At 67.5% G+C, this 55,415-nt stretch carries 59 protein-coding genes and 2 tRNA genes (2 of these 61 running past the window's edge); 29 read left to right on the top strand and 32 right to left on the bottom strand.

All coding sequences use genetic code 11. The annotated features are described in order from the left end of the window. Together AMA02S_RS32650 and AMA02S_RS32645 are read left to right on the top strand one after the other, a co-directional pair. On the top strand, window positions 1-336 hold the 3' portion of the coding sequence (locus tag AMA02S_RS32650; RefSeq protein WP_067466263.1) for an SDR family NAD(P)-dependent oxidoreductase. Its footprint begins 330 nt before the window's first position; only the last 336 of its 666 coding nucleotides appear in the window; the start codon falls outside the window, past its left edge; its stop codon occupies window positions 334-336. A 32-nt stretch (window positions 337-368) separates the two neighbouring features. Further along, on the top strand, window positions 369-1,271 hold the full coding sequence (locus AMA02S_RS32645; protein ID WP_067466260.1) for an NAD(P)H-binding protein: 903 nt from the start codon (window positions 369-371) through the stop codon (window positions 1,269-1,271). A 9-nt stretch (window positions 1,272-1,280) separates the two neighbouring features. Here AMA02S_RS32645 and AMA02S_RS32640 read toward each other — a convergent pair whose 3' ends face one another. From AMA02S_RS32640 to AMA02S_RS32635, 3 genes are all read right to left on the bottom strand, one after another. After that, the gene (locus AMA02S_RS32640; RefSeq protein WP_067466257.1) at window positions 1,281-4,133 is read right to left on the bottom strand and encodes an FAD-binding and (Fe-S)-binding domain-containing protein; all 2,853 of its coding nucleotides are present in this window, start codon (window positions 4,131-4,133) and stop codon (window positions 1,281-1,283) included. 446 nt (window positions 4,134-4,579) lie between these two features. Continuing rightward, window positions 4,580-4,795 (bottom strand): DUF397 domain-containing protein, encoded by a 216-nt coding sequence (locus AMA02S_RS45165; protein WP_157430971.1) that lies wholly within the window; start codon window positions 4,793-4,795, stop codon window positions 4,580-4,582. A 259-nt stretch (window positions 4,796-5,054) separates the two neighbouring features. Further along, on the bottom strand, window positions 5,055-5,927 hold the full coding sequence (locus AMA02S_RS32635) for a helix-turn-helix domain-containing protein (protein WP_067466254.1): 873 nt from the start codon (window positions 5,925-5,927) through the stop codon (window positions 5,055-5,057). Between the two features lie 776 nt (window positions 5,928-6,703). On the opposite strand from AMA02S_RS32635, the gene AMA02S_RS32630 reads away from it, so the two are divergent. Continuing rightward, window positions 6,704-8,347, top strand: a complete 1,644-nt coding sequence (locus AMA02S_RS32630; protein WP_157430970.1) for a cyclic nucleotide-binding domain-containing protein — start codon at window positions 6,704-6,706, stop codon at window positions 8,345-8,347. A gap of 275 nt (window positions 8,348-8,622) precedes the next feature. On the opposite strand, the gene AMA02S_RS32625 is transcribed toward AMA02S_RS32630, so the two are convergent. Then, entirely contained in the window at window positions 8,623-9,951 is a 1,329-nt protein-coding gene (locus tag AMA02S_RS32625) for a sensor histidine kinase (protein WP_067466248.1), read from the bottom strand. A 267-nt stretch (window positions 9,952-10,218) separates the two neighbouring features. Between AMA02S_RS32625 and AMA02S_RS32620 the strand changes: the two genes are divergently transcribed. Further along, entirely contained in the window at window positions 10,219-11,103 is an 885-nt protein-coding gene (locus tag AMA02S_RS32620) for a LysR family transcriptional regulator (RefSeq protein ID WP_067466245.1), read from the top strand. A gap of 39 nt (window positions 11,104-11,142) precedes the next feature. Here AMA02S_RS32620 and AMA02S_RS32615 read toward each other — a convergent pair whose 3' ends face one another. From AMA02S_RS32615 to AMA02S_RS32605, 3 genes are all read right to left on the bottom strand, one after another. Then, a complete protein-coding gene (locus tag AMA02S_RS32615; protein WP_157430975.1) occupies window positions 11,143-12,078 on the bottom strand; it encodes a glycerophosphodiester phosphodiesterase in 936 nt (311 codons plus the stop codon). Window positions 12,079-12,236: 158 nt separating this feature from the next. Continuing rightward, window positions 12,237-14,042 (bottom strand): adenylate/guanylate cyclase domain-containing protein, encoded by a 1,806-nt coding sequence (locus AMA02S_RS32610; protein ID WP_245667927.1) that lies wholly within the window; start codon window positions 14,040-14,042, stop codon window positions 12,237-12,239. An 81-nt stretch (window positions 14,043-14,123) separates the two neighbouring features. Continuing rightward, window positions 14,124-15,548, bottom strand: a complete 1,425-nt coding sequence (locus tag AMA02S_RS32605) for an amino acid permease (RefSeq protein ID WP_067466239.1) — start codon at window positions 15,546-15,548, stop codon at window positions 14,124-14,126. A 279-nt stretch (window positions 15,549-15,827) separates the two neighbouring features. On the opposite strand from AMA02S_RS32605, the gene AMA02S_RS32600 reads away from it, so the two are divergent. Next, window positions 15,828-15,905, top strand: a tRNA-Asp gene (locus AMA02S_RS32600). 17 nt (window positions 15,906-15,922) lie between these two features. Then, window positions 15,923-15,996: transfer RNA gene (locus tag AMA02S_RS32595), tRNA-Phe, on the top strand. A gap of 76 nt (window positions 15,997-16,072) precedes the next feature. Here the strand turns inward: AMA02S_RS32595 and AMA02S_RS32590 are convergent. The 12 genes from AMA02S_RS32590 to AMA02S_RS32550 form a co-directional block, all read right to left on the bottom strand. Beyond that, the gene (locus AMA02S_RS32590) at window positions 16,073-17,434 is read right to left on the bottom strand and encodes a tyrosine-type recombinase/integrase (RefSeq protein ID WP_084265841.1); all 1,362 of its coding nucleotides are present in this window, start codon (window positions 17,432-17,434) and stop codon (window positions 16,073-16,075) included. Further along, window positions 17,434-17,613: a helix-turn-helix domain-containing protein gene (locus tag AMA02S_RS32585; RefSeq protein ID WP_067466230.1), complete on the bottom strand. Its 180-nt coding sequence runs from the start codon at window positions 17,611-17,613 to the stop codon at window positions 17,434-17,436. Before AMA02S_RS32585 ends, AMA02S_RS32590 begins: the two co-directional genes overlap by 1 nt. Then, window positions 17,585-18,976 (bottom strand): replication initiator, encoded by a 1,392-nt coding sequence (locus AMA02S_RS32580; protein WP_067466368.1) that lies wholly within the window; start codon window positions 18,974-18,976, stop codon window positions 17,585-17,587. Before AMA02S_RS32580 ends, AMA02S_RS32585 begins: the two co-directional genes overlap by 29 nt. A 146-nt stretch (window positions 18,977-19,122) precedes the next feature. Next, window positions 19,123-19,278, bottom strand: a complete 156-nt coding sequence (locus tag AMA02S_RS43075; protein WP_169806936.1) for a hypothetical protein — start codon at window positions 19,276-19,278, stop codon at window positions 19,123-19,125. 18 nt (window positions 19,279-19,296) lie between these two features. Next, on the bottom strand, window positions 19,297-19,458 hold the full coding sequence (locus tag AMA02S_RS42360; RefSeq protein ID WP_157430968.1) for a hypothetical protein: 162 nt from the start codon (window positions 19,456-19,458) through the stop codon (window positions 19,297-19,299). Next, window positions 19,458-19,892 (bottom strand): hypothetical protein, encoded by a 435-nt coding sequence (locus AMA02S_RS32575; RefSeq protein WP_067466227.1) that lies wholly within the window; start codon window positions 19,890-19,892, stop codon window positions 19,458-19,460. Before AMA02S_RS32575 ends, AMA02S_RS42360 begins: the two co-directional genes overlap by 1 nt. 14 nt (window positions 19,893-19,906) lie before the next feature. Continuing rightward, entirely contained in the window at window positions 19,907-20,755 is an 849-nt protein-coding gene (locus AMA02S_RS32570) for a DUF2637 domain-containing protein (RefSeq protein ID WP_067466219.1), read from the bottom strand. Continuing rightward, window positions 20,752-21,024: a hypothetical protein gene (locus tag AMA02S_RS42355; RefSeq protein ID WP_157430967.1), complete on the bottom strand. Its 273-nt coding sequence runs from the start codon at window positions 21,022-21,024 to the stop codon at window positions 20,752-20,754. The genes AMA02S_RS32570 and AMA02S_RS42355 overlap by 4 nt, the downstream gene beginning before the upstream one ends. 77 nt (window positions 21,025-21,101) lie before the next feature. Continuing rightward, a complete protein-coding gene (locus tag AMA02S_RS32565) occupies window positions 21,102-22,448 on the bottom strand; it encodes an FtsK/SpoIIIE domain-containing protein (RefSeq protein WP_067466216.1) in 1,347 nt (448 codons plus the stop codon). Between the two features lie 8 nt (window positions 22,449-22,456). Continuing rightward, complete coding sequence (locus AMA02S_RS32560) at window positions 22,457-22,828, bottom strand: SCO3933 family regulatory protein (RefSeq protein WP_067466213.1); 372 nt, start codon at window positions 22,826-22,828, stop codon at window positions 22,457-22,459. A 316-nt stretch (window positions 22,829-23,144) separates the two neighbouring features. After that, window positions 23,145-24,347 carry a helix-turn-helix domain-containing protein gene (locus AMA02S_RS32555; protein WP_067466209.1) on the bottom strand — a complete coding sequence of 401 codons (1,203 nt, stop codon included), beginning with the start codon at window positions 24,345-24,347 and terminating at the stop codon, window positions 23,145-23,147. Then, complete coding sequence (locus AMA02S_RS32550) at window positions 24,344-24,652, bottom strand: putative quinol monooxygenase (RefSeq protein ID WP_067466206.1); 309 nt, start codon at window positions 24,650-24,652, stop codon at window positions 24,344-24,346. The genes AMA02S_RS32555 and AMA02S_RS32550 overlap by 4 nt, the downstream gene beginning before the upstream one ends. A gap of 590 nt (window positions 24,653-25,242) precedes the next feature. Between AMA02S_RS32550 and AMA02S_RS32545 the strand changes: the two genes are divergently transcribed. Genes AMA02S_RS32545 through AMA02S_RS32535 form a run of 3 tightly spaced genes read left to right on the top strand, consistent with a single transcriptional unit; the run spans window position 25,243 to window position 26,221 of the window. Next, window positions 25,243-25,623 (top strand): hypothetical protein, encoded by a 381-nt coding sequence (locus AMA02S_RS32545; RefSeq protein WP_067466203.1) that lies wholly within the window; start codon window positions 25,243-25,245, stop codon window positions 25,621-25,623. Beyond that, window positions 25,620-25,826 carry a hypothetical protein gene (locus AMA02S_RS32540; protein ID WP_067466200.1) on the top strand — a complete coding sequence of 69 codons (207 nt, stop codon included), beginning with the start codon at window positions 25,620-25,622 and terminating at the stop codon, window positions 25,824-25,826. Before AMA02S_RS32545 ends, AMA02S_RS32540 begins: the two co-directional genes overlap by 4 nt. After that, window positions 25,811-26,221, top strand: a complete 411-nt coding sequence (locus AMA02S_RS32535; protein WP_157430965.1) for a DNA-directed RNA polymerase subunit alpha C-terminal domain-containing protein — start codon at window positions 25,811-25,813, stop codon at window positions 26,219-26,221. Before AMA02S_RS32540 ends, AMA02S_RS32535 begins: the two co-directional genes overlap by 16 nt. Before the next feature lie 896 nt (window positions 26,222-27,117). On the opposite strand, the gene AMA02S_RS40855 is transcribed toward AMA02S_RS32535, so the two are convergent. From AMA02S_RS40855 to AMA02S_RS42345, 4 genes are all read right to left on the bottom strand, one after another. Continuing rightward, window positions 27,118-28,326: a DNA adenine methylase gene (locus AMA02S_RS40855; protein WP_084265840.1), complete on the bottom strand. Its 1,209-nt coding sequence runs from the start codon at window positions 28,324-28,326 to the stop codon at window positions 27,118-27,120. Window positions 28,327-28,372: 46 nt separating this feature from the next. Continuing rightward, window positions 28,373-29,782, bottom strand: coding sequence for a hypothetical protein (locus AMA02S_RS42350; protein ID WP_157430964.1), 1,410 nt, complete (start codon window positions 29,780-29,782; stop codon window positions 28,373-28,375). Between the two features lie 3 nt (window positions 29,783-29,785). After that, a complete protein-coding gene (locus AMA02S_RS32525) occupies window positions 29,786-31,792 on the bottom strand; it encodes an ATP-binding protein (protein WP_067466194.1) in 2,007 nt (668 codons plus the stop codon). A 353-nt stretch (window positions 31,793-32,145) separates the two neighbouring features. Next, entirely contained in the window at window positions 32,146-32,610 is a 465-nt protein-coding gene (locus AMA02S_RS42345; RefSeq protein WP_245667929.1) for a DUF4282 domain-containing protein, read from the bottom strand. Window positions 32,611-32,984: 374 nt separating this feature from the next. On the opposite strand from AMA02S_RS42345, the gene AMA02S_RS32520 reads away from it, so the two are divergent. Next, complete coding sequence (locus tag AMA02S_RS32520; RefSeq protein ID WP_084265839.1) at window positions 32,985-33,929, top strand: tyrosine-type recombinase/integrase; 945 nt, start codon at window positions 32,985-32,987, stop codon at window positions 33,927-33,929. A 52-nt stretch (window positions 33,930-33,981) separates the two neighbouring features. Here AMA02S_RS32520 and AMA02S_RS32515 read toward each other — a convergent pair whose 3' ends face one another. The 4 genes from AMA02S_RS32515 to AMA02S_RS42340 form a co-directional block, all read right to left on the bottom strand. Continuing rightward, window positions 33,982-34,242 carry a hypothetical protein gene (locus AMA02S_RS32515; protein ID WP_218005195.1) on the bottom strand — a complete coding sequence of 87 codons (261 nt, stop codon included), beginning with the start codon at window positions 34,240-34,242 and terminating at the stop codon, window positions 33,982-33,984. Between the two features lie 90 nt (window positions 34,243-34,332). Then, entirely contained in the window at window positions 34,333-35,268 is a 936-nt protein-coding gene (locus tag AMA02S_RS32510) for an adenine nucleotide alpha hydrolase family protein (RefSeq protein ID WP_218005194.1), read from the bottom strand. 15 nt (window positions 35,269-35,283) lie between these two features. Further along, the gene (locus tag AMA02S_RS32505; protein WP_169806935.1) at window positions 35,284-36,261 is read right to left on the bottom strand and encodes a C40 family peptidase; all 978 of its coding nucleotides are present in this window, start codon (window positions 36,259-36,261) and stop codon (window positions 35,284-35,286) included. A gap of 21 nt (window positions 36,262-36,282) precedes the next feature. Beyond that, complete coding sequence (locus AMA02S_RS42340) at window positions 36,283-36,564, bottom strand: helix-turn-helix domain-containing protein (protein WP_067466188.1); 282 nt, start codon at window positions 36,562-36,564, stop codon at window positions 36,283-36,285. A gap of 181 nt (window positions 36,565-36,745) precedes the next feature. Between AMA02S_RS42340 and AMA02S_RS42335 the strand changes: the two genes are divergently transcribed. Genes AMA02S_RS42335 through AMA02S_RS32470 form a run of 6 tightly spaced genes read left to right on the top strand, consistent with a single transcriptional unit; the run spans window position 36,746 to window position 42,636 of the window. Then, entirely contained in the window at window positions 36,746-37,246 is a 501-nt protein-coding gene (locus tag AMA02S_RS42335; RefSeq protein WP_157430962.1) for a hypothetical protein, read from the top strand. Then, window positions 37,246-37,581 (top strand): hypothetical protein, encoded by a 336-nt coding sequence (locus AMA02S_RS32490; protein ID WP_218005193.1) that lies wholly within the window; start codon window positions 37,246-37,248, stop codon window positions 37,579-37,581. Before AMA02S_RS42335 ends, AMA02S_RS32490 begins: the two co-directional genes overlap by 1 nt. Window positions 37,582-37,631: 50 nt before the next feature. After that, entirely contained in the window at window positions 37,632-38,306 is a 675-nt protein-coding gene (locus tag AMA02S_RS32485; RefSeq protein WP_169806934.1) for a DUF8175 domain-containg protein, read from the top strand. Beyond that, window positions 38,306-39,673, top strand: a complete 1,368-nt coding sequence (locus AMA02S_RS32480; protein ID WP_067466182.1) for a TrbL/VirB6 family protein — start codon at window positions 38,306-38,308, stop codon at window positions 39,671-39,673. Before AMA02S_RS32485 ends, AMA02S_RS32480 begins: the two co-directional genes overlap by 1 nt. Continuing rightward, window positions 39,663-41,138 (top strand): SCO6880 family protein, encoded by a 1,476-nt coding sequence (locus AMA02S_RS32475; protein ID WP_067466180.1) that lies wholly within the window; start codon window positions 39,663-39,665, stop codon window positions 41,136-41,138. Before AMA02S_RS32480 ends, AMA02S_RS32475 begins: the two co-directional genes overlap by 11 nt. A gap of 16 nt (window positions 41,139-41,154) precedes the next feature. Continuing rightward, window positions 41,155-42,636, top strand: a complete 1,482-nt coding sequence (locus AMA02S_RS32470) for a putative type IV secretion/conjugal transfer ATPase (RefSeq protein ID WP_245667926.1) — start codon at window positions 41,155-41,157, stop codon at window positions 42,634-42,636. Between the two features lie 50 nt (window positions 42,637-42,686). On the opposite strand, the gene AMA02S_RS32465 is transcribed toward AMA02S_RS32470, so the two are convergent. Together AMA02S_RS32465 and AMA02S_RS32460 are read right to left on the bottom strand one after the other, a co-directional pair. Then, the gene (locus tag AMA02S_RS32465) at window positions 42,687-43,331 is read right to left on the bottom strand and encodes a DUF6000 family protein (RefSeq protein WP_067466178.1); all 645 of its coding nucleotides are present in this window, start codon (window positions 43,329-43,331) and stop codon (window positions 42,687-42,689) included. Continuing rightward, a complete protein-coding gene (locus AMA02S_RS32460) occupies window positions 43,332-43,784 on the bottom strand; it encodes a hypothetical protein (protein WP_157430961.1) in 453 nt (150 codons plus the stop codon). Between the two features lie 551 nt (window positions 43,785-44,335). Between AMA02S_RS32460 and AMA02S_RS32455 the strand changes: the two genes are divergently transcribed. From AMA02S_RS32455 to AMA02S_RS32420, 8 genes are all read left to right on the top strand, one after another. Beyond that, on the top strand, window positions 44,336-45,697 hold the full coding sequence (locus AMA02S_RS32455) for a type IV secretory system conjugative DNA transfer family protein (protein WP_169806933.1): 1,362 nt from the start codon (window positions 44,336-44,338) through the stop codon (window positions 45,695-45,697). A 57-nt stretch (window positions 45,698-45,754) separates the two neighbouring features. Then, window positions 45,755-46,156, top strand: coding sequence for a DUF4913 domain-containing protein (locus AMA02S_RS32450; protein ID WP_067466165.1), 402 nt, complete (start codon window positions 45,755-45,757; stop codon window positions 46,154-46,156). A 40-nt stretch (window positions 46,157-46,196) separates the two neighbouring features. Next, window positions 46,197-46,589, top strand: a complete 393-nt coding sequence (locus tag AMA02S_RS32445) for a hypothetical protein (RefSeq protein ID WP_067466163.1) — start codon at window positions 46,197-46,199, stop codon at window positions 46,587-46,589. Further along, window positions 46,586-47,437, top strand: a complete 852-nt coding sequence (locus AMA02S_RS32440) for a hypothetical protein (RefSeq protein WP_067466159.1) — start codon at window positions 46,586-46,588, stop codon at window positions 47,435-47,437. The genes AMA02S_RS32445 and AMA02S_RS32440 overlap by 4 nt, the downstream gene beginning before the upstream one ends. A gap of 126 nt (window positions 47,438-47,563) precedes the next feature. After that, window positions 47,564-47,986, top strand: a complete 423-nt coding sequence (locus tag AMA02S_RS32435; protein ID WP_067466156.1) for a hypothetical protein — start codon at window positions 47,564-47,566, stop codon at window positions 47,984-47,986. 7 nt (window positions 47,987-47,993) lie between these two features. Continuing rightward, on the top strand, window positions 47,994-48,590 hold the full coding sequence (locus tag AMA02S_RS32430) for a hypothetical protein (protein ID WP_067466153.1): 597 nt from the start codon (window positions 47,994-47,996) through the stop codon (window positions 48,588-48,590). Window positions 48,591-48,850: 260 nt separating this feature from the next. Next, the gene (locus AMA02S_RS32425; RefSeq protein ID WP_067466150.1) at window positions 48,851-49,234 is read left to right on the top strand and encodes a hypothetical protein; all 384 of its coding nucleotides are present in this window, start codon (window positions 48,851-48,853) and stop codon (window positions 49,232-49,234) included. A 23-nt stretch (window positions 49,235-49,257) separates the two neighbouring features. Next, window positions 49,258-50,751, top strand: coding sequence for a hypothetical protein (locus tag AMA02S_RS32420; RefSeq protein WP_157430960.1), 1,494 nt, complete (start codon window positions 49,258-49,260; stop codon window positions 50,749-50,751). Between the two features lie 122 nt (window positions 50,752-50,873). Here the strand turns inward: AMA02S_RS32420 and AMA02S_RS32415 are convergent, their stop codons facing one another. Further along, the gene (locus AMA02S_RS32415; protein ID WP_067466142.1) at window positions 50,874-51,272 is read right to left on the bottom strand and encodes an ATP-binding protein; all 399 of its coding nucleotides are present in this window, start codon (window positions 51,270-51,272) and stop codon (window positions 50,874-50,876) included. Window positions 51,273-51,406: 134 nt separating this feature from the next. Between AMA02S_RS32415 and AMA02S_RS32410 the strand changes: the two genes are divergently transcribed. The 5 genes from AMA02S_RS32410 (at window position 51,407) to AMA02S_RS42325 (ending at window position 54,179) form a co-directional block, all read left to right on the top strand. Continuing rightward, the gene (locus AMA02S_RS32410) at window positions 51,407-52,216 is read left to right on the top strand and encodes a helix-turn-helix domain-containing protein (protein ID WP_084265837.1); all 810 of its coding nucleotides are present in this window, start codon (window positions 51,407-51,409) and stop codon (window positions 52,214-52,216) included. Beyond that, window positions 52,207-52,398, top strand: coding sequence for a DUF397 domain-containing protein (locus tag AMA02S_RS32405; protein WP_067466137.1), 192 nt, complete (start codon window positions 52,207-52,209; stop codon window positions 52,396-52,398). The genes AMA02S_RS32410 and AMA02S_RS32405 overlap by 10 nt, the downstream gene beginning before the upstream one ends. Window positions 52,399-52,576: 178 nt before the next feature. Continuing rightward, a complete protein-coding gene (locus tag AMA02S_RS42330) occupies window positions 52,577-52,717 on the top strand; it encodes a hypothetical protein (RefSeq protein WP_157430959.1) in 141 nt (46 codons plus the stop codon). Between the two features lie 278 nt (window positions 52,718-52,995). Then, window positions 52,996-53,943, top strand: coding sequence for a sulfotransferase domain-containing protein (locus tag AMA02S_RS32400; protein ID WP_067466132.1), 948 nt, complete (start codon window positions 52,996-52,998; stop codon window positions 53,941-53,943). A gap of 11 nt (window positions 53,944-53,954) precedes the next feature. Continuing rightward, on the top strand, window positions 53,955-54,179 hold the full coding sequence (locus AMA02S_RS42325; protein WP_157430958.1) for a hypothetical protein: 225 nt from the start codon (window positions 53,955-53,957) through the stop codon (window positions 54,177-54,179). A gap of 117 nt (window positions 54,180-54,296) precedes the next feature. Here the strand turns inward: AMA02S_RS42325 and AMA02S_RS32395 are convergent, their stop codons facing one another. Both AMA02S_RS32395 and AMA02S_RS32390 read right to left on the bottom strand, forming a co-directional pair. Then, on the bottom strand, window positions 54,297-54,527 hold the full coding sequence (locus AMA02S_RS32395) for a hypothetical protein (protein WP_157430957.1): 231 nt from the start codon (window positions 54,525-54,527) through the stop codon (window positions 54,297-54,299). 264 nt (window positions 54,528-54,791) lie between these two features. Beyond that, on the bottom strand, window positions 54,792-55,415 hold the 3' portion of the coding sequence (locus tag AMA02S_RS32390) for a hypothetical protein (protein ID WP_245667925.1). It continues 363 nt past the right edge of the window; the window shows 624 of its 987 coding nt (coding positions 364-987); its start codon lies off the right edge, out of view; the stop codon is at window positions 54,792-54,794.

Genomic DNA, 55,415 nt, shown 5'->3' with positions numbered 1-55,415 from the left:
CAGGCCCTCCTTCCCGCGCTGCGCCGCAGCCGGCACGCGCGGATCGTGAACGTCTCCAGCGAGGCCGCGTCCCTGACCAACCTCGGCGGCGGGACGCCCGCCTACACCTCGTCCAAGGTCGCGCTCAACGCACTGACGCGGATGCTCGCCGCCGAGCTGCGCGCGGACGGAGTCCTGGTGAACGCCGTCTGCCCGGGCTGGGTGGCCACCGACATGGGCGGCCCCGGCGGACGCCCCGTCGCCGACGGCGCGGCCAGCGTGGTGTGGGCGGCGACCCTGCCCGACGACGGCCCGACCGGGGGCTTCTTCCGGGACGGCCGTCCCCTTCCCTGGTGACATCTGGTGACTTCTCCGCTGGAGGGCAACGCATGATCCTCGTCACGGGCGCCACCGGCAACGTCGGCGCCGACCTCGTCCGCATCCTGGTCGCCGCGGGGAGGCCGGTGCGGGCCCTCGTCCGCACCCTTCCGTCCACGCGCACGGACGGCGGCGAGCACGGCAGCGAACACAGCCACGGACACGGCGTCCAACCCGGCGTCGAGCACGTCCTGGGCGACCTCAACGAACCGGCGTCCCTCGCCCCCGCGCTCGACGGCGTGACCGGCGTGTTCCTCCTCCCCGGCTACCACGACATGGCAGGCGTCCTGGACGAGGCGCGCCGTGCCGGGGTCGAGCGGGTCGTCCAGTTGTCCGGCGGCTCGGCCGGCAGCGGCGACCTCTCCAACGCGGTCACCCGCTACATGGTCCGCACCGAACAGGCCGTCTACGACTCGGGGCTGCCCTGGACCGTCCTGCGGCCGAGCGCGTTCATGTCGAACGCGCTGCGCTGGCTGCCGCAACTGCGCGCGGGCGACACCGTCCGGCTGCCGTTCGCGGGTGTGCGCGCCGCGACCGTCGATCCCTACGACATCGCGGCCGTCGCTGCGGCGGCACTGCTGGACGACGGCGACGAGCACGGCCGGACGGGCGGCCACCAGGGCAGGATCTACCACCCGACCGGCGGCGAGTCCCTCCTGCCCGCCGAGCAGGTCCGCGTCCTGGCCGAGGTTCTCGGCCGCGACCTGCGCTTCGAGGCTCAGCCGGACGACGAGGCACGGGCGGAGATGAGCAGGACCATGCCGCCCGAGTACGTGGACGCCTTCTTCGACTTCTACGTGAAGGGCACGCTCGACGAGTCGATCATCCGCCCGGACGTCCAGGTGGTCACGGGCCGTCCACCCCGCACCTTCCGCGCGTGGGCCGAAGCGCATCGTGCCGCGTTCCAAGCGTGACCCGGCTGGTCAGGCAGTCGTCTCGGGGACCGACGCAAGCGCCCGTTGGAGGACTTGGGCCAGGTGAAGAGCCTGATGGCCGGTTCCCTGCGCCACCTGGGTCCGGCAGGAGAAGCCATCCGCGAGGACCAGTTCACCGTCCGCGCCGCGCACCTTGGGAAACAGCTCGCGCTCGGCGCAGCTCTGCGAGACGTCCCAGTGGCCCGGTTCGAAGCCGAAGTTGCCCGCGAGACCGCAACAGCCCGCCCCGATGACGTCGGTGTCCACCCCGAGACGCGCGAGGACGGCGAGGTCAGGCGCATACGAGCCCTTGGCCTCCTGATGGCAGTGGACCTGCGCCACCGCGGCGGCGTCCAGCGTCCCGAACGGCCAGTCGCCGTCGTGCCCGGCGACCAGTTCGGCGAGGGTGACGGTGACGTCCCCCAACCGCCGCGCGCGCGGGTCGTCCGGCAACAGCTCGGGGGCCTCGTTCCGCAACATCACGGTGCAGGACGGCTCCAGCCCGACGATCGGGAGACCGGCGTCCAGCGCGGGCGCCAGAATGTCGAGCGTGCGCTTCAGGACGCGCCGAGTGACGCCCAGCTGACCGGTGGAATGCCAGGTCAGCCCGCAGCACACACCGCCGGGCGGGATCAGGACCCGGTATCCGAGCGCCTCCAGGACCTCGACGGCGGCCCGACCCACCTCGGGTGAGTGGTACTCGGTGAACGTGTCCGGCCAGAGGACGACCGTGCCGGAACGGCCGGGCCTCGGCCCACCGTGCGGCCCGCGGAACCAGGCGCGCAACGTGCGGTCGGCGAAACGGATCATCTGGCGGCGCGGCTCGACCCCGGCGGCCCGCTTGACGGCCCGCGCGACCGGCTCGCGCGCCAACGCCGCGTTGACCAGCCGGGACGTTCCGGGGACCGCGGTGGCGAGACGCGACCAGAGCGGCAGCCAGCCCATCGAGTAGTGCGCCATCGGACGGCGGCGCCCGGCGTAATGGCGATGGAGGAACTCCGCCTTGTAGGTCGCCATATCGACATTCACCGGACAGTCGCTCGCGCACGCCTTGCACGACAGGCACAGGTCCAGCGCCTCGCGCACCTCCTCGGAGCGCCAACCGTCCGGCAGCGACTCGCCGCGCAGCATCTCCGCCAGCACGCGGGCCCGGCCGCGTGTGGAGTGCACCTCGTCCCGGGTCGCCTTGAACGACGGGCACATCGCGCCCGCGCCGAGGTCGCGGCACGCGCCCACGCCCACACAACGGTGGACCGCCGCGGCGAACGAGCCGTGGTCGCGGGTCAGCGCGTGCACGGGCGTGATCGCCAGCGCGTCCCGGCCCGGCCCCGGCCGCAGGTCGGCGTCCAACGGCGCCGGATCGACGATCACCCCCGGGTTGAGGCGGCCGTCCGGGTCGAAGACGGCCTTGAACGCGGCGAACGCGCGCAGCACCTCGGGCGGGTACATCGCGCCGAGCAGTTCGGAGCGGGCACGGCCATCACCGTGCTCGCCCGACACCGTCCCGCCATGGGACACGACGAGGCGCGCCGCGTCCTCGACGAACGCGCGATACCCGGTGACGCCGCGCGGCTCGTCCAGCCCGAAGTCGACCCGCAGGTGCAGACATCCCTCGCCGAAATGCCCGTACGGGACACCGCGCAGGCCGTGTTCGCGCATCAGGTCGTACAGCTCGCGCAGGTATCCGGCGAGCCGGGCCGGCGGGACGGCCGAGTCCTCCCAGCCGGGCCACGCCTCACCGCCGTCCGGCAGCCGGGTCACGATCCCCGAACCGGCCTCGCGGATCCACCACAACGCCCGCATCCGTCCCGGATCGTCGACCACGACGGACGTCGTCCCGGGCACCCGTTCGCGGACGGACTCGACGAGCGCGTGCGCGGCCTCGCGCGCCGCCGCCACCGTGTCGCCACCGACCTCGCAGTAGAGCCAGCCACCGCCGGACGGCAGGTCGGACCCCGCGTCCGCGCGTCCCGGCTGCTGCCGCAGTGCGGTCAGGAGGTCGGCGGCCATCCCCTCCACCGTCAGGGCCCCGGACTGCGCGGCGAAAGGGGCGACCTCCGCGGCCACGAACACGTCCGGGAAACCAAGGACGGCCAGCGCGCGCGCCTTCGGCACCGGGACGAGGTTGACCGTGGCCTCTGTGACGAGACCACACGTCCCTTCCGCACCGACAAGGGCCTTCGCTACGTCGAACCCGTTCTCCGGCAGGAGATGATGCAGCCCGTAACCGGACACCTGGCGGCTGAACTTGCCCAGTTCCTGCCGAAGCGGACCCAAATGCGCGTCCCGTAGCCGGCGCAGCTCCGCGTCGATCGCCACATCGCCGGACGTGCCGCGCGCGGCCGCCAGCTCGCGCCCGTCCGGAAGGAGCATCCGGAGCGCCTCGACGTTCGCGGACGTGATCCCCCAGGCCACGCTGTGCGACCCGCACGCGTTGTTGCCGATCATCCCGCCGAGCGTGCAACGCGAGTGACTGGACGGGTCGGGCCCGAACGTGAGCCCGTACCGGCCGGCCTCGGCACGCAGGTCGTCCAGCACCACACCGGGGCCGACCACGGCGGTGCGCGTCTCGGGATCGATCGCATGGATGCGCCCGAGGTGGCGGGAGGTGTCGATGACGATCCCGGAACCGATCGAGTTGCCGGCGATCGACGTTCCCCCGCCACGTATCGTCACGGAAAGGTTCTCATCTTCGGCCAGCCTGAGAACCCTGGCGAGGTCACCGACCGTCCGTGGCTCCGCGACCGCGACCGGGACGCGCCGGTAGATCGAGGCATCCGACGAGTAGGCGGTCCGAACGGTCAGACCGGTACGGAAGACCCCTGGGAGCGCGGCATCCAGCCGGCGAGCATGATCGACCACAGTCCATTGTCTCAACCCACCCCAGGTACACGCCTGGCGGCTCGCCCGCTGTGTCGATAGCAACCCAGGTCGATAGCAACCCCGGCGTCGATAGCCGGCCCACGGACACGGCGCCGGGCGGGCTCACCCTCGACCGCGCCTGGGCGAGCACGTCTGAGCGCGCTCGCGCCGCGGTGGAGGCCGCTGAAGCTCGGGTTCGCATCAGATCATCAATTCGGCGGTCGTCCGCGCCGCGCCCGTGCCCCGGAGGAGGGATGTCCGACCCGTCCGGGCCTCGGCGGCCTGAAGGCCGCGGAAGCGGGAGCGGAAGGGCCGGGTTTCCAAGACCCCCGGAGCGGGGGCGAAGTGCGCGCTTGACGGCCTTGTCAAAATTCGCCGGAAAAGGTTTCACATCATTGTGGAACAGAACAATTTCTGAGGAGGAAGGGGCGATTGAGCCGCGTGACTCAGCAGCCGTCCAGTCGCCCGTCTCGGATGGCATGCACAAGTGCACGCCACTGCGTGGAATTCAGGGAGAGCATGCCCGCGGCGTGGTCGTGCGAGTCGCGGACCAGCACCGACGGGCCAAGCGCCGCAACCTCTACGCATTCGGAAGCTCCTTCGGCGCTCGCGCTGCCCTTGCGCCAGTTCAGCACACTCACCCGTTCCGATCGATTCACCATCCAGCAACCCTCCATCCATTGCCGGCGGGTGCCGTCTCGCCAACCGATCGAGCAAGCACACCCGCCAGCCGAGAGCCAAGCAGGGCACGACAAACCACGACCTTGTGGAATTTTTCCCGATCACGAGTGTAAACGGTTCTAGTTATCCCGCCTACACGGGGAACACAAGATCACTCTGTGTGCTATGAGGGCTACTCGCCTTGGGGGTCGTCCGGAACGGCGGTCACCTCCGATCGATTGACGTCGTTCAGCGCAGCGGTCAGGCCATGAGATCTTCGGCGGCCTGTCTGATCATGGCAATGGACTCCTCGGACGGGAGCGCCTCGTCCAGCAGGGTCTCGAAGTTGTCCCGGTACTCGGAGATCCGATCGTCGTCGCCGGTGACCATCACGCTCGCACTGGCACGGCCCTCCAGATAGAGAACGTCACCGAGACCGCCCTCGAACTCCAGGATCGTGAACGGCCCGTAGATGCCCAGGTGCGCGCCCACACTGAACGGGATGACGCGCACGGTCACCAGATCGTCCCGCTCGGCCGTGTCGGCGATGTGCCGGAGCTGGTTCGGCATGATCGCCGGGTCGACCTTGATGCCGACATGGCGGCGGATCACCGCCTCGTCGATGATGTAGTACTGGCGCGGCGGGTCGGCCCTCTTGGCCAGTTCCTTCTGCCGCTGCATGCGCAGCTTGACGCCGAACGCCTGCTCCTGCGGCGTGACGACCCCGGTTGAGAGCACCTGGGCGTATTGCTCCGTCTGGAGAAGGCCGGGAACCAGCGTCCCGTGGAAGTTGCGCATGTACGCCGCACCGGCGGCGTAGCCCACATAGGTCAGGAAGGAGTCGTCGAACTCGCCTCGGTAGGCGTTCCACCAGGCGGGCTCGCGCGCGCCCCGGGCCAGTGCCTGCAACCGCTCCTGGCGACTCTCCGAAGTCAGATCGTAGACCGACAGCAGCGCCTGCAAGTCGGTGCGGGTGATGGCGTTCTTCCCGCCCTCGACCCGGATGAGCTTCGACGGGGACCATTCGAGCTGGCGCACCACCTGCTCCTGTGTCAACCCTTTCTCCTTGCGGAGCCGGACGAGCTCTGTGCGCAGCAGCGCGCTCTGGACGATCGGTCCTTGATCACTGGTCATCTGTATCGCTCACCCTGTGTGGTCGATGCCAGCAGCCGCACTGCCAGATGGCATGACGCGATCCGGCGGCCTACATGGCGCCACTTCGCCATGTTTCCTCCTGTGTGGACCTTGATCCACTGGTCTATCCCCCGTCACGTCGGTGAAATTTTCTTCTGTAGCTGGCAGCCTGCTGCATGTCGGCTAACTATGTTGTAGCGTGCTAGGTAGCAGATTAGCAGGCTTCGCGCAGCCATAGGGCACACTGCTACCGACAAGTGGAGGATCCGGTTAACGGAGGGTGAGGAGCAGGCGTCGGCCATCGGTCGGCGTGCGACCCGCCGGACGGGAGCCGATCAGGAGGTCAGAGCAAACCGACATTTCGGCAGTTCCAGAAAAACAAAAAGAGCCGCTCCCACTTCCCGTCGGTCACCGGTTGCAGCCAAGACGATCGACGAAAAGCGTGAGCGACTCCTGGAGACCGCGAGGTACGTGACGCCCGACCCTCCGGGTACGCTGCGAAGACGCAGAGACACCCGGCTTGACCTGGCAAAACGTTCCCTGCGGACTCACCCAGTCTAACCGCGATCTCGCGGTACGGGCTATAGGTGACCGCGACTTCGATAGGCGAGCGACCGACCCCGCGGGTGATTCCGCTGGCCGGTGCGTTGCGTCCGGAGACGCAAATCCAGGTATGGGGTCTCGAACATGATGTCAAGACAGCACCACCGTCCCCCGATCCATGACGTCCACCCCTTTCGATCCGCCGCCGGCCGCCGGGCCCCGAAAGGGGTGTGATGATGGCCGAACGCGAACACCGGCACGACCCGGACGAGTTCGTCCACCCGGTACCCGACACCGCTGACGCCGCGCCCTCCCCCGCCCCGTCCACGGAACGCGGCGAGTCCCCTTCCCGCGACCTCGCGGAGCTGGGCCGCCACTACGACCTCGTAGGAACGCACCAGGGCTACACACCGCCGGTCGCGCCGACGGAGCCGCCCGGGCCCGAGAACGCCGCCACGGCATCGTCGGGCTTCTGGCAGGCCCTCACCCCCGTCGAGAGATCCGCGCTCGTCGTCTCCGCCCGTGAGATCGCCTTCCTGATGGGCGACGTCCTCTGGTGCGAGGGCCAGATCGCCGATCACGTCCTGCTGATCCGGTCCGGCTGGATCAGGGTCTGCATCGAGCGGGAGGGACACGAGCAGATCATCGCCTTCCGCGGTCCCGGCGACATTATCGGCGAGCGCGCCGCCCTCATGCTGCGGCAGCGCTCGGCCACGATCGTCGCCATGGACGACGTCCGGGCCCTGCGCATGACGACGCAGGAGTTCGCCGCCTACCTCAACACCTTTCCGCGTGTACTCGGCGTGCTCGAACGTGAGATGTACGAGCGGCTGACCGAACAGGCGGGTTCGCTGGCCCAGACGGCACCGGGCGAGCCCATTCCGCAATACGGCACGCACCCGGTCACGCACCCCTACGGTCCTGCTTCGCAGTTCGGGCCACCACAGCGCTACGCGGGCGAACCGCCGTTCCTAGGCCACCCGCACGTGACGCACCCGCACCCAGCATGTCCCTTCGCGTGGCACCTGTACACGGGTCTCAACCCGTACGCCGGCATCTCGCCTTACCAAACCGGGTCTCACCCTGCCCCGAGCCAGGTTCCGCATCCCTCGCAGGCGCACCAAAGCCAACCAACGCATCACATGGCCACGCATCACATGGCCACGCAGCCCATCGCGACGCGACCCATGACCACGCACCCCATGACCACGCACCCCATCGCGACACAGCACACGGCCCTCGCTCCGCTCACCGACCCCGCAGACATGACCACCACACCGTCCTGGGCCGGCCAGAACTGCACCATCGTCTTCACCGACATCGCGGGCTTCAGCAACGAGGTGTCCCGCGACGACCTCGACCGCCGCGCAATGCGCGACGCCATGTACGGGTTCCTGCGGGAGGCCTTCGAGGAGTCCCACGTGCCCTGGGACTCCTGCCACCGCGAGGACCGCGGCGACGGCGCCCTGTTCGTCATTCCGCCGGAGACGCCGACCAGCACCGTCATCGACCCGATGATCGCGCGGCTCGGCGCGCTACTGCGCCGGCACAACCGCCGCTCCAGCGAGGCCGTCCGCATGCAGCTCAGGGTCGCGCTGCACGTCGGCCCCGTGATGCCGGACGGCGAAGGCGTGTCCGGCTGGCCCGTGATCCAGACCGCCCGGCTGCTGGACGCCCCGATCCTCAAGGACAGGCTCGCCCAGAGCGGCGCCGACCTCGGCTTCATCGCCTCCTCGTTCGTGTACGAGTCCGTCATCGCCCACAGCCCCGGTTACGTGAACGCCGCCGACTACGAGCGCGTGCGCTGCCGGGTCAAGCAGACGGACGTCGAGGGCTGGATGCACCTGCTCGGCACCCCGGTCCAGCCTGCGCGCTGACCTTCTCTACCCTCTGTCCTGGTCCGTCCCCTGTCCAAGGCACTCGGCCCGCTCCCCGCGCGGGCCCCTAGTGCGGGCCCCCGACCCGCACCCACGCCCCCGCGTGCTCGTCTCGCGGGGTTCTTCTTTTTGCGGATGTAGCACCCCTCGCCAGGACGAGCCACCTCACGCCACGCACCCGCGGACACGGCACCATCACACACTTCGCATTCATCCCCAAAGCCCCAGATGCCGGGCCTCCGACGCGGGCGATAGCCCCCGGAACGTGGCGGCCGTCAGTACGGCTCGTCGTGGCGGCGGGGGGTGCTGAGAGCGACGCGCATGACGAACCGTGCGCCGCGCTCGCTGTCCTCGATGGTGAGATCGCCGCCATGCGACTTGGCGATCTCGCGGGCGATCGGGAGACCGAGGCCGGTGCCGCCGGCATCCCTGTCCCGGCCGTCCCTGAGCCGGGCGAAGCGCTGGAACACGATCTCCCGGTCCGCCTCGGCCACGCCCCCACCGTCGTCCAGCACCTCCAGGACGCCCGTGTCGCCCTCACGGCGGACGCTGACGTCCACCCGCGTCTCGGCGTGCCGTTCGGCGTTGTCGAGCAGGTTCGTCAGCAGCCGGACGAGCCGCAGCCGGTCACCGTTGATCGTCACGCCCTCCTGGAGGTGGGTGACGATCCTCTTGCTCCGGTCCGCCCTGGCCAGCTCGATCGTGACGAGCGCGGCGAGGTCGACCGGCTCGGTATCGCTCCACTTACCGGCGTCGAGGCGGGCCAGTTCCAGCAGGTCCGTGACGATCGCCTGAAGACGGTCCAGGCTCTGCAGGACGGATCGTCCGGTCCGCGGCCAGTCGACCTCCTCGGGATACATCAGCGCCTCCTCCAACTGCGCCCGCGCCGCGGTGATCGGGCTGCGCAGATCGTGGGACGCGTCCGAGGTGAAGCTGCGCTGCCGCTCCAGCGCGGCGTCCAACCGGTCGAGGGTCGCGTTCGCCGCCTCGGCCAGCAGCCTGACCTCGTCCCGGTTCTCCGGCACCGGGACGCGGTGGCCCGAGCGGCGCGCGGTGATCTCGGTCAGCTCCGCCCGGATCGCGTCCACCGGGGCGAGGGTCTGGTCGACCGTCCGCCAGGTCCGCAGGGCCGCCAGCAAGATCACTAGAAGCGACACGCTGACCAGGAACGTGCTGAGGCTGGAGTTGACGTACCAGGGGATGCTCTTGGCGGCCGCGTAGACGGTCCAGTCCCCTCCCGGCTGGTAGACGCGGAACGCCACGACGGACATGCATCCGCTGAGCCCCGTCGGAGGGCACAGCACCTTGGCCGCGTAGACGCTGTCCCCTTCCGGGACGAACGAGGCCATCGGCGTGCGACCCCGCACTCCGGGCGTGGCCGCGATCACCATCCGCCGGTCGTTCAGAACCTGAACGTCGACCTTGTCCGGCGCGGCCAGCTGCGCGGACACCCGATCCCGCTTGATCTGGTAGGCGAGTTGCAGCGCAGCCGTGGTGGCCTGCTCCCGCCGGTACTCCGACTCCCGCCCCCGCACACCGGCGCCGATCACCAAGGTCAGGACGGCACAGATCACGGCGGTGACCGCCGCGGCCATGACGGTCATCCGCACCCGTATGGACCATGTGCGCCGTCCGTACACCCGACCTCCCGCAGGTGAGGTAATCACCCGCCAGACCGGAAACAAGCCTGAGAACGGGCTTGCTGTGCCCAAGAGACGTCAAAGAATTGGTTTACCCGGTCGCTTTACCGCCCACCTTTTGCACTCGGCGAGCGACACAGGACTGCCGATCCGACCACCGGGTCCACGGTCATGAAGCATGTCATCCAGAAGCCTCGGAAATGGACGACAGCGCTGTTAGCATCGTTCGTTATGGAGCTGCGCCAGCTGGAGTACTTCGTGGCGGTGACGGAGGAGGCGAGCTTCACCAAGGCGGCCGCCCGTCTGCACGTCGCCCAGCCCGGTGTCAGCGCCCAGATACGCCAGCTCGAACGCGAACTCGGCCAGCCACTGCTCGACCGGTCGGGACGGACCGTCCGGCTGACGGAGGTGGGCGCCGCGGTGCTGCCCTACGCGCGGGCGGCGCTCGCCGCGATCGAGGGCGCGCGGCTGTCGGTCGACGAGCTGACCGGTCTGCTCCGCGGCCACGTCACGATCGGCACCATCGACTGGATCAGGTCCCTGGAACTGCCCGCGATGCTCGCCGGGTTCCACCGCGACCATCCGCAGGTGGAGATCACCGTCACGCAGGACGACTCCGCCACCCTCGTGGACGGGCTGCTCACCGGGCGTATCGACCTCGCGTTCATCAGCCTCGGATCCGAGCGGCCCGAGGGCCTGCGGACCCAGGTCGTCATCGAGCAGGCCCTGTACGCGGCCGTCGCACCCGATCATGAGCTGGCGGGACGGTCCGCGGTCGCGCTGCGGACGCTCGCCACGCGGGACCTCGTCAGCCTGCCGAAGGGCACCGGGCTGCGCGCCGTCCTGGACGAAGCGTGCGCGGACGCCGGCCTGCGCCCGCGCATCGCGTTCGAGGCCGCCGAGCCGCCCGTCCTGGCCCAGCTGGCGGCGCAGGGGCTCGGCGTCGCGATTCTGCCCGAGTCCGCCGCCCGCGCCTATGCGGACGAACTGCATCTGATGCCGATCGTCCGTCCCCGCCTCCAGGGCCGCATCGCCCTCGCCTGGCGCGCCGAGGGCCCCCGCAGCCCCGCGGCGCGCGCCGTCATATCCCGGGCCCGCGACCGATGGCCGGGGTGAAGCACAGGGCCCGGGATATCGAGGGCACCGTCGTCTCGGTCAGGCGTCCTTGGCCTTCGCGGCGCTGAGGACGCCGTACAGAACGTCCGGCCTGTTGGTGATGATGCCGTCCACCCCGAGGCCGACGGCCTTGCGCATCCTGGTGCGGTCGTCGAGCGTCCAGGTCTGCACCCGCATGCGGGTCGCGTGCACCTTCTTGACGTAGGACGCGGTCAGGGATCCATAGGTGGGATTGATCTGGTCGGCGTACTTGGCGACTTTCGGCAGGTCGGCGACCTCGGGCTTGCCGAGCAGGGCGGTCGGCACCGCGGGCAGGGCCGAATGGAAGCGCTTCACCGAGTTCCAGTCGAAGGACTGGACGGCCAGCCGGCGCTGACGCGGGTCGGGACGCAGCCAGGACGGGTGGCGCTTCAACTCCGCGGCGATCCGGCGTTCGATCCCCGGGTAGCTCGCCGGGTTCTTGATCTCCACGAGCAGCCCCAGGCCGCGGCCGTCCATCGCCGTCAGCACCTCGCTCAGCGTGGGGACGCGCTCGCCCTTGTACTTGGCGGCGAACCAGGACCCCGCGTCCAGCTTCTTGATCTGGGCGAGGGTGAAACCGGAGACCTTGGACGTGCTGCGGGCCGGGTAGACGCTCTCCAGGTTGGTGGTCCGGGTCAGGGTGGAGTCGTGGACGACCACGAGCTTGTGGTCCTTCGTCTCCTGGACGTCGATCTCGAAGACGTCCGCGTGCTTGGACCGGGCCAGCCGGAACGCCGCGAGCGTGTTCTCCGGCGCGTACGCGGACGCGCCCCGATGCGCGACGTTGGCGATCTTCGCGCTCAGCGCCGCCACCGGGACGAGGCGGGGACGGGGTTCGGGAAAGCCGGGAAGGGAGGAGGGGGCGGGGGGCGGGTCCGCGGCCGCGGCATCCGTCATGGATCCGGTGATCGTCGTCGTGGCCGCGACGAACGCGAGACCATACCGTCGGAACATCTTCACCTCTCGAATGCTGGACGGTGTCACCCCCACGGTTGATCGACTCGATGACACGGGGGTGACAGCCCGGAAGCAGACCATGTACGGCCAGTGACAATACGTATCCGCGAAGGTGAGATGCGAGCGGAACACGGCGTGCGCCTGGAACGTGGCAGTTACTCGCTTTCTTCCGACTTTTCGGGTGGAACCGCCGATTCCAACGTCCACTCGGGCCCCAGCTCCAGCTCAGGCCCCAATCGCAACTCCCGCCCCACGCCCGTCTCCGCCCCCGGCACCGCGTCTTCCCCCGGACCCGGTGTCAGTTCCGGCTCCCTTCCGTCCGGACGGGAAAGCCGCGCCGCCCGGGCGAGGATCAGCGTTCCGAGGACCAGCTTGCGGGTTCTGCGCAGACCCGGCGGGCGTGGGAAGCGGATGCGGCGGGCCGACGGCGCCTCGTCCTCCGGCGGCGGCACGGGCACCGGGACCGAGTGCGGGCGCGGCGAGACGAGCCGGGTCGGACGGCTGCGGCCGCGCAACGTCACCGACTTGCCGAGGTCCCACTCGTCCGCCTCATCGAGATGCGCCCGGTCCAGCACGGGGGCCGCGGCGAGGACACGTCCGGGCGAGACCTTCGCCAGGTCACTGAGCCGGGCGGCCTCGTTGACCGGATCACCGATGACCGTGTACTCGAAACGCTGCTCGGCACCGATGTATCCGGCGACGACCGGGCCCGCCGAGACGCCGATCCCCGCGTCCAGCATCGGCACGCCCTCCCGCAGCCGGACCGCCAGCTCGCGCGCCGCGCCGAGCGCCCCGCCCGCCGGGTCCGGCAGCTCCGCCGGCGCCCCGAAGATCGCAAGCGCCGCGTCCCCCTCGAACTTGTTGATCCAGCCGCCGTGCTTGGCCACGACGCTCACCACCACGCCGAAGAACCGGTTGAGCAGACCCACCACCGCGTCCGGGCTCCGCGTCTCGGCCAGCCGCGTGGAACCGGTGAGGTCGACGAACAGCACCGCCACCTCGCGCGTCTCCCCGCCGAGCGTGATGTCGTGCTCCAGCGCGAGGCCCGCGACCTCCTCGCCGACATGCCGTCCGAACAGGTCCCGGAGCCGCTCGTGATCCCGCAGCCCGGCGACCATATGGTTGAACCCGGCCTGGAGCTGCCCCACCTCGCTCGCGTCGTACACCGAGACCTCGGCCTCAAGATCGCCGCGCTCGACCTGCGCCATCCCCGTCCGCACCGACTTGATCGGATCGGCGATCGCCCGTGTGGCCATATAGGTGACATAGACGCCCGCTACCAGCGCGGCGCCGCCCAGGCCCAGAATGGTGATCGCGAGCTGGGAGGCAGCGATGTCCGGTGCGGCGAGCGCGGCGACGGCCACACAGATCAGCCCGAACACCGGGATCGCCGTCCCGAGCGCCCACGCCAGCATGACCCGCGTCGTCACCCCCGGCAGCCGGAACCGCCGGGGCCCCTCCGCCGCGAGCACCAGTGCCGCCGCCGGCCGCAACAGCCGCTCCGACAGCAGATAGATGATCGTGCAGGTCGTGGCCGCACCGAGCAGGCAGGTCAGCCCGGTCTTCACCGCGAGCCGCCCGGTGAACAGCACACAGTCGAGGACCGCCCACCCGACCGCCCCAAATCCCCACAACCCGCCCACAAGCAGGGTCAGCCGGAGCGGCCCGAGAAGCACCGCCCGGCCCTGCCGGCGATCGGGGACCCCGCCGTCCCGCACCAGGCTGACGACGGGGCGCCACAACCGCAGCCCCATGAAGAGCGCCACCGGCCCCGCGACCAGGGGATAACTGAAGAACGCGACCGCATTCACCAAGTGGACATGGTCACGGTCGTCCAACGGTGGGTCCGGAACCACGAAGGTCGCGAACAGCAGCACCACCAGCGCCCCGACCAGATTCGCGACGCCGACCACGACCAGCAGGACCCAGCGGACGCGGACTTCCAGCCTGGTGCGTGGCACGCCGGGCACAGGCGCCTCCGAGGGTCAGGCCCATCATCGCACTAGGACGGGACGTCCCGGGGCCGGGACGTCCCGTCCCGCTCACGCGCTCGTACTCTCCTCCGCCAACGCGACCTTGACCTTCGTCGCGTCCTGCGACGCACGCCGCACGAGCGGCCAACCCGCGACAATCACGACGAACCATCCCGCCATCACGTACAGCGCGATCCTGGTATCGGCCTCCCACGCGATCGTCACGGTGACGAACACGAAGAAGGCCAGCACCATCCAGTTCGTGTACGGCGCCCCCGGCATCCGGTACGGCGACTTCGGCAACGCCCCGGCCGCGACCCGCCGCCGGTACACCATGTGCGCCACCACGATCGCCGTCCACACCAGGATGGCCCCACCAGTGGAAACAGACGTGATGTACTCGAACGCCTTCTCCGGCACCACCGCGTTGATGATCACACCGATGCCCATGACCAGCGTCGAGATCACCACCGTCAGAACCGGCACACCGCGCCCGTTCAACCCGGCCATCACCTTGGGCCCGTCACCGTTGACACCCGCCGTCCGCAACATCCGCGACGTCGAGTACAGCCCGCCCGCGTTGCAGGACGACAGCGCCGCGGTCAGCACCACGAAGTTGACGATGTCCGCCCCGCCCGTGATGCCGATCTTGTCGAAGGCCAGCACGAACGGGCTCGCCCCGTCCTTGAACTCCGTCCACGGCACCACCGACAGGATCACCAGCAGCGACCCGAGGTAGAACAACGCGAACCGCAGCGGCAGAGCATTGATCGCCTTCGGGATGTTCTTCTCCGGATCCTTGGCCTCGCTCGCCGTCACACCCACCAGCTCGACGCCCAGGTAAGCGAACATGACCATCTGCAACGTCATCAGCGTCGGGCTGAGCCCCTCGGGGAAGAACCCGTTGTGCGACCACAGGTTCCCCACCTCCGCGGTCTTCCCCGCGTCGCTGAACCCGAAGACCAGCACCCCGATCCCGACAAGGATCATCATCACGATCGCCGCGACCTTGATCATCGCGAACCAGAACTCCAGCTCGCCGAACAGCTTGACCGAGATCAGGTTGACCACGAACAGCACCAGCAGCGCCACCAGCGCCGTCTGCCACTGCTCGACCCCGGGCCACCACTTCTGGATGTACTTCCCGGCAGCGGTCAACTCCGCCATGCCGGTCGTGACCCAGATGATCCAGTACGTCCACGTCGTGGCGTACCCCCAGAAGGGCCCGAGGAATTCCCGGGCGTACCCGGCGAACCCTCCCTCGGCCCTCCGGTAGGTCAGCAGCTCACCGAGCGCCCTCATCACGAAGAACAGCATCAGCCCGGCGACCGCGTAGGTCAGGATCAGACTGGGGCCCGCCTTGGCGATGTTCTCTCCGGCGCCAAGGAACAACCCCGTGCCGATGGTCCCGCCGATCGCCAACATCTGGATCTGGCGGGTGCCCAGACCTCGTTGGTAGTCATCTGCGGCCTGGTCTGGGAGCTTTGCGACCATGCGTTTCGGCCTCTCTCACACGCACAACATCTCTGACCCGGGTCAGAGTAGGAACTTGGACAACAAAGCGAAACCCCGCCTACACCACCCTTGAAACCCACCCCGGATCGGTATCCGCCCGGCATCTCTCCGTTACCACCCCTCCTCCCCCTCCGCCCGTCCACCAACCCCTTAACAAGTTGGCGCCGCCCTCGGCCATCGCGTATGCTCTCGGACGTCGCCAAGCGCCGGATCACCCGGCCAAGACACCCTCCAGAGCCGCTAGGCTCGGAACAGCAAGGTCCTGTGGAGCAGCTAGGAGTGCTCGCCACCCTGTCAAGGTGGAGGCCGCGGGTTCAAATCCCGTCAGGACCGCCAGGCGCCCCGCGCGTCCTGGGCAGGTAGCTCAGTCGGTACGAGCGTCCGCCTGAAAAGCGGAAGGTCGGCGGTTCGACCCCGCCCCTGCCCACCTCTCTGAGCAGCGAAAAGGCCCGAAACCGTAATCGGTTCCGGGCCTTTTGACGGCAACCCTGACGGCAACGTCCTCAGCCGAGCGCATCCCCCAGCTTCCGAAGCGCCGCCCGCTTGTCATCCAGCGAGGTGTGAGCGTAGATCGTCATCGTCACCTCGATATCACTGTGCCCGACGATGTCGCGGACGACGTTCGGCGCGATGCCCAGGTGGAGCAGCAGCGAGACGCAGGTATGCCGCATGTCGTGAAAGCGCATCTCCTTCAGGCCAGCGACCGCGCGGACGCGGCCCCAGCTACGGCGAAGGTTGTCCGGCTCCATCGGTGTACCGCGCCGGGAGGGGAAGACCAGGCCGTAGTCCTGCCAGCCCTCCCAGGCGTCCGTCCGTTCGCCCGCTTGCCTCACCCTGTGCTCGCACAGAGCCGTGATGCAGACCGGAGGCAGCGGAATGGTCCGTTCGGAGTCTTCTGTTTTGGGACAGACGAAACGTAGCGCTCCCCCGACCCGTTGGAGTGTCTGCGTGACTTCGAGCTTGCCGCTTTCGACTCCGCTACCGGTGCAGGTTTCGCATTCGGCGCCGTCCACCTCACCGCCCTCCCCGTCGCAGGCCCGGCAGCCGGCGAGGGTGATGTCCTCCCAGCGCAGGCCGAGCAGCTCGCCGCGCCGCAGGCCGAGGCAGAGCGCGAGGACGTACAGCGCGTAGAGCCGTTCGTCACGGGCAGCCTTGAGGACGTCGCGCGCCTGGCCGACGGTGAGCCCGCGGTTCACCTTGTACTTGGGAGCGCTGACCTTGACCAGCTTGGCCACGTTGCGGGGAATGACCTCTTCCCGGACGGCCGATTCCAGCGCGTTCCGCAGGACGGCGTGAATGGACTGGACCATGCGTACGGACGGGTGCGATTCGCAGCACTGGCCGCCCTTGAGGGCGCAGCACCGGGGCTTGTCGCGGGCCGCGTCGACGCCGTGTTTGCAGCAGAGGCATTGCGCCCGGACGCGGTTGATGAGGGCCCGGACGTCGAGCGCGGCCAGCTTGCCGAGCCGCTTCTTGCCCAGTTCGGGGATGAGGTAGAGGCGAATGACGCCCTCGTATCCCTGGGCGGTGCGCGGTTTGCGCTCAGGCCGGACGACGTTGTCCAGCCAGTACGTGAGGTACTGCTCCACCGTCCAACTCTCGGCCGATATGGGGATGCCCTGGTCAGCTTGTTCCAGAGCCTTTGTCAGCTTGCGTCGCACCTCCTCACGTGTCCGGCCGTAGAGACGGACCCGCTTGTAGGTGCCGGCGGTCGTCGGCACGAAGGCCGCACCCTCGTATCGTCCGTCCTTCCGTTGGTAGATCGTCCCCTCTCCGTTGGCACGCTTGCGCGAACGGCTCTTTCGAGGCTTGGAGTTCGGTGTCTCTTCGGGTTCGTCCGGGACGGCGAGCAAGGTGACGGTCATCAGGCAGCAACCTCCAAGAGCTTGTCCAGGCATTCGGCGAGAGCGTTGACGGGGACGAGACGGCGACGGCCGATTTTGACCGTGCGGAGCTGGTTGGAGCGGATGAGGTTGTAGAGCGTCCAGCGGCTCACCCGGAGCCGATCGGCCGCTTCATCGACGGTGAGAACCAGATCGGTCAATTGCGCTCCCTTGGATTTGCGTCGACGAGCCGAAATGCGGCAGCGGCTTGCCGGTGATGGCGGCTGTGAGGAGTGCTTCGCCGGGGGTCATGCCTTGGCCGAGGTAGCGCCAGTGGGAGATGACGAGGACCTGGTCGTCGTCGAAGGGCAGGCGTCCGGTGGTGATCTCGGTGTGTTCGCGCCGGTTGTGTTCGATGCGGTCGGTTCGAAGGCGCCCGAGGGTGACCGAGTAGTGGCGGGATTTGGTGGAGAAGTGTCCGCGGAAGCCGAGCATGTGCGCCCATTCGGCCAGCCGCAGGCCCGCGAACTCTTCGACGGCACCCAGGCGGAGGCATTCGGCGATGAGGCGTCGCGCGTGCCCGGTGACGGGTAGGTCGGTCAGGTCGTCGGTTGCGCGGATGCGTCGGTCGAGGGTGCCGACGCATTCGGCGGCCTTGGTGGCGTACTTGGCGATGTAGCCCGCCACCGCGTTGTCGGTCAGCTCTCCCGAGGTGGTGATGGGCCGGATGTCGATCTGTGAGCCCCACGCATGGGTCTTGGCCGGACCCCCGCCCGCCGCTGGGGTGGTGACAGTGACCGCGCCCGCCGCGTGATTCACGGCCGCTTTGAGGAGGTCGAGGGTGGCCCAGTTGGGCGGGTTAGCATCGGGACCGCCGGGTCCGTCGAAGCGGATGACGGCGTGAAAATGGACCAGGCCGCGCCGCTGGTATTCGGCGACCTTGGCGAAGGAGACCGTCAGCACCTCGCGCAGTTCGGCGACCCGTACCCCCGCCGACCGCGCCAAGTGACGCCGAACGGCCAGGGTAAAACGGCGCCACAACTCCGGGGCGTGGGCGTTCCACAACACGGCGCCGGGGTAGTCGAAGCAGTCCGGGCAGATCGGTTGCCCGACCCGCCCGTCATCTGCCCCGTGGCGGACGGTGCAGGAGACCGGGCGTCCGTGCGGGCAGGTTCCGCCGCCGCGCCGGGGGTGGCAGGGCGCCACGGTCCCGCCGGTGGTTTCGCGCCGGGAGTGCACCGGCCCGAAGGAGGGCGCGGTCAAGGTGACGAACGCGGCCGGATGCTGCGTGACTGTGGCGGGGACGCCTTTCCCGCCGACCAAGCCCGCGCGGACGAGTTGGTAGGTGTCGGCGCGGTAGGTCTCGGCGCAGGACGGGCAGCGGGAGGCCCGCCGGGTCTTGCACGCCACCCGCAACGCCCCACCGGGTTCACCGGCGGTGGAGTAGTGGTGCAGCAGGGCGCCGGTGAGCGGGTCGCGGTACTCCACCCGCCCGCGGACATGGACCGGTTGGGCACAGCCGCCGGTCGCACGGGCACGAGCGGCCCACCGGCCGAAGTCGGGACGGTTGAACCGTGCGGCCATGTCACGCGCGGCCAGGCCGGTGACGAGCGGTGCAGGGTGCGGCACGATGGACGGGTCTCCCTATCGGATGCATGTGGCTGGTAGGGACGAGGCCCCCGGCGCGGTGTGCTTGCTTGGCGGCTTTGCGGGCCGCGCCGGGGGCGTGTTCAGAACGCGGCGACGAACCGCGAGAACGCGTCGGCCAACACCGCCAGCGCCCCGAAGATGGCCTCTACGGCGTGCGCAGCGTTCTCCGGTTGGCGGACCAGGAACAGGCCCAGCACGCTCCAGAAGGCGAAGAACCCACAACGGCGCAGGAACATGACGAGGTCCTCCTTGTCTCAGTGGTGGCCGTGGCCGTGGCAGTCGGGGCAGGTGGAGCCGTCGGAGGCGACGCCGCCCCCGCCGCAGGTCCCGCAGGCCCAGCCCGTGACCGGACCGCAGGCCCAGGCGAGGAGGACCAGGAGCGACGAGTGATGCGGGTCGGTGGTGTTGGTCGTCATCAGGCCACCCGCCCGGCGATCTCGCCGACGCCCTGGCCCTGGTTGTCCTGGCCGTTGTCGAGGCGGATGTTGCTTTCGTAGCTGGTCCGGGCGTGGAACTCCCGGTGGGAGCGGTCGGGGATGTGGACGATGCTGTAGGAGATGCGGCCGAAGGTGCGGGTGGCGGTGTAGTGGCCGCCGTTGTCGCGTTCGTCTGCCACCTCGACACCCAGTAGCGCGGCGACCTGGTCGACCAGGGCCGCCGCCGAGGTGTCGTCGCCGGTTCGGACGCAGACCAGGAGGTCATGGCCGTGTTTGTTGACCGGGACGGCCGGAGTCGTTTCAAGGAAGTCGGCGAGGGCTCGCAGGCCGGTGATGGTTTGGTGCCGGGCGTCCAGGTCACCGAGCACGGCCGAAGCGGTAGGACGGGCAGTGTGTGTGGTGTTGCCGGTCATAGGTGTGTCTCCTGTCAGGCGACGGGCGCGGTTTCGGTGCGGATGTGGCGGAGCAGGTCGGACGCGAGTTGGTTGGACACCCCGAGCCGAGCGCGCAGTGCGTCACGGGTGATCGGGCGTCCGTGGGCGGTGTGGTGTTCGGCGGCCACCCGCCGGGCGAAGGCCACCAGCGGAGCCGCCGGAGATGCCCCTGCCGATTCCTCGTCGCTGGCCTGTGAGACGGGGACGGGGATCGTTGTTTGGCCGTCCTGGCCCTCGTGGTCCTGGCCGTCCTGGTCTCGGTTCGGGTCGGAGGTATCGGCCGGGACGGACGGAACGGTGACACCACCTTCAGGACGGTCGGCCTCCCACACCACCCACGGCGAGGACGGTGGGGACGGGACCGGCGGAGTCGAGGACGGGGACGGGCCGCCGTAGGAGGACGGGACGGCCGGGCCGTCCGCGATCAGGTTGGGCGCGGTCGCCGGCACCGCTGCCGGTGTCGCGGCTTTGCGGCGTTCGAGCATCGACACCGCGACCAGGAACGCGCCCGCCGGTGTCGCCGCCATCACCCAGCCCCACACCGACGGGTCGGCTTGGGCCAGGTTCGCCGCCAGCGACAGCAGAATCCCGCCGACCAGGACCAGCGTGGGCCACGACAACCGCGCCGTTTCCCGTCGGGTGCGCTTGTCGCGCTGACGCTCGCGAGCGGCCATGACACAGGTCAGGTCGATGCAGACCGCGATGGCCCAGGCCATCCACCCGTCCTGGCCGTGCCCGGTGGCGGTGTCGCGGATGTGGGAGAACGAGCCCGCCGCCGCGATCGAGGCCAGCACCAGCACCGGCCCCGAATCGGCCACCACCCCGGCAACGCGGCGGGTCATGCCGCCCGCCGGTCGGTGACCAGTGCCAGCAGCGCGGCCAGCTCAGCGTCACACCGGTGAGCGTCGGCCCAGTCGTCCACCTCACCCGCACGAGGCGAGGCCATCGACTCGGCGCACCGGCCGCAGACCGCCACGTCCAAACTCCGAAGGTCGTCCCAGCCCACCCGGACCGCCGAGACGGCCGAGGACGAGCAGGACGAGACCGGAGCCGAGACGGGGACGAACCCAGGACGGGGACGGGGACGAGCGGGTAGGGAACGGGCGGTCATCGAGGAGCCTCCAGGCGGTTTCGGGCATGAATCGGGTAGGGACGTGGCGCGAATGGGAGTCGGAGAAGCCCAGCCAGCTATGCGGCCGGACGGACAGCCGGGACCGAACCGATCAGGACACCCCAGTCCGGGGTCAGGTGGGCATGGTCACGGGCGGCTTGCTCGGCGACGGCTTCAGGCACAAACACCGACCGGGCGCGGTGCCAAGACCCGTCTTGACCGGCGACCACGCACACCCCCGGCGTCTCGGCCGGGATCGCTCGCGCGGCGTCCAGCGCGGCCGGGTCCAGGTCCCCCAGCGTCATGTTCGCCGTCTCCGGGTCATTGACCCGGTGACACACCCGCCCCGACAGCTGCGCGCGTAGCGCGGTGACGCCCGGACCGAGGTCGGAGCCGATGCGCTGACCGCACACCACCAGGTACACCGCGAACGCCCGTCCCAGCTGCGCCACCCGCAACAGCGCGGTAGCCGACTTCGACACCTCGTCCTTCTCGGATTTGTCGGCCATCAGGAACAGTTCGGCGACCTCGTCCACCAGCGCCACCACCGGCACCGGGCACAGCTCTTCTGGCAGCGTCCAGACGTTGCGTGCACCGTGCGCGCGGCACAACGCCATCCGGGATTCGACTTCGCCGACCAGATCGGCCAGCAGATCCACCGACTCCTTACGGCTGGTGGCCAGCGCCGACAACCGCGGGGCGTAGGGCGTGAACTCCACCCCGCCCTTGAGGTCGAACCCCACCAGCGCGACCGGTTGCGGAGCCAAGCCCTTGATGATGGCGTTCGCGAGGTTGGACTTGCCCGACTGCGTTGCACCTGCGTTGAGCCAGTGCGGGACGACGCGAAAGTCCATCACCCAGTCGGTACCGTTCTCCAGCTTGCCCGGCCGCACCCGCAGCAGCTCCCCCGTCTCCGGTTCGACCGACACCTCGGTCAGCGGATCACGCATCGTCGCCCACAGGGTGACAAACCCGGGACGCACGTCCACCACCCGCACCGAGTGCACACGCCAGGCGTGCGCGATCCCTTCCGCCGCCTTCTCGTAGTCCGCCGGAACCTGGCCGTCGTGCAGGCGAAGCCGCATCCGCCAGCCCAGCCCGGTGGGCCGCAGCACACCCAGCCGGGGAGCGCGCTCGACATCGACCCGCCGCACTCGCCGTTTGTGCTCCACCACCGTTGCGGCACCCCGGCCGGCGGCCCCCAGGACGGGGACGGCGTCCAACGTGACCCGCAGCCGCCGCCGCTTCAGCGTCAGCTTGCAGCCCGAGGCCACGTGATGCCAGGTCAGATACACCAGCACCGCACGGACCGGGAAGCCCACGCCGTACCAGAACGACACCGGATGCCACCGGCGCCAGGCCCAGAGCCCGGCCGCCGCAGCGGCCAGGACCCCGAGCACCAGACAGACAGCGTTCACGACCATCCCGCCGTTCAGGCAGCGTCCGCAGCAGCGGACGACGCCGAGACCGGGCCGGAGGAGACCGCCCCCGCCGGGACGATCTGAACGGCGCGGTAGGCGATCCCCCACCGCTTTTCGCCGTTGCGGACCTGTTCCCACGGGAACGCCAGCAGCCCGACCGGCGACACGATCTCGCCGATCGTCACCGTCTGGTCGCCGGGCACCGACACGTTGAGCAGTTCCACCCGCCCCATGGCGTCGGCGGCCGACAGGCCCACCGTGAACACCGTCTGGCCGTTGCGGTCCACCTTGACTTCGCCGGTGTCCTGGTCGACCAGCTTGGGACGCGGCGCCGACACGCACACGAAGGTGAGCGCGGAGACGTCGACAGGGATGTTGCGCATGATGAGTACACCTCTCGTCCACCTGCTGAGCAGGCGTTACGGAACCGAGGGAGCACACACGCCATCAGGACGAACGAGGTAGCATCGAAGCGCCAACTAGGGTGCTAACCGCATCCGGCCTGGGCGGGTCTCCCGCTCAGGCCACTTTCATGTGTGGCCTGTTTCGCCGTCCAAGAACGGACTTCCGCCCCTGAAACACGAAGAGCGTTCGTGTTGAGCTTTCACCTCCTCTGAGGAGTGCTTCAGCGTCAACACGAACGCTACCCCGTACTCAGGGTTTCTACTAGTACTTTGAGTACTAGGAAGCGTACTTTTTCTACGCCCCCACCCTGTCAGCGAGTTCTCGCAGGTCAGAGGAGGGCGGATCCTGCATGGTCAGCAGATCGGACACGACTTGCCGCACGATCCGGTGGTTCCGTATCTGCTCCGGTGTGATCGACTCAGCCTCCAGCAGCGCCGAGACGGCCTCGTCGACCTGCCGCCGCTGGGTGTGCGCACGCGCCAGATCGATCTGTAGCCGCGCCCGACGTTCCGCGGACAAGGTCGAGGTGTCCGCCTCGCCCCCGGCCCGGAGCGCGTGACCCGCGTCCCCCAGCTCAACCGCCACGGCGACCTCGTGGAGCATCACGTTCGCCGGACCGAACTCGGTGTTGTAGTCGTTGTGACCGTCCCCGAGCCGTTCGGCGACCTCGCGAGCCCGCGCCAGATGCTCATACGCCACGTCCGCCTGATTGAGCCGGGACGCGGCCACGGCCCGTTGCAGCGTCAGCCCACCCCAAAGCGACATGGCCTCCGGCTTGCCCTGGTCAACGAGGAACCACAGCGCCTCAGCGGCCGTCCGGGCGTTCTCTTCCGCCTGGTCGAAGTGCCGCGCCCCCAGGAAGACGAACCCGAGCCGGAAAGCGCCGGCGGCCATCATCAGCGCATCGCCCGCACGTTCAGCCGCCACGGTGGCGCGGTCAGCGGCGATCCAGGCCGCCTCCGGTTCGCCGAGCTTGGCCAACGCCGCCGAGCACGCCTGGTAGGTCACCGCCAGGAGATCGAACAGCTCTGTGCGCCGCTCCTCAGGCGCCGATCGCACCGCGGACTCCAGCGCGGGCACCAGCCCGCGAAGCAGATCCGCCAACTCGACGTACTGACTCCCATGGGCCAGTTCCCAGGCGCGATCTACCCGCGGCTTGATCTCAGCTGTGGACGGTACGGGCGCCGAGTGCAGCATGGCCCGCAGCGAGTGAGCGCCCGACAGGACGAGCCGCAGGCCAGCCGACCCCGGGAGTTCCTCGGTCGTCGCAGCAACGACCGGGGCCTCAGCCGCCAACTCCGACAGCGGTAGTTCCAGGACCTCGGCGACCTTCTCCAAGACCGACATCCGGTCGACCTTGCGCACGCCACGTTCCACCTGGGAGACCCAGGCCACCGAGCGATCGATCAGCCGCGCCAGCTCAGGCTGAGACAGCCCCCGCCGCTTGCGCTCCTGGGCGATCCGCCGTCCAAGCGCCCTTTGATACTCGGTACTCACCCGGTCGTCCCCTTGCCCGCATGAAGGTTCAGCCAGTCGACTTCTACCGAAGCGAGCAGCTCGTCGCGTGCGCCGAGGAACCGCCGAACGTGCTCTTGTTCCTCGTGTGCGTCGAAGGCCGACCGGTCCCGGTACAGCTCGTAGAAGATCCGCTGTAGCGGCTGCCCGTCAACGCCGTGTACCGCGTACACCAGCGTGCCCGGCTCCTCCGTCTCGATCTTCCCGATCGTCTCGGCCACCAGCCGATCGAACGCCTCGGCGCTGTCTTCATCCTTGCAGGTGAACCGAACCATCAAGCCGAACATCGGCACCCTCCTCTGTGGATCTCTACGAGATCAGTACATATTGTGCGACGCAATACGCGAAGTGACTTGTACTTGAAGTACTGTACCCGTACTTTGAATATCAATCACGGAGACCTGGCTCTGACCAGCAAGATCACCGCGAGCAGGTCACCCATCACCTGATAGGACCCGTCCGAAGGGACCTCAATGTCTGCTCCCCAAGACGCCCCGAGACAAGACGCAGCCGACGCATGGCCCCATCCGTCGAGCGATCAACGCGAGTGGCGAGACGCAGCCCTCTCCCTGATAGCCGCTCTGGACCAGCATGGTCTAGCGGCCAAGGCATGGGGACACGGCGCGGTCATGGCCGCGAACCCGCACGGGGAACCAGCACCCGACAACACCCTTGGTCAGTTGATGAGCCCCGGCCTACGGCAAGAGGTCAGGTGCCGCCCGCACGGCCCCGCCGGCGAACTGTGGTGGCACTGGGTCTGGTCAGGCCCGACCCGCAAGTCAGAGCCCGAGCTTGAACCACTCTGCCCGCTCTGGGACACCCAGCACGCCGCCGACCGCATCCGACACGTCCTCGCGCTCACCGAATCGAACGGCCGATGATCGACGAGTCCGCCCTGACCGTGCGGCACTGGGGACGCCGCGCCCGCCGCTTTGTCCGCTGGTTCATCACGCGAGACCGTCATGACCGGCTGGCGATGTGGCACTTGGACCGCCTTGCCGAAGCACTCGCGGCACGAGGATGGCGCACGAAACGGCGCTTCGAGGTGTCCCCGGTGACGCTTCACGTCGGTCCGACCAGGCACGCCCCGGCGAGCGAGGAGCTGACGGCCACCCACTTCGGCGGATGGGTCTACCTCACCCGCAGCAGCGCCGTCCCTATCCCTTGCGCCGACCTGGCAGAGGCAGTGACCGAAGTCGAGCGCATCATCTGGCGACGGCTCAAGAAGGCGAGCCAGGCAAGCGCCAACCGCTCATGAACGGCAACGCTGACGAGCACCGAGCCGCCCAGGGCATCACGCAGCAGTTCCCCGACGTCCAAGCCTGGTACGGCCAGCACACCCGGGAGTGGTGGGCCATGGTCCCCCTTCGCGACGGCCCCCGCCTGCTCTCGGCCCCAGACATCCGACAACTCCGTGAAGAGATCATCAACGCGAGGGCGTGGCCATGGCGGCACAGATGAACGAGGCCGAGCATCACCCGCACCCCACAGGGCTCACGATGCAATGCCCCGTGAGCTGTCTAGGGCTGCGCACGGTCGCCGACCTGGTGAACCTCCTAGCCACCGCGACCCGCACAGCACTCCTGGACGGAACGCCCAGCCCGGCCCCCGAAGCACCCCCGGACAACGACCAGCACTCCACACGCTGCCCGATCTCCTGCCTGGACCTGTCCACCAGGATCACCAACGCCTTACGCATCGACCCCGCCAGACCGAAGACCATAGGCGACCTGATCAACATGAGCCGCCAGCAGCAACTCAGCAAAGTCCACAACATCGGCCAAGGCCACCTCAACGACATCCGCACAGCCCTCATAACCGCAGGCATCGACGTCCGCCACACCGAGCTAGCCTGACAGCCGCCTCCCGCAGACCCGCTCCTAGTGCCACCACACCGCCGGAACAGCAAGCACAGACACCGCCCGTCCCGTAGACCGAACCAAGATCATCCGAAGCCGTCCGACCCGGATGAGTACTTTCAGTACGTCTTCAAGGGCGCCGCTCCGCGCCGCCGGCGGCCGCCCGCCCCGGCGCGCCGGGCATGCGGCCTGTCCCGTCCGGTCCCGCCGCGCCGCGCCGCCCGTCCGCCCAGGCTGTGGCGAGACTGGGATCTCGACATAGTCCATGGGTCGCGAGGTCCGCGACACTCAGGCGTCCTCTTGCCCTTGAACCCGAGGTACGACCCCGACGTACTCCGCTCCCTTGTGGTTGCCCACAATCAAAGCGAAGCTGTGGCCGTCTGAGCATTCAAGATCTACCCGAACGTACCCGCCGCGCGTCCCCAGAGGGCTGTCGTAGTCATCTCGGTCTGGATGCACGGTCACAACTTCATGGTCCGGGGCATAACCCATGTTCTCAACTTCGCCTATGCCACATGCCGGGCACATCAGCTGCCACTGCCGACTCCATGGGGAGCCTGGCTTGTTGGTTGGAACCAGGATTTCAGTGTGGGACTTCGGCAACGTGTTCCTCCAATGGTTGGAGAGATAGTACATGAGCCGTTCTGCCCAGCAGCGAGGCACAATAATCGCAGCCGCCACATATGAGTCTTAACCCCCGCCCGTATCGTCCGGATTTACTCGATAAACTTCGCCGGGCAATTGATCGAGCGTGAAGCGGGGGCCTCGCGGCCCCCAGCCCCCCGCGAGCCGGAGGGCACGTCCGCGCGAGACTGTCTGTCTCAACGTCTCGCCGTTCGCGCGGACGTACCCTCCGGGACGGCGAGCGGCTCACGTGAGCGCCCCCTGCAAGTTCACGGCAGGCGTAGTTGCTCGTCCAAAGGGACAGTCGCTGGTGGAAGCGTCGTGATCAACAATTCGTCGGCTGACCGCTTCCCAACGCGGCCAGCTGCAGAGTAGCGCGTGGTTACTAGTCGCTTGCTAATGCGCCAACTGCGTACACCGAGCACTTCACGATCAAGTGCGGACGGGGTCATGCGGTTGTGAGCGTACAGCCACGCGCTTTGCGTAAGCATCGGGTAGCTGTCATAGCTGAGCAACCACCGGAACTGCGCCTTCGTCCGCAGGTAGTCAGCGAGACTTAGGTGGAGAGTGTCGTCACTTGGTCGGGACGCGCCGAGTCCGTCGCCGCCATAACCGCCTCGCGGGTCAAACGAGGTTCGGTAGAGGACCGACGACTTCTCGACGTATGGTGGGTCGAGGTAGGCAACCACCCTGGACGGTAGAAGTTGCGGATAATGCTCGGGCACGTCGTCGAGGGTTTGGCGCCAATCCTTGCGCCACACGTCTACGAGGCGACCGACATCATAGAGGTGACCGACGTACCGGAGTCGCTCAGCGATCGCGTCGGGATTCCAGCGGCAGCCGATCGGGTAATCACTGGTCTGCGCACGTCCACCAAGAGGGCCGGCCTTACCGTGCAAGATCCCCGAGAAAGTGGTCCGATTGAGGAACAGACATTTAATGGCGGCCGCCAGGCGACGATTGCGGGCCGTAATGTTCGACCGCGGCTTCCATGCCTGCCAATAGTCCCATCGCTCGACGGCCGCCTCTCCACCGTCACGTACATAGCGATTCCACTCATCATACATTTGGTCGACGAGCCGCTCGGTGTCGTCAGCGGCGGCCTGCCAGAACGCGGTGACGAGTGGGTCAGCATCTGCGAGGAGGATGCGGTCGACGATGCCCTCACCAACCATACGCAGTGATGCTGATGCGCCACCGGCGAAGGGCTCAACGAGGAGATTGATCTCAGGCACCTCCCGCGACTGTTTTGCCGATGTAATCACACGTGCGATGACAGGGGCGAGCGACGACTTGGCTCCTGGGTAGCGCAGGGGCGACTGGTAGCGCCCGCGGGCCAGCACATGTGAGATGGGTTCAAGCTCTTCAACCAAGGGGCGAGCCTGGACGTTGATCGCCTCGCCAGTGCCAAAGAGATCGGCGACTCTAGCAAGTTCGCTGGCAGCGACGTTGGCCGACGGCGAGGTCAGAGTAGGCATGATCGTATCTTGCCGGATGGCCGGATGTTTGGGCGCACGATGCTGCCTACTTTTTGAAGTAGGTCGGCGGTTGCACCGCTTGGATGTCAAGCTTCAGCCCAGGGACGTTCTGCTGCGCCATCATCGTCAGGACAGATCGTCCGACCCCCAGTGGCAGCGCAGCCGCCGAGTGCGCGAGTGCGATGGGTACGACTGCATGCTGGTACATGCGGGTCCTGAGCGCGTCGAGAACCTCACAGATCAGGCGAAGCGTCGGATAGGCGTCCCAACCTTCGACCTCGGCACCTCCTTCGTACGGCGAATGTCCAGGCGCAGGGAGGACTGTGATGACCAAGGGGTCCCCAGCGCGAGTTCGATAGATGAAGCGGCGACCGTAGAACTCATCGATGCCGTAGCGGTTGTTCGCTGGTCTCCCGGAAATCCGGTTGATGTAGTCGTTGGTAAGCCGCATGACGTGCCCGGTGGGGATTAGATCCTTGATCTGCTCAGCGTGCTCGACAAATGCACCGGTTTTCTCGATTCCTACTATGAGTGGGGCAACGATGTCGCGCTGCGCACACCAGCTACTCAGATTGCCGAGGTGTTCTTGGAATCGGCGTTTAAGTGGTGCCAGCGGACCAAACAAGGCAAGCGGCCCGTCGGTAATGAAGATGGTGTGCCGGAGAACCTCAGGTGCAGTGTCGGCGAAGAAGTTCAGGTAGCAAAGAGACATCAGTCGCTCGGCGGCAGTCATAACGCGGCCCATGGGTGTGAAATTCGAGCCTTCAACATTGTATTCCTCGTGGGTTCGGAGCACATCCGCGAGGTAGAGCTGCCCGTTGCATGATGGGCAAGTGCCACCCGTTGCGGTGACTGTGAGGGTGGTTTCATCCGATGCCTTGAGCTCGCAACCTGGGCACACCCGGAGTGCGATCTTAGTTGCAGGTGCCCCACGTGTGCCGTGTAGGTTGAGGAGACCATCGCTGAGGGTCATGGTCGTGCTTGAGTCGAAGCGTGAGCTCTGGAGGAATGCGTCGAGCTCTGTACGCCAGGTCTCGGCGCCGCTCATACCTGGGCGAGCTAGTTGAGAGCCGGGAAGCGCGACGTCGAAGGCGTATTCGGTGTGGGATCGGCGGACTTCCTGCGGATCGATGAACCTTACCTGTGCGAGATTTTGGAAGACATCAAGGCGGACCATCGAGCCCGCGATCCGGAGGTAGCCGACCTTCACGGTTGGATGATCGCGAGTCGTTTCAACTTCGGTATCCGAGCCGTCCACTGTAATGGAGAAGTCAACAGCGTCCAGGTTGCCGACCAGCGCCAGGTCTTCGAGTGGAGAGCATAGCCCATCGATGTCGTCCCTACTGCTGGGGCGAGCGCTCGTAATTGTCCAGCGTTGCAGGGCAGCTTTGACCGCCTCGTTGCGAACGGTGCCTACATGCCCGAGGCGAGAAGCCTTTTCTCCGGCGTAGGGCATGGACTACTCGCCTTCGATCTGGAAGTCAACGACCGCAAGGCCCGCGGCCTTTCGCGCGTTGTTGACCATCGCGTGGTCGAACTTCGCGATCTGCACTGGGACGATGTACTTCCCTGAATACGTCTTCATGCGAACGAAGCCGACATCCTCGGCCCGCATAATACTGGGAACCCAGACTTTAAAGTCGTAGTAGTGCGCCAGTTCACGGGTCTCGTGGTCGGAGTTAAGGTGGGCGATCAGCCAGTTCGAGGTATTGGATAGGATCCGCTTGTCGACGGAGGTAACTTCCTGTGTCGCGTAGATCAGTCCCATCCGATACTTCGCGGCTTCTTTCGACAAGCGTACCCAAGGGTCGTCAACCACGTCGCGGCTGCCGCGCTCGAACAGGTTGTGGGCCTCCTCGACGATGATCTGCATGTCGACCGGGTCGTTGTCATTGCGGAACCGCTCGCTTGCTCGGTTCAGCAGATGCGTTACGATGCGCTCCGACATCACCTTGGCGACGTGATCGTTGCCGCTGGAAAGGTCGACGATCGCAAGCCGTCCCGCGAGCATGTCCTGCCACAAGTGCTCCCCGACATCACCAACCGACTGGGCCCCGTGAAAGGCGCGGATGGTTCGAATGGCGGCTGTGACGCCTGTGTACTTGTAGACTCCCCAAATGTCTACGAAGTGACACTTTTCCCTTTCGTGCCATTTTGGAAAATCATCGGGTCGTTCGCCTACCCATTCTGCAAGTGCGAGTGCGCCAGCAGGGGTTTGCACGCGGTAGCTACCGGGCCGACCAGCCTGAGTAACCGCGCCAGAGTTGGCGGCTATAAAGGCACTCATCGGGTTTGCCTGCGCCACGACGATGAGGTCCTGTGGCAGCGAGCCTCCTTGGAAACCACACTTCGCCAACAGTCCATAGAAGGCGACCATCGCCCAGGCCCAGCGGGTGTAGGCACTGCGATCGTTCCGGTCAGGCTCGGAGAGAACCGCGGACCGGAAGTCCTTACCATAATTGGTGTTAACCGGTGCGGTTGCTTCGCTGACCAGGCTCCATGCCGCGTCCAGGACTTCGCGATCATAGAAGTTGATACGCAGCGGCTTCTCTCGGCTATCCGCCGGGTTAGGCTCTACTTTGAAGATCCGAACCGTGCTGTCGTCATCGCCGAGCAGCCGAAGGCCAGTGCCGTCCTGCTTGTTTACGTTAGCGTACTCGCCTTGAGGGTCGAAGATGAGCTGCCCGATGGAGCGCTGATGTTCCGAGCCGTAGCGATGCACGGCTGTAACCAGGGTCTTGATGGTGTTTGACTTCCCGGTCCGCGTCATGCCGAACACGGCAGTCTTTCGGCCGATGAAGTCTGACACGTCGATGCGAACGTCAGCCTGGTCGGTCCCGGCCATCAACGCCTTGCGACGCGTGGCGGCGAAACGAACCCTGCCGACTGTGAGGGCATCCCGCTTGTCAACGGGCTCAGGGTAAGACGCTAACCAGGACAGCACCTCTGTCGAAGGAAGAAAGACCTGGTAGCGAGCCGAGACGACCACGTTGTCAAGGTCCGCGCCGTACTCAATCTGCGCTTCGCGGGCATCAGTCTCGGTGTAAAAGGTCCCGAGTACCTCGCAGTCGAAGGCAGACTGCTGCAACTCGTTGCGGGTGAGCACGTCGGTAACGTCGTCGAATCCCACGCCCGATGCACCAGCGTCGCGAACAACCGCCAGTCGCGTCTGGATCAGCTCTGATTCGTTAGGGAGCGGCGCGGTGCCGCGCACGCGGAGCAGGATGACTTCCTGGTCCTCAAGTATGAATCCAGAGTCAGTGTTCTCGCCCGCAACTGCGAGGAGGAATCCACCGCGGGGCACGCCTCCGGCCTTGTGTTTCTTGAAGTCGTCGGTCAGAACGACGGCGGAGTCGTAGTCGAGCCGGAAGATGCCACCAACCGGCACGCAGCCTTTGTTGACCAGCGCTGTCAGCGGCTTCCGGAGTTCTGTAGTCCTCTGAACCGTCTCTGCGATCCCTGCCACGTGTTGCCCCTCCATCGGCCGCGCAGCAGCGCGGCAAATGCGCCCAGCCGCCGTCATTCTACGCAACCGGGACGCTACGGGTGGTCCCTGTTTCAAGAGTCGTACACGAAAGGAGCCGGCGTAGCCGACTTCTAGGTTCTCCAATGTCCACACGTGGCCGGTCACCACCCGGCTTACAGGTTTCGGTGCCGCATGTTGTTCGCCGCTCAGGTCTGTAAGCCTCCAGACTGACGAGGGCAGCTCTGTGATGGCTGTGCCTAATGTGGGCCGAAGTTGGGCGGCTGTGCCACGTAGGCGCAGGTCAGGGGAGTTTGGCGGTGGGACTGCAAATCCGTCGGCTCACTAAGCTGAGGTCAAGGTGCTGACGCGCCGCTGCCGGCGCCGGTACTGGTCCAGCGCTCCGGGTCGGCTTGTCCTCGGACTATGGCTGTGCTGGCCCTTGGCCCGTCGGCGGTATGTGCGGGGGCGTGCGGCTGGTAACCCGTGAAGTCCGGGCGCATGGCCGACTGGGCGTGAGAGGGCCATGAGCATTGGAAGCGAGTGAGGATCCACTCGCAGGTGATGCGGACTATCAGCAAGGTGACCATGCCTGCGCCGAGCACGATGGGTGCCGCCAGCCAGAGCGCTCCGCCCATCCAGGTAGCCAGCGACCAGACCCAGAGCAGGCAGAAGACGACGCCGAAGACGACGATGACGAGGGCGCCGAGGTAGACCCACCGGACCAAGAGTGGAGTCACTGCCCGTTCGAACTTCACGTCAACCAGTGCAGCGAACAGGCCGGGGCGGTGCGGAGCATTGTCGTGCTCATCTGGTGGCATCACGGTTCCAGCGGATCGCAGACGTTCGGGCCGGTCAAACACCTTGGAGTTGGCCTGAGCGTGTCTACCTCATGCCTTTGCAACCGCTCCTACTGGGTGCATGGGCAGCGGTAGAAGGAGCAAGGTCGACAGCCAAGGGGTGACGGCAACCCTGACGGCAACGACGCCTACCAACCAGCACCACGGGCGCACGTCGGGCACCGTCTGACCTCGGTGGACGACGTGGGTGCAGGGTGGTTGCTACCTCTGAAAAGCGGAAGGTCGGCGGTTCGACCCCGCCCCTGCCCACACAGGTCCTCTGACCAGCGAAAACACCGATAACGGGTTGATCACCACCGGTGTACACCGCTTGAACAGAGGAAAACTATCTCCCGATGGGTACCGCCCGCACGCGGCGACCGAAGGACCTGCGAGCAGGCACCTTCCAGCCCGCGATCAACTCGTTCACCCTCCACCTCAACGCCGAGGGGAAGTCCCCGAAGACCGTCCGCACCTACGCCGAAGCGGCACAGTGGTTCGCGGCCGAGCACCTTCGACGCAACACCCAGCACTCCGACTGGGAAGACGTCACCGCCGACGACGTCCGCGCCTGGACCGTCCAGCTCCTGAGCACCTACTCCGACAGCTACGCCAACAACCAGTACCGGGCTCTGCAGCAGTTCTTCAAGTGGTGGTCCACCGACGAAGAACTCCCCAACCCCATGGCCAAGCTCCACCCGCCCGCCGTCGGCGAGAAGGTCGTCCCCGTCTTCACCGACGAGGAACTCACCAAGCTCCTCAAGCACTGCGAAGGCAAGACCTTCACCCAACGCCGCGACTACGCCATCCTCACCCTCTTCAAAGCCACCGGCCTGCGCCTGTCCGAACTCGCCGGCATCACCCACGACCCCGAAGACCCCGAACGCGGCGATCTCGACCTGATGCACCGCGAACTCCTCGTCACCGGCAAAGGCAACAAACAACGCATCGTCCGGTTCGGACACCCCTCAGCCCGCGCCATCGACCGCTACATCCGCATCCGCACCAAACACACCTACGCCACCAGCCGACGCCTCTGGCTAGGCACCAACAACCGCCCACCCATGACCGCCAACGGCATCTACCAAATGGTCGTCCGCCGCGGCAGCGAGTGCGGCGTCACCGTCCACCCACACAAATTCCGCCACCACTTCTCCCACACCTGGCTCGACAAAGGCGGCGCCGAAGGCGACCTCATGGAACTCAACGGCTGGACATCACCCCAGATGCTCCGCCGCTACGGCCGCAGCGCCGCCAGCACCCGCGCCCGCCGCACCTACGACCGCATCATGGAGGACTAGCCAGACAACAGCCAAGCCCCGGCGCGTGAAAGCGCCGGGGCTTGGCTGTTGTTCATCCCCTCTTTCTCACCTGGGCCGACCGCTTGGCCAGCCGCAGCATGTAGGCGCGCTTGGCCAGCTCGGCCCGTTCCCGGCGTTCCCGTGGTGGGAGCACACCTTCGGGGTCGACCTCTCGCTCGAACCGTGCGAGGAATGCCTCTCGCGCGGGTTTGGTCCGCTTGTTCTTGTTCGCCGTTCTGCTCCAGGACTCCAGTGCAGCGATTCTCTTGTCGATCTCCGCCAGTACGACCTCCTCTCCGAAGTATCGGCTCAAGACCTTGGCCCTCTCCCTCACCGACGGAGCCCAGGAAGCATCGACGAACTCATGGGTGCTCGCGCTCGTCGTGCTCGGTCTCGATAGGGCTCAGGTGAGGCACCAGCCGCTGTCGCAGGTGCCGTCGCTTTCGTCGAAGGGAAGCGGGACGCCGGTAGGGATGACGTCGGCGAGGGGGGCGTTGTAGCGGGTGAGGTAGACGGGGTCTTTGCTGAGGTGTGCGCGGCGTTTGTTGATGGTGGCTTCGAGGTGGCATGCCTTGGTGAAGAGGGCAGGTTGGTCGCGTCGCATGTCCTGCCATGTGGTGAGGCGGTGGAAGGGGCAGAACCAGCAGGCGGATTTGGGTGGGATGGGGAGGCCAGCGGAGCGGATGATGCGGGGGCAGTCACTGCGGCGGATGCCGAGGTCCAGGAGTGGATAGACGATGCGTTCGTAGGGTTCGTGGCGTCGGGCGTTGGCGCGGTGGATTTCGTCGAGGCTGATGCCGATGGCGATGGTGGCGGGGTTGGTGGGACTGGCGCCGTGGGCTTTGAGCCAGCGGCCGATGACACGGATCTTGAAGTCGGCGGTGCAGGAGCGGGTGCCGGGGGCGCCGTTGCTCATGCGGACGGGGATGGGGATGGAGCGGGATCCTTCGCGCATGAGGCGGCCGTAGAGGGTTTCGGTGGTGCCGTCGCGGCGGATGCGGCGCAGTTCGCGGAGGTCGATGCCGTGTGCGGCGGCGTAGGGGGCGGCGTGTTCGCGGATGTAGCGCAGGGTGGCTGGGTGTTCGGAGTCGTCTCCGACGTTGGCGAATAGGAAGCGTCGGAAGTCGATGCGGCCTTGGGCGGCCAGGACGAGCGCGGCGGTGGACTGCCAGCCGCCGCCGTAGCTGAAGGCGCGGATCGGCCCGCAGGGCGGTGGGGTTCTTGCCTTCCTCGGGGACGGGGGTGTCTTGCGGTGTTGGCGGTTGGCTGCTGAGCGTGCGTTGGCTCGGGAGGTTGCGTGATCCTTTGGGTGACGGCTTGAGCTCGCTCGCTGGTTCAAGGGATGGGCCTCCGGTCAGGTTTGTGTGGTGCGGGCCAGCGTGGGGCGGGTGGCGCCGATGTATTGGCGCTCGCGGTAGGTGTTGCCGGTGAATGGGGAGATGCGGACGACGTCGCCGGTGTGGGGAGCGTGGATCATGCGTCCGCGGCCGTAGTAGATGCCGACGTGGTGGATAGTCGTGGGCTCGGCGGGGTTGGTAGCGAAGAAGAGCAGGTCGCCGGGCTGGAGTTGGGTGCGGGGGATGTGGGTGCTGGCTTTGTATTGGTCGGCGGCGACCCGGGGTAGGTGGATGCCGGCTTGGGCCCAGGCGTATTGGGTGAGGCCAGAGCAGTCGAAGCCTTTGGTACCGGCTCCTTGGGCGGTGCCATAGGTGGGGCCAGAGGGTCCGCCGCCGCTCCAGGAGTAGGGGGTGCCGAGCCAGCGCAGGGCGGCGCGGACGGCGGTTGCGCCACGCCCGGTTGTGGTGAGAGTGGCGTAGCGGGCTGCTTGGGCGAGGACTTTGCGGACGTACCAGTCGGCGTGGTTGTACTGCCAGATCGCTAGATAGAGGTGCTTGCCGCCTTTCCCCGCCCCGTTGGCGCATAGGTAATGGGCGGCGCCGTAGATGGCGTCGGCGGGGTTGTAGCGGTCTGTGCGTCCGTCGTCGTCACCGTCGACGCCGTAGGCGGTCCAGGTGGAGGCGAGGAATTGCATGGGGCCGCCGGCTCCGGCGGAGTTCTGGCCGAAGTGGATGCCGGGGGTAGTGGAGCGGCCGTGGTCGGACTCGACCTTGCCGATCGCGGCCAGGACGTTCCAAGGCAGGTCATGGCAAGTCTGTGCGGCATCCAGGTACCAGCGCAGGTAGGTGGGTGGGATGTCGCGTTCGGCGTAGGCGGTCGGCGCGCCAGCCGATCCTGAGCCGGTTTCTGCGGCGGAGTTCTGGCCGGCGAACAGAATCACCAGCGCCATGGGCAGCGCAAGGGCGGCGATGCAGATGAGGGCGGCGGCCTTCACCGGGTAGGCCGCCGGGGCGGGTTATTCCTGGGCGCCGGTGCGGGCTCGGCGTTGGGCGCGGTAGCCGGCGCCCTTCCTCGGCTGGTTGGTCGGGTCATCGGCGGCTTCCCCGGGTTGGTGGTGGGGCTGCCGCAGCACCTCGCGGACCGCCTCCCAGGAGTAGCGGAAGTCCTTGCCGGTCTTGAGGGCGGGGATCTGCCCGGCGTTGGCCATCCGGCGGACGGTCTGGGGCGACAGGCCGAGTTTGGCCGCGAGTTCGGCGGTGGTGAGGACGTCGGGGTCGCGGCCGGGTGTCTCGGTCATCGCGGGGGCTCCTGGGTCGAGGGTCATGCTCGTCCCTTCAGTGTGGTCGGCGGGTGCTGCAGAAGCATGATGTTCAGCGTGATGGCGTTCTAAGAATTCGTTTGACGATGCTTGCGCTCCATAATTCTGCCACGTACGGTGATTACTCGGCAACTCAGAGCATCGATTCGGGGGTATGTGGGTGAGTCTTCGACAAACCGGACCGATCCCGTCCGGCCGGACGGGTGAGGTTCTGGACGTGGTCGTGGCCGGCGCGCACGGCGGCGCCGGGACGTCCACGCTGGCCGCGCTGCTGCCCGCGGCGTGGGACATGGGCTCGATCGCATCGCTGCTGGAGCTGGACCGCTCCCCGTTGCGCGCCAAGGGCCGCCCGGTGGTCCTGGCCGCGCGCAACACCGCGATGGCGGCCAAGCACGCGACAGCGGCGATCGGGGCACTGCGGGACTGGGACGAGCAAGTGGCGGCGCTGGCGATCGTCAACGACGGCGGCCCGGAATCGCGTGATGCCATTGCCCGGTTCGCGCTGTTGGAAGGTCGGGTGGGCGGCATGGTCCGCATCCCGCACGCCCGTGCGCTGCGGATGGCGGAGGACCCGTCCATGGTCGTCTTGCCGGGCAAAGCTCGGCAGGCCGTCAATGAACTCCGCAGCTTGCTCGGCGCGCCGAGCGGTCAGGGGCGGTGATGGGGCCGATCTCATTCGGGCTCACCGCTCTGAGCCGTGTGCCGCTGCTGCTCGATCCCAAGGAGACCCAGAGCCCGGAGGTCAAGGTGCCCGACCCGGTTCCGTCTCCGCCGCCGGGTCTGGATAAGAAGATGGAGACGCTGCTGGCGTGGGGCAAGTGGGGTGTGCTGATCTGCGGCATCGCCGGCCTGTTCATCTGCGCGGGCCAGATGGCCATCGGGCGCAAGAACCGATCCACGTTCGCCACCGATGGCGCGACCGGCATCCCGTGGGTACTGGGCGGGCTGAGCCTGGCGGCGACGTCGGCTCCGATCGTGGCTGTGTTCTTCAAGTGAGCCGGCAGCGAGAAGGCGTGGCATGGTCGCGCCGCGGTCGGGTCGTCGCATTGGCGGTAATCGGTGGCGGGGCACTATTCGCCCTGGTCGTACCCCCGGTGTTCCGCACGGAGCCGAAACACACAACGCCAGCCGCCCGGTCGACCACGCAGGCAAGCCAGCTGTCGGACGCGCCGCAGGTGTCGTTCACCGGTATGTCGTGGCGGGACTACCACGGCGTCGGGCTTCCCTACTCTGCTGCGGACGGGCCACGCGACACCGGCGGTGACTTGGCGGCGGGGTTCACCCAGACGCCGCAGGGCGCTCTGCTTGCCGCCGTCCATATCGCGGTGCGGGCGAACGTGCAGTGGGGGCCCACGGTGTTCGAGCCCACCATCGACCGGCAGGTCATCGGCCCCGACGCCGGCGCCCTGGCCGACGCGACAAGCCGGGCGTATGAGCGCCAGCGCGGCAAGCGCCCGGTAGGCGCGGCGCTCGGGCGAGGTTATGTCGTCCTGGAGGGGTTTCGCTGGCAGGGCTACTCCCCCGAGGCCGCGAGCCTGGATCTGGTGTCGGCCGGTCCGGGCGACAGCGATGTGACCGTCCGCGCAGTGACTCGGCTCCAACTCCATTGGCGCGATGGCGATTGGCGTGTGGTCGCGCCTCCAGGCGGGACGTGGGCCGGGGCGGCGGCCCCTATCGAGTCGCTGGACGGCTACGTCCGCTTCCCGGGCGGGGGTGGGTGATGCTTCCGTTCGTTCCGTGCTCGCCGGTGATGGACCCGGCCTGCGTCCAACCGGTCGACAACGACGGAGGTGGGAACCCGTTCGGTCCCGCGCTGCCCGATGTGCCATCCATGATCGGCGGGCATGTGCTGGACGAGGCGGCCAAGTCCTTCCAGGCGGCGGTCGGATGGCTGATCTCCAACACCGCGTCTTGGTGGGTGCAAACGCCGTCACCCGACCTGGAGGGCGAGCCAGCGATCGGATACCTGCAGTTGCTGGTCCGGCCGCTGACGATCGCGGTGGCGATGCTGGCGTTGCTGGCCGTCGCCGCGCGCATGGCGTTGTCGCGGAAGGCGGTTCCGCTGGTGGACGCCGGCCGTGGACTGGTCGTCCTGGCCGTGGTCACCGTGATCGGCACCCTCGTGCCGAACCTGCTCTTGCAGTGGGGTGACCAGTGGTGCGGCTGGGTGCTGGACGCCTCTGCGCACGGCGGCTTCGCCATGCGCATGGCCCAGATCGTGACGGTGCCGAGCGGGGTCCCGGCCGCGCTCGTGCTGATCCTCTGCCTGATCGCGCTGGTCATCGGCATCATCCAGGCGCTCCTGCTGCTGTTCCGCGGTGCGGCGCTGATCATTCTGGCCGGGCTGCTGCCACTGGCGGCCGCGGGCGTGATCACCACCTCGACCCGGTCATGGTTCACCCGGGTCGCGGGCTGGATGCTCGCGCTGATCTTCTACAAGCCGGCGGCTGCGGCGGTGTATGCGACCGCGTTCACGCTGGTCGGCAATGGTAAGGACCTGCACGCGGTCCTCATGGGCTTCGCGATGATGCTGATCAGCCTGATCGCCTTTCCGGTCCTGCTGAAGTTCTTCACCTGGACCACCGGCGGGTCCGAGACCGCCACCGGCGGCGGCGTCCTCGGCGCGCTGATGGGCAGCGCCGCCGCGGTCGGTGCGTTGCGCGGCTACGGCGGCGGGTCTGGAGGCGGCGGATCCAGCTCGGCTGGCCAGCATGCCGACTACCTCAACCAGCAACTCGGAGACCAGGCCACTCCGGCGCCCCTCGACGCGTCCTCCGATCAGTCATCCAGCCCGCCTGCACAACCTGGCGAGGGAACGCTGGCCAGTGAAGTTGAGCGCCAGACCTCCGACCCGAGCGCCTCGACCGGAAGCGGCCCCACCGGCGCCGACCAACCGGGGACGGACCAGGGCGGCCACGGGTGGGCGCCACCGAACGGTAACCAGGGTGAGCCGGTCGCTCCCACCCTCATCCGTACGGCGGACAAGGAACGCCAGCGCGGTGAGGACACGATCCGCTCAGCCGCCACCGCCGGCACCGGCGCGCCGACCGGCGCCGCCGAAGAAGGGGGCGGCGCCGATGGGCAATGAGGTCCGCACCTACGGCGGCTGGCGGCGCCGCCACGGCATCGGCCTGCTCGGCATGGACACCACCGCCACCTTCGTCGCGCTCGGCGCCGCGATGCTGCTGGTCCTCGTCGCCGCCACCGCACCACGACTGCTCGTCTATGTGGTGCCGCCAGCGTTGATCGGCGGTGGGCTCGGGCTCATCCGTGTCGGCGGTGTTCCGGTGGCGCGGCTGGTGCTGGGGCGGTGCCGATGGCGGTGGGGCGTCCTGCGCGGGCACAACCGGTACCGGGCCGGAGTCGTCATCAACCATCCCCGGGCGTTCCAGCTTCCGGGAGTGCTGGCGCCGTTGACCCTGCTCAGTGCCGAGGACGGATACGGCGGACGGTACGGGATCGTGTGGGACCGCCGCACCGGGCTGCTGACGGCTACCCTCCGGGTCGTCCCGACCTCCACCTGGCTGGCCGACCGCGGCGACGCCGATTCCTGGGTCGCGTCCTGGGGCGGCTGGCTTGCCACGCTCGGTCACATGCCTGTAGTGCGGTGGGTGACAGTGGCGGTGGAGACCGCGCCCGAACCCGGCTCCACACTCGCCGACGCCGTCGACCGGGCCGTCATCCCTGCGGCGCCTGCCCCGGCGCGCATCATCATGAGCGAACTCGTCCGGACCGCTCCGGCGGCAGCCGCCGACGTCGACACCCGCGTCTCGATCACCTTCGACCCCAAAGCGTCCTCGGCGACGCCCAAGGACTTGTTCGAGGCGGTAGCCGAGTTGGGCCGCACGCTGGACGGGCTGGCGTCCAGGCTCGGTGGTTGCGGCGTCTCCGTGCTGGGACGGGCGACGGCGGCCGAGATCGCTGGTGCGGTGCGGATCGCGTTCGACCCGGACGCGCGCGGCGAGGTCAACCGGCTCCTTGCCCGTCCAGGATCAGAAGACGTTCTGTCCTGGGCTGATGCGGGGCCGGTCGCCGCGACCGAGCACACCGGCCACTACGAGCACGACGGCGGGCATTCGGTGAGCTGGGCCTGGCACGAACCGCCCCGCCAGAACGTCCGCTCCGACATCCTGGCCCGGCTGGTCGCGCCCGGCCCCTTCCCCAAGCGCATCACCCTGCAGTACCGGGCCCTACCCGCCGCCGCGGCGAGCCGCGTGCTGCAGCAAGAGGTGAACGCGGCCGCGTTCCGTACCCAGTTCCGCCGCCGCACCGGACGCGACGAGACCGCCCGCGACAGCTGGGACGCCGCCCGCGCCCGCCAAGCCGCCACCGAGGAGGCCATGGGCGCCGGGGTCTGCCTGGTCTCGATGTACGCGACCGTCACCGTCACCGACCCCGAACAGCTCCGCCGCGCCGTCGCGCACGTCGAGGCAGCTGCCGACTCAGCCAAGATCCGGCTGCGCCGCCTGTGGGGAAGCCAGGCCGCCGGATTCGCCACCACCTTGCCCTGCGGCATCTGCCCACCCGAACTGTCGCGCCGCATCATCCACTGAACCGGAGGACCAGCAGTTGCCCAACGTCGAGGCGGAAGCCATGTCCGAGCCGCTCGCCGCGCCTTGGGGCTGGCGCGGGCCTGGCACTGGACGCGCCGCGCACGTTGAGCCCGCACCCGAGTTCCAGGCCACTACCAACCAAGCCTGCGGGCTGTACCCCTTTACCGCCGGCTCCGGCACTCCCACCGCCGGTACCCCGGTCGGACGCCACCAGCTCTGGGGCGAGGTCGTCTGCCTCGACCCGCTCGCCTGGCTACGCGAAGGGCTGGTCACCAACCCCGGCATGTTCGTCCTCGGACAGCCCGGCACCGGCAAGTCCACCCTGGTGAAACGCCTGGTCACCGGGGCCGTGGCCGCTGGCACCACACCGATCATCCTCGGTGACACCAAACCGGACTACACCAGGCTGGTCGAATACCTCGGCGGCCAGGTGATCCGCGTCGGACGCGGCCTCGACCGCCTCAACCCCCTCGACGCCGGGCCCCTCGACGAGACACGGCGCCGCCTCGCCGGAGCCGACGCCGAAACACTCCGCTGGGAGGTACGGTCACGGCGCCTCTCGCTGCTACTGGCGCTGGCGACCCTGGTGCGTGAAGCCCGCATCACCAACGCAGAAGAGGTCGTCCTCGGCCGCGCCATCGACATCCTCGATGACCGGCTCGAACACGAACCCACCATCGTGGACGTCCTGCTGATCCTGGAACAAGGACCCGACGAGCTCCGGACGGCCACCCGCACCGACACCGCCGACGCCTACCGAGCCCAGACCCGTGACCTGGTCTTCACCCTCGACCTCCTCATCTCCGGATCTCTGGCCGGCGTCTTCGACTCACCCACCACCCGCCCCCTGAACCTGGACGCGCCCGCGATCAGCGTCGACATCTCCCGCGTCCGCGCCGCCGGCGACAAGCTCCTCACCGCCGCGATGCTGTGCACCTGGGCCTACGCCTTCGGCATGGTCGACGCCGCCACCGCCCTCGCCGACCTCGGCGCCGGCCCCCGCCGCTCCTACCTCGGCGTGATGGACGAACTATGGCGCGCCCTACGCGGCGCGCCCGGCCTGGTCGAACACGCCGACGCCCTCACTCGTCTCAACCGCGCCAAGGGCATGGCCTCCATCATGATCACGCACTCGCTCGCCGACCTCGACGCCCTGGCCACCGAGGAAGACCGCGCCAAGGCCAAGGGCTTCGCTGACCGATCCGCCATCACCGTTCTGGCTGGGCTCCCACCCCGCGAGCTGGCCCGCGTCCACGAGATCGCCCCGCTCACCGGCCCCGAACAGCAACTCGTCACTTCCTGGTCGGCGCCCGACTCCTGGCAACCCGGCGCCCGCCATCCCGGGCGCGGGAAGTACCTCATCAAGACCGGCGAACGCCTCGGCATCCCGGTCGAGCTCTCCCTCGTCGGCCCTGAAGTCGACCTCTACGACACAGACCAGAAGATCCGTCAAGATTCTGGACAGTCTCGGCGGAACTCCGGGGCGGTGCTCCCGTGAGGCACTGTAGCCCGCCTGGAGTTGGTGGAATTGACCGTCTTGATGCGGAGTCAGGGCAGGGCGTCCGGGCTCATGATGCGGCCGGCGAAGTCGCAGAGCTCGGCGGTGTGGCGCTGGCTTTCACATGGATCGCGGTCGGCGAATGCCGAGCGATGCCAGAGCCCGAGGTAGCTGTCAGCGCGGTTGGTGCCGAGTTGTTCATCGAGGTAGAGCAGAGCGCCGATGGCCGCGTCCTGGTTGTAGCGGCAGTCGGGACGTGGCAGGTAACGGTCCAGGTAGGCGGCGAGGATGTCGGCGTCTTCGGGTTGAGCGAAGCGGGCCAGGGCGATGCAGTAGCCGATTCCGGCGTGGACCAATTCGCTGGCGAGCAAGAGCTCGCCGAGAGCGTCCCTGAACTGGATGCGCCGGTCCAGTGCGATAAGCCATGCAGCAGTGATCCTGGAGCGCCATTCCAGGTCCAGCAGTGTGCTCAGGTCCTCATCGCTGATCTCGCGAGCGTCGTTTGCCAGGGCTGTCTCGAAGGCTTCGAGGTCGGTCCTGTCGGGCTGTATCGGGTTGATCAGGTCGTGGTAGCGGCTGGTGGTGTAGGACTCGGGATCCCAGATGACATAGCGGCGGATGAGGGCCCGGTCCTCCGGTGTGCTGGGAACGCGGAAGGTCATGCGCACATCCTGGCCGGTGGCGTGGTCGGTCATTCAGGCAGGCGGCCCGGTTCCCTTTGCGATCGTGCTGGGGATGCGGTCGATGGCGGCGGCGTAGCGGGCGGCTCTGGCGATGGAAAGGCCGAACAGGTCGGCCAAGGTGCGCAGATCGCCGCCAGTTTCCTGGGCTTCGGAGAAGTTTCGGTCGAGTCGGATCTGCTGGCAGGGCATGCCGAGTTGTTCGCGCGTCCAGCTCTCGTGCACGGGCCGGGTGTGGGTCCAGCTACGGACGTTGACGGACAGGTGTGGGTTGATGGTGGTGGGCCAGGCCGCCGATCTGAGGTCCAGGTAGTCGCGGAGCCGTTCACGGACCGGGACAGCGAGCAGGATGGTCTGCCCTGCGTGGTGAAGCTTGCCGTCGTGAAAGTCGGTGAGCTTGAGGTCGCGGAGCTGGTGGATCCGCACAGCATGGTAGGCGATCAACGCGCGGGCCGAATCGAGAGACACAGATCGATCTGGCCCCTTTGGACTCAGCAAAGGCTTGAACAGTCACGCAGCAAAGATCACGAACTTCGAGGAGTTCCTGGAACCGACCAGGCCATCCGGGGCGGCGCATGACGCGTGCGCTGGGGCCTCGGGCGTCATTGTGGCATTCCAACGCCGGTGGCGGATGGTTGGTTCTCGTCGCCTGCTGGGCGCCCATTGTCGGGCTGTGGATCGTGTGGCTTGCCGCCAAGCTGTGCGCGTTCGCCACGGGTGGCGTGGTCATGTCGTTCGGTGCTGATTTCGCGATTGCTCTCGCCCGGGGCCAGACCAATGTCACGTGGCCGGGGACATCGACTCCGCTGGTCCTGCTCACCCTCGTACTTCTGATCACCGCTCTCGCGATGGGGGTCTGGAGAGTCTGGCGGCGTATCGCGGAACGTTTTCCACAGCCTGGGGATCCCGTCGCCGCGCTCGCCGACAATCCCGGTCTCGCAGTGCTCGGACCTGACGCAACCGCAGACAAAGCGATCGCGCTCAGGCGTTCACTGACGAAGGCTGCCCGCGAAAGGCTGATGCCGGACGACATCGGCCTGGTCTTGGGGAATGCCCTCCTCCCTGGCGACCGCAGCGGCCCGACCTTGTTCGCCTCGTTCGAGGACACGGTGGTGGCGTTCATGGCACCGCGCTCGGGTAAGACCACCACTCAGTCCGTCCCGCACGTCCTGTCCGCACCCGGCCCGGTCATCGCGACCAGCAACAAGGCCGACCTGTGGTCAGCCATCGCCACCGTCCGCGCCGAACGCACCGGTGGGAAGATCTGGCTGTTCGACCCGCAGCACGTCACCTACCAGCCACAAGCCTGGTGGTGGAACCCGCTCGCCGGACTGTCCACCGTCGAGGACGCCCACCGCCTTGCAGGGCACTTCGTCCTCACCGTCGACGACGGTCAGAAGAAGGACCTGTGGGGACCGGCCGCCCAAGACCTGCTCTGCGCATTGTTCCTGGCCGCCGCGAACTCGGGCCGCTCCCTGCACCACGTCGCGCAATGGCTGGACGAGCCCGCCGTCCCGACACCGATCGAACTGCTCCAAGAGGCCGGATTCCAGCTCATGGCCTCGTCCCTCAAAGGCACGCAGAACGGTGCCGTCGAGACCCGGGACGGGATCTACCAGACCGCCCGCACCGCCGCCAAAGCCCTCCGCGACCAGGAGATCCTCGCCTGGGTCACCCCTGACCGCGGCCTGCCGGTCTTCGACCCGGACGCGTTCGCCACCTCCTGCGACACGCTCTACCTACTGTCGAAGTCGCTGTCGGCCGCCGCGCCACTGATCGCCGCGCTGACCGACACCACCATGCGCGCGGCCGAACGCCGCGCCGAGCAGGCCGGCGGACGCCTCGACCCGCCGCTGATCGTCGCTCTGGACGAGGCCGCCAACATCTGCCGCATCGCCGACCTGCCACAGCTGTACTCCCACCTCGGGTCACGCGGCATCATCCCGGTCACCATCCTGCAGAGCTACGAGCAAGGCGTCACCGTCTGGGGAGAGCCCGGCATGGCCGCGCTGTGGGGCGCCGCGACCCGCAAAGTCATCGGTGCCGGCATCGACTCGCCCCGCCTCGTCCGCGACCTGGCCACTCTCATCGGGCAACACGACGTGCCAATCCGCTCTATCACCTACACCGACGGACGCACCAGCGAGCAGATCTCGCTGCGGCGACAAGAGATCCTTGAAGCCGCCGACATTCGCGCGCTGCCCACAGGAACCGCGCTGCTGCTGGCCACCGGGACCAGACCCGCCCTCATCCGCCTCCGCCCGTGGTACTCCGGCCCGCACGCCGCAGCCATCAAACAGGCCATCAAGACCGCCGACACCGCCATCGCGGATGCGGCCCGCCGCCACTACCACCGCGACGACCACCCGCCCATGCCGTAGTTAACGTCCGACAGAAAGGCACCCTCACATGCACGAATCCAGAGCTTTGGAGGCTCGATGTCCACTCCCGACACGTCCCCGACAGGCGACAGGCATCCCGAGTCGCTGTACCCGGATGTCACCGCCTGGGTGACCCAGCATTTCGTCCCGATGTACAGGCGCACTCTCGGCGGCGAGTTCCGCTGGTGCGCCGAATGGTGGCGGCACGGCGAAGCCATCTCCCGCCTCACCGCATTGTGGTTCGCCTGGGAAGCGATGCGTCTGCAAGGCGCCACCGGGATGGCCCTGTGGTACCGCGACCACCTCGACCACCAGCTCCCCATTCTGCTCGGACCACGCGGTCCCTTCTACCAGTGCACCGAAAACGAGCACCTGTCCCCGCACGAAGCCCGGATCGTCCCGGTCCCCTATGGATGGCTCGGCTTCGATCAGAACGAGCCGGTCCCGGTCGACGCCTGATCCCGTCCTTCACGGCTGGAACCCCTGACAGGAGATCCGCATGACCGAACGCATGCAAGCCGGCGCCCTTGCGCTGGACGCCTACGAACGGCACCTGTTCGGCAATCTGGCCAACGGGCACCGCAACATCCACGCGGAAGCCGAGGGGCTCCTCCATGCTCCCGTCGCCGACCTCATCCGCTACGGCGAGGGCAATCACCTCGACGTGGCCGACCTGGTGGACGCCAGAGTCCAGGCCCGTATCGACCGCGGCGGCGTCCTCGCTATCTCACCCAGTGGCATGGCCCAGTACACGGTGCGCGTCCCCGGCATCAACGACGGTCTACATACCACCGCACCCGAACTGGAGCCGGCTGATTCACCGCTGCTCCTCCTCACCCGGACGGCCGGAGTCAGCTCCTATGCACGAGACGAACATGCGGAGGTCGCATGACCGAAGCCAACGCCGGCGAGTTCGCCGAGTTCGGAGCCGCAGCCCTGGATGCCTTCCAAGGGCTCTTCGAGGAGACCGAACATCTCGACCACCGGGGCAACGACGCCCATGCCCACGAACTTCTTGGCGATCTGCTGATCGATCTGAAGCACTACGCCGAACAATGCGGTCTGGAATTCAACGACATCCTTGCCCAGGCGCATGGCTACTACCTCAGCGAACAGAACAGTCCCGACGTCTTCGCCATCGGTTCCTCCGTCCAGCTAGACGGACCCGCCGCAGCTGAAGCGATCCTCCTCGGCCAGCCGACACGAGGCAGCATCACCGGACTTCTCGTCCCAGAACACGGCCCGACCGAGTACTACGTACACTTCCTCGGCTCCACCACCTACCGCAGCATCATTGCCGCCGACCTGGAACCCGCCCCGCCTTTCCCTGACACACCCACGGCTGAGGGCGTCATCGACTCACCGCTCCGGGCGGAAGAGATCCTTATCGAGACAATTACCCGCATCGGTATCGCCGACGTCCGCGGCGTCTCTCCGCAGCCCGACGACTTCAAAGATCACCACGCTCTGCTGAACGCGCTGGCGGCGTGGAACGGCATGGACGAGCGAAGCGTCACCGATTGGCTCCTGCCCCATATCGCGCCACGTCTCCCATCTGCCGCACAAGACCAGCCAGAGATCGTCGCCTCGTCCCATCCACTCAGCCCAGGCCAGCTCGCCGCACAAGCCTTCCCAGTGCCGCTCGCCCGGGGCATCTCCTACCAGGAGCCTTATGAGCAAGGCGCACAGTCAAACCGTCCAGCCGACACGCTGACTCATCGATCCAGCTGCGGCCACTGAGACCGACGACGCGCAACGGCAGAACGCTTACCCCGACACACGGCATCGATAGTTGATCTTCAACTGCCGAACAGTCAGACTGCCATCGCATCAACTTTAGTAGACAAGAAGCGCCAATGTTGTCCATTGGCGTTGGACGTCGAAACACCGGAGGTCCCGCTGAAACAGTTCTTCGACTACGCCACCCGGCAGATCAAGACCACCGACACCCTCCCCGCGCTCCTCGCGTCCGCCTTCATCGGCCTGGACCTCATCGAGCGTGGCACCACCGTCCTCAGCCAGATCGCACCCGTGGACGCACACCAGACCGCGCTCGTTGCGGCCACCGACGCCTGGTGGGCCCTGTCCGAAGCCCCCACTCTCGCCTGGCCCGAACGTCCCATGCCGGACGCGGACGTCCAGCAGTTCTCCCAATCCATCGCCGCGCTGGTGATGGTCGTCGCCGAGGCCCTGCTGAACATCGCGTCCAAGACCACGGAGCCCGCCGACCGTGTGGCGTGCCTGAGAGCCGCCCACCACGCTGGCCACGTCCACGCCGCTCTCAAATAGGCACAACATGACCCACGCCAACACCAAGCGCATCGACCGTGCCATCCGAGCCCTGATTGCCTACGAGCAGGACACCTTCCGTAGAAAGCCCGCGGCACTTCAGCCCGACCTGCTCTATACCGAAGCACTCCTCGCCGCCCTACTCTGCGTTTTAGAGCACTGCGCCACCCGGCACGGCATCGACTCTTCCAGCACGGTCGACACCAGCTGCTCAATCAACACCAAAGAAGCCACCTACACGGTCGGCGACGAAGTACGGCTAACCCGCCAATCCGGCCGCTGCGGCACCATCATCGGCTGGAGCACCGGCGTGAACGCCGAGACGTCCTTCCACGTCGAGGTACCAGGCATTCCCTTCATCTACGCCGAACCGGAAACGCACCTCTCCCCAGCGCCACCGTTCCCGCCGACGAAGACGAGCCTGGGCACCGTGGCCTGGGCCGATCAGGCCGAACAGCTCTACATCAGCATCACGGCCCGGCTACCAGGTGTAAGAGGCTCAACCAGACGCAGACTCGACGAAGACCGCCACAACCTTCTGACGACACTGAGCTCTTGGTGCGGCGTCCCAATGAGCCGGTTACAAGACGAACTCACTCCTTAGCCTGACGCAACGCTCACGCCGACGCACCGGCATCGGCCAGATGGAACCAGCGGCCCGTCCGCCGCCGACCTCATTCGAGGCTCCACATCCAACCTGAGGCCATCGTCCATCAGAAGCCGCAACTCCCGTCTCCTCCGTCAGGCACGCCGCAAGCAGCCCGCACAAGAACAATGCGCTCCACCGCCCGCACGCGCGGATCCGTCATGGCCCCTGCAAAGGCGGCTTCCGCTCCACCCAGCCATCAACTGGAGGACAGCAAGATGACGCACGAACGCGAACACCACGAGGTCCGACAAGCCTGGTTCACCGAGATCCTCAACAACGCCCTCAACGACCTGGCTCACGCCGAGCGGGTCATCACCGCCTACGCCTCCCAAGAACCCGACGGCTTCATCGCCTGGGGGATGGCCGAAGGTGAGGCCGTCCAAGCCCACCAGGCCCTCCGCCAGGCCCCGTCTCTCCGCGCCACCGTCCCGGCCGACTACACAGCGGTGAACGCCACCGCCGACGCCCTGTTCGAACTCGCGCGAAAGATCCTTCAAAGCCTGGTCCGGGCCGCCGAACTGGCCAACGACCCCGACGACAAGATGGCCTGCCTCCAAGCCGCCCAGCACGCCGGACGCCTCCGCGACGCCCTCCGGTAGCCGCCGTGGTCACATTCGGGGAGATGACCGCCCTCGCCACCGAATATCTCACCGACCTTCAACAACAACTCCACAGCCCGCGCCTACATCGGGACATTCGCAGCCGCACTGCCCTGCCTGAGCTCTCACGCCTTACGCACGTCCTCGCCCGCTACCACGACCAGATCGCCAATGGCTTCGGCACCCCGGCCCCGGACCTCACCGGCGTGCGGGACGCCGCCCGCCGCGCCGGCACCCTCCTTGAACAAGGAGAACACCTCCTCGGCCCACCCTCGGACACCGAAACACCCGCCTCGACCCTGGCCCAGAAACTTCGCGCCGCCTCCATCGCCCTCGGCTGCGGCCTGGACCTACTATCCACACATTCCCCGCCTACCCAGGACCAGGTGACTTCAGCCAACGCGGTCGTGATCGCAACCCCCGACACCGCCCGTGCCCTGCTGCACCAGCTCAGCACCCACACAGCCACCGTCGGCCACCTGGCCAGGCGCACTAACGCACCGACCAACCAGGCCGGCGCGCTGCTCCTGAAGGCCGCGATACTCGACCGCATATACAGCGAGAACCGGACAGCATCCTCCATCGCCGCCCTCCCGCTCCACCACACGCCGGCTCGCATTCCGCCCGTGATCGGAGAAGACGATAGACAAGCCCTCGCCGGCATCGACGCCAGTATCCAACGCCTGAGCGCCCCCGCGGCCTTCACCTCGGTGACCACCTGGCGCTACCTCGCCCGAGCAGCCGCCATCGTCTGCGATCTCAACTCCAAGACCGTTCGCCAACTGATCCACCGCATCAACGAAATGAGCAGGCTCCACCACGTCCCTGTCCTCAAACAGGCGGTGGCGGACGTCCAGCACACCGGCCGCGCCTGGCGAACCGTCATCCAACGCTGGGACGGGCACATCGGCCACTACGGCCACCCCGCCAACGGCCCCGCAACCGACGCCGGTGACCTCATCGTTCGCCTCGGCCGCTTCATCCACGCCGATCCCGCCTGGACACCCAGCCCCCGCGCGTCCGGCCGCTTAAGACCACCCCACGAGCTCGCCGCGGACCTGACGCAGGCTGCGGATCTTGCCGTCGTCGCCCTCAAGACCATCGAAGCGTGCAACAACATCGCCGCCAGCCAGCACGCCGCCATTAACGACGCTGCCACAATCGGCGTCCTGGATCATCAGAAGAAGCACCCGACCCAGCGACCACGCGTACCAGCGTCAGTCCGCGAACTCTCGACCCGGTACGACATAGCTCAGACCAGAGGCCGCCAAGCCATCCTCACGCTCGGCCAAGCCATCCACAATCTAACTTCTCAATCTGCCGACACCCTCATAGAAGCGCGCCTGATCATCGACCGCACACTCGCCAACGCAGAGCAAAATCAATCTCCCCTAGCCGCAGCCGAATTTCCTAGAACGATTGGCAACTGCCTTTCCAAAGCGCCACCTTCTTCATCCTCACAAACCTCTAAAGTCCCAACAAATCAGCCGAATTACCAGCACAGACAGCAGGGCTGATGCTGATTGGCGAGAATTGCGCCTCGCCCCCTACCCCGATGCCAAGGGGTAGGCCACGCCACGACTGACGAACTAGCCACGACAACATGGAGAGGCGGACCGTAAGCTCAGCCCCCGCATGATCATTCTGACGGGTCGAGGACCGCGAAAACAATCTTGCCGATGTTGCCAGCCAAGGGACGTACCCCCCAGTAGCGGCAAAGCTGGTCCACGATGAGGAGGCCCCGACCCGCCTCGCTATTCACGTGCGTTGCCTGTATGTGCGGCAGGTCGTAGGTGGCGTCCTGGACCTCCATCCACAGCACTCCGTCCTCGGTTCGAATCAGACGCAAGATCACGTTGTCGTCTGGTGCGGACGCATAGCGGAGGGCGTTGGTGACCAGCTCGCTCGCCACCAAACACGGCGCGAAATCGTCCATGTCCCACTGGCCGGTGACGAGTCGCACAAACCGCCGCACCTCCGCGACGGCCTTGTGGTCCTGCTTCACCACCATCTCGTTCTCCGCAGGCGCCTGGCCCATGACGTCTCCTCACTATGTGTGGCATCCCTCACACAGTGAGCTACTTTCTAGCTACGATGGGCTTACCACACAGAGGTGGCAGACAGTGGTAGATCGACCTCTGAATCCGGCAGGTTCGTCGAGAGGTAGGAGCCATGCCCCCGCGTCGCCAACGCCCACGTGAGTCGCCCGCCCTCGTCGCCTTCGGCCGCCAGATGCGCCGGATGAGAGAGGCCAAGGACGTCAAGCAGGAGACCATCGCTCATCTGACGCAGGTGAGCGGCCCTCAAGTCAGTCGCATCGAGACCGGGAAGAAGCGCGCCACGCGGTCGTTCGTTGACGCCGTGGACGACTATTTGGAGGCGGGCGGCTCCCTCATCAGCCTGTGGGAGGACCTGAACAAGGACGGACACCCAGTCCCGATCTGGTTCGACTGGCCACAGACAGAAGCCGACGCGGTCATGCTCGTCTGCTGGCAACACTCGATAATTCCCGGCCTAGCCCAGACCCCGGCTTACGCTTTGGCGCTGCTACGAGGAAGTCGGGAAGCGGCAGATGCGCGCATCATCCGCCAAGCCATCCTCACCGGGGATAAGGACTCCAACCCTCCGATCGTCGTTTTCCTGCTCGACGAACACGTGCTCCATAACCTCGTGGGAACCCCCGAGACGATGCGGGAACAGCTTGAGCACCTGCTGGAGCTGATCTTGTTGCCCAACGTCACGGTTCAAGTAGTGTTGTCTAGCGGTGAGCACGAGGGCGTCCTGGGCGCGTTCGTGGTTGCGACGATGGAGGATCGGAGTGAGATCGCGTACATCGAGACAGCGATCCGAGGCATCACCACAGACAACCCGGCGGATCTGGCTAGCCTGGCGCGAACCTTGGTCGAACTCCGTTCTCAGGCTCTCACCCAGGACATGTCGCGTGAACTGATCCGAAAGGTCATCAAGGAGAGATGGACCTGACAAACGCCCAATGGCGCAAGAGCACGCACAGTGGACCCAACGGCGGCGAATGCGTCGAGCTGGTTGGGATCGCCGGTGCGGTGGCGGTGCGAGACAGCAAGGATCCGGACGGGTCTGTCCTCCTACTGATGACCCGCACGGCCCTGAGGACGGCCATCCAGTCGGCCGCCGAGACGCCCTGACCATCCGGCACCGAACACCCTGGGCGCTCCTCGCCCCGCTGAGTCACTGCGAGTCGTCCCGTCCCCAGTGCGGACGACCCGCCGCACTATGACGCTGTGGGGTGTTGCATGGGTTGGCAACACCCTTCGGTGGCCGACAGAGGTGACGGCCCGGCTCTAACCGTCGAAGATGTTCAGGGTGACGGACATCGCGCCCGCGGCGCAGGGCCGCTGGACTCCGCTGAGCCCGACCCTCAATGCCGCAACCAAAACCTGGGTCACCGAGCTGCGAAGCATGTTCGACACGACCGGGTTGTCTGTTCGAGCGCATCCGGCGTGATTCGCGGCGGGAGGGGCTGTCGGTCCGGGCGCTGGCCGCAGGTACGGGGTGATCCGGCGGCTGGTGCGGGAGGCGCTGACGCATGCTGAGCCGGCGCCGCGGAAGACGCCCGGAGAACCGCACGTTCGAGCAGACCAGGCAATCATTTCGCTGCCTGGCAGGAACCAACGCTGTCTGCCACCGGGGTCCGCGCCGCGTTCGGGTCATTGCGCTAGCGGGGCCTCCGGTCGTTCACGGCACGGTTGACGGCCTGATCTGGTTGTCGCCATTCTCCCAGCATGGGCTTGGGGGAACGCGTTCGCTACCAGACCTCCTTTACCGACTCGGCCCGCTGGGATGGGTTGGTGTTCCGTCCCGGCGACATCGTGATCAGCACCCCGGCCAAGTGCGGCACGACCTGGCTGCAGATGATCTGCGCCCTGGAGATCTTCAAGAGCGCGACATTCGACCGGCCGCTCGACCAGATCTCGCCGTGGCTGGACGTCCTGCTGCGCCCGCTCACCGCAGTGCTGGCCGACCTGGAGGCACAGGCGCACCGGCGGTTCATCAAGACCCATGCGCCCCTGGACGGATTGCCCTTCGACGACCGGGTCACCTACCTGTGCGCAAGCCGGGACCCCCGGGATGTGGCCGTGTCCCTGGACAGCCATGCCGGCAACACCGACCGGGCCGTATCCCTGGCATTGCGCCAGGATGCCGTGGGCGCCGTGGCCCTTGCCGAGTTGCTGGCCGCCGCTCCGTCCCTGCCGAGCGGGACCGCGCGCGAGCGCTTCTGGTCCTGGGTCAATCCGGCCGCGCCCGGCAAGGCCGTGTCCGACCTGGAGATCATGCTTCACCATCTGGACACGTTCTGGCAGGTCCGCGACCAGCCCAACATCGTGCTGCTGCGCTACGAGGACCTCCTTGATGACCTCGAAGGGCAGATGCGCTACATAGCGGCCCGGCTCGGGATCGCCATCACCGAGACAGCCTGGCCGGACCTGGTCCAGGCCGCCACGTTCGCGGTCATGAAGGGCCGGGCCGGCGAGCTCGCGCCCGAAGCCAGCCACGACGGCTTCTACCACGACCACAGCCGGTTCTTCCACAGCGGAACAACAGGCCAGTGGCGGCAGGTCCTCAGCGAGCAGGAGCTCCCCCGCTACGCCGCCCGAGTCGCCCAATGCGCGCCCGCCGACCTTGCCGCCTGGATCCACCGGCCCGCGCTGCCGGCGGCAGGCAACCTCTAAGGGCGCGGTGCATGAGTGAAGACGCACCGGAGCCGACCGCGGAACTGGCGGCGGACGGCGTCGTGCCGTCGCAGCCGGTGATCTCGCCCGACGGGTGCCGGATTGCCTACGCCATCGCTCCGGCCGGCCGCAAGACAGAGCGTCGAATGTGCGCGATATGGCTCGCCGCCGTTGACGGTAGCTCACCATCGGCGAAGCCGACCGCCATCAGCCTGACCGCCCGGCCTGGTCGATGAGGGCCCTGGCCACAAGCCCTGACCAGGCCCGTCTGCGATTGGACCCCGACTCCTCGGTCGCCGACGGCCGCTGGCCTTCGACACCTGAAACCGCAAAGGCGGGGCCAGTTCAAGCCGTCAGCGGCCTGTGGGCGCGAAGATGTTCCCAGTGGCGGTTCGGCAGCGTTCCATCTCCGACTGGTCAGCGCCGAGCTGCCGGAGAGCCAGCTCCACCATGGCCTCGCTGTTACACATCCCCACCAAGAGCCGGAGCTGAAAAGCCCAGATTCCCTCCCGGTAGGGGTAGGCGGTCTCGAAGCTGTTGGTCACTGCTTGTAGGACGCCCACTCTGATCAGGATGTTGGACACAGACCAGACGAGACCGGCATGCATGGTCGGCTACGCGGTGCTCAAACTCATCAACATTTCTTGCCTGATGATCACCAACTGGTGCCCGAACCGACCTACAAACGGTGCTGCTCTCGCTGGCAGAGCCATCCCCCTGCCGACGACACCCGGTCTGGGCAACGACACCCACAGACGGCCGCCGTAGACGATGGGTTGCCCAAGCGGGCAAGAGCGCGAAGGACCGCACGACGACGGCACCGCACAGCCCCGCACACGCCGCCTGTGTCAAAGAAGGGCGGCGAGCTCGCGTGCTCCCGGTATGCGGGGGCTGCGGTGGACCAGATCGATGGCGACGCGGCGGATGGAGTGCCGGTCGCGGACTTCGCCGGGGGCTTGATGGTAGGCGTCCAGGAGTCGGCCGATCGCCGGTTCGGGCCAGCCTCGTTGGGCGTAGGCGCGCGCCATGTCGATGTGAAGTCTGGCCCGTCGTTCGGGGGTGGGGAACTGCTCGGGTCGCAGGTCGGTTCCGGCGGCCAAGGCGGCGCCCGCGTCGCCGAGGCCCCAGCGGACGCTGACGTCGTAGAGTGCGACCTGGGCAGGTGTGATCGCGAATCGGTGAGCCGTGTTGAGGCGGGTGGGCCTCCGGGCTGGCAGGTGGCGGGCGGCGCGGTGGGCTTGGCTCATCATTTCCAGCGCGCCGTCACGGTCTCCGGCCAGCGCCGCGTTGTATCCGGTGGTACACAGGGTCTGTGCGTAGGCGGCGGCCTGCTCCGTGGTGGTGAGGCCGGTGGCCTCCAGCCGGGCGGCGGCCTGCATGGTGACGCGTTGGGCGAGCGTCTGCTGGTCCTCGTGTCGGAGTACGACGCCCAGCGAGCGCGCGGCTGCGGCCATCGCGATCGGGTCCTGCGA

It is taken from the genome of Actinomadura macra NBRC 14102 (assembly GCF_001552215.1).
Lineage (GTDB): Bacteria > Actinomycetota > Actinomycetes > Streptosporangiales > Streptosporangiaceae > Spirillospora > Spirillospora macra.
The sequence above is the reverse complement of the archived record's forward strand: the minus strand, read 5'-3'. Positions and strand labels throughout refer to the sequence as shown.

Bases quoted from the DNA above. Each gene is read 5' to 3' on its own strand.
- AMA02S_RS32645 (WP_067466260.1), top strand. From the start codon at position 369: ATGATCCTCGTCACGGGCGCCACCGGCAACGTCGGCGCCGACCTCGTC.
- AMA02S_RS45165 (WP_157430971.1), bottom strand. From the start codon at position 4,795: ATGGTGAATCGATCGGAACGGGTGAGTGTGCTGAACTGGCGCAAGGGC.
- AMA02S_RS32635 (WP_067466254.1), bottom strand. From the start codon at position 5,927: ATGACCAGTGATCAAGGACCGATCGTCCAGAGCGCGCTGCTGCGCACA.
- AMA02S_RS32630 (WP_157430970.1), top strand. From the start codon at position 6,704: ATGATGGCCGAACGCGAACACCGGCACGACCCGGACGAGTTCGTCCAC.
- AMA02S_RS32625 (WP_067466248.1), bottom strand. From the start codon at position 9,951: ATGACCGTCATGGCCGCGGCGGTCACCGCCGTGATCTGTGCCGTCCTG.
- AMA02S_RS32620 (WP_067466245.1), top strand. From the start codon at position 10,219: ATGGAGCTGCGCCAGCTGGAGTACTTCGTGGCGGTGACGGAGGAGGCG.
- AMA02S_RS32615 (WP_157430975.1), bottom strand. From the start codon at position 12,078: ATGTTCCGACGGTATGGTCTCGCGTTCGTCGCGGCCACGACGACGATC.
- AMA02S_RS32605 (WP_067466239.1), bottom strand. From the start codon at position 15,548: ATGGTCGCAAAGCTCCCAGACCAGGCCGCAGATGACTACCAACGAGGT.
- AMA02S_RS32590 (WP_084265841.1), bottom strand. From the start codon at position 17,434: ATGACCGTCACCTTGCTCGCCGTCCCGGACGAACCCGAAGAGACACCG.
- AMA02S_RS32580 (WP_067466368.1), bottom strand. From the start codon at position 18,976: ATGGCCGCACGGTTCAACCGTCCCGACTTCGGCCGGTGGGCCGCTCGT.
- AMA02S_RS43075 (WP_169806936.1), bottom strand. From the start codon at position 19,278: ATGTTCCTGCGCCGTTGTGGGTTCTTCGCCTTCTGGAGCGTGCTGGGC.
- AMA02S_RS42360 (WP_157430968.1), bottom strand. From the start codon at position 19,458: ATGACGACCAACACCACCGACCCGCATCACTCGTCGCTCCTGGTCCTC.
- AMA02S_RS32575 (WP_067466227.1), bottom strand. From the start codon at position 19,892: ATGACCGGCAACACCACACACACTGCCCGTCCTACCGCTTCGGCCGTG.
- AMA02S_RS32570 (WP_067466219.1), bottom strand. From the start codon at position 20,755: ATGACCCGCCGCGTTGCCGGGGTGGTGGCCGATTCGGGGCCGGTGCTG.
- AMA02S_RS42355 (WP_157430967.1), bottom strand. From the start codon at position 21,024: ATGACCGCCCGTTCCCTACCCGCTCGTCCCCGTCCCCGTCCTGGGTTC.
- AMA02S_RS32565 (WP_067466216.1), bottom strand. From the start codon at position 22,448: ATGGTCGTGAACGCTGTCTGTCTGGTGCTCGGGGTCCTGGCCGCTGCG.
- AMA02S_RS32560 (WP_067466213.1), bottom strand. From the start codon at position 22,828: ATGCGCAACATCCCTGTCGACGTCTCCGCGCTCACCTTCGTGTGCGTG.
- AMA02S_RS32550 (WP_067466206.1), bottom strand. From the start codon at position 24,652: ATGTTCGGCTTGATGGTTCGGTTCACCTGCAAGGATGAAGACAGCGCC.
- AMA02S_RS32545 (WP_067466203.1), top strand. From the start codon at position 25,243: ATGATCGACGAGTCCGCCCTGACCGTGCGGCACTGGGGACGCCGCGCC.
- AMA02S_RS32540 (WP_067466200.1), top strand. From the start codon at position 25,620: ATGAACGGCAACGCTGACGAGCACCGAGCCGCCCAGGGCATCACGCAG.
- AMA02S_RS32535 (WP_157430965.1), top strand. From the start codon at position 25,811: ATGGCGGCACAGATGAACGAGGCCGAGCATCACCCGCACCCCACAGGG.
- AMA02S_RS40855 (WP_084265840.1), bottom strand. From the start codon at position 28,326: ATGCCTACTCTGACCTCGCCGTCGGCCAACGTCGCTGCCAGCGAACTT.
- AMA02S_RS42350 (WP_157430964.1), bottom strand. From the start codon at position 29,782: ATGCCCTACGCCGGAGAAAAGGCTTCTCGCCTCGGGCATGTAGGCACC.
- AMA02S_RS42345 (WP_245667929.1), bottom strand. From the start codon at position 32,610: ATGCCACCAGATGAGCACGACAATGCTCCGCACCGCCCCGGCCTGTTC.
- AMA02S_RS32520 (WP_084265839.1), top strand. From the start codon at position 32,985: ATGGGTACCGCCCGCACGCGGCGACCGAAGGACCTGCGAGCAGGCACC.
- AMA02S_RS42340 (WP_067466188.1), bottom strand. From the start codon at position 36,564: ATGACCGAGACACCCGGCCGCGACCCCGACGTCCTCACCACCGCCGAA.
- AMA02S_RS32490 (WP_218005193.1), top strand. From the start codon at position 37,246: ATGGGGCCGATCTCATTCGGGCTCACCGCTCTGAGCCGTGTGCCGCTG.
- AMA02S_RS32480 (WP_067466182.1), top strand. From the start codon at position 38,306: ATGCTTCCGTTCGTTCCGTGCTCGCCGGTGATGGACCCGGCCTGCGTC.
- AMA02S_RS32475 (WP_067466180.1), top strand. From the start codon at position 39,663: ATGGGCAATGAGGTCCGCACCTACGGCGGCTGGCGGCGCCGCCACGGC.
- AMA02S_RS32465 (WP_067466178.1), bottom strand. From the start codon at position 43,331: ATGACCGACCACGCCACCGGCCAGGATGTGCGCATGACCTTCCGCGTT.
- AMA02S_RS32455 (WP_169806933.1), top strand. From the start codon at position 44,336: ATGCCGGACGACATCGGCCTGGTCTTGGGGAATGCCCTCCTCCCTGGC.
- AMA02S_RS32450 (WP_067466165.1), top strand. From the start codon at position 45,755: ATGTCCACTCCCGACACGTCCCCGACAGGCGACAGGCATCCCGAGTCG.
- AMA02S_RS32445 (WP_067466163.1), top strand. From the start codon at position 46,197: ATGACCGAACGCATGCAAGCCGGCGCCCTTGCGCTGGACGCCTACGAA.
- AMA02S_RS32440 (WP_067466159.1), top strand. From the start codon at position 46,586: ATGACCGAAGCCAACGCCGGCGAGTTCGCCGAGTTCGGAGCCGCAGCC.
- AMA02S_RS32430 (WP_067466153.1), top strand. From the start codon at position 47,994: ATGACCCACGCCAACACCAAGCGCATCGACCGTGCCATCCGAGCCCTG.
- AMA02S_RS32425 (WP_067466150.1), top strand. From the start codon at position 48,851: ATGACGCACGAACGCGAACACCACGAGGTCCGACAAGCCTGGTTCACC.
- AMA02S_RS32420 (WP_157430960.1), top strand. From the start codon at position 49,258: ATGACCGCCCTCGCCACCGAATATCTCACCGACCTTCAACAACAACTC.
- AMA02S_RS32415 (WP_067466142.1), bottom strand. From the start codon at position 51,272: ATGGGCCAGGCGCCTGCGGAGAACGAGATGGTGGTGAAGCAGGACCAC.
- AMA02S_RS32410 (WP_084265837.1), top strand. From the start codon at position 51,407: ATGCCCCCGCGTCGCCAACGCCCACGTGAGTCGCCCGCCCTCGTCGCC.
- AMA02S_RS32405 (WP_067466137.1), top strand. From the start codon at position 52,207: ATGGACCTGACAAACGCCCAATGGCGCAAGAGCACGCACAGTGGACCC.
- AMA02S_RS32400 (WP_067466132.1), top strand. From the start codon at position 52,996: ATGGGCTTGGGGGAACGCGTTCGCTACCAGACCTCCTTTACCGACTCG.
- AMA02S_RS42325 (WP_157430958.1), top strand. From the start codon at position 53,955: ATGAGTGAAGACGCACCGGAGCCGACCGCGGAACTGGCGGCGGACGGC.